We start from the raw sequence: 57,671 nt of genomic DNA on the forward strand, positions 1-57,671 counted from the left end.
CCGCTGAAACGGTGCTCGCCAAGAAGGCGGATGGCAAGGTCCAGTCCGAACTCTTCGGCAATGCCGTCGGCCAGGTCAAGACGCGGCTCAACTGAGCGGTATCGAATGGAATGAGGAAAAGGCCGGGCATGTCCCGGCCTTTTCTTGTTATGACGCTTCTCTCGGAGCCATCCCGGGTGTGTGATGCTGTTGTTTTGATTGGCGCGTATGGCTGCCCCTCACCCTAACCCTCTCCCCGTTTTACGGGGAGAGGGGACGTGCCACACGAGAGGCGAGCGGGGGACGGAGCGCGTGCGGCATATCCCCTTCGCCCCGCGCGCGGGGAGAAGGTGCCGGCAGGCGGATGAGGGGCAGCCCTCGACAATTCACGGCGTTCTATTTGAGCCGACCTATTCCGGTATCAACTCATCCGTCTCGGGTCCGTCCTCGCCCTTGCGCAACGGCCGGAAGCTCATTCGGTGCAGGGAGCAGGGGCCGTGTTTCTCGATGCCGGCGCGGTGCTGCGCCGTGCCGTAGCCGACATGCGCGGCGAAGCCGTAATCCGGAAAGACATTGTGGGCGCGCGCCATCATCCGGTCGCGCGTCACCTTGGCGACGATCGAGGCGGCGGCGATCGAGACCGAGCGGGCATCGCCCTTGACCACGGCCTGCCCGGGGCAATCGAGGCCGGGCGGCACGTCGAGCCCGTCCGTCAGCACGTAGCTCGCCGGAACGGCGAGGCTGCAGATGGCGCGGCGCATAGCGTCGAGGCTTGCCTTGCGGATATCCGTCTCGTCGATTCGCGTCGAGCTGGAAGAGGCGATCGAGACGGTCGCGGTCGCGAGAATCTGCACGAACAATTCCTCGCGCCGCTGCGCCGAAAGCTGCTTGGAATCGTTGAGGCCCTCGGGGATGCGCTTCGGGTCGAGGATGACGGCGGCGGCGACGACCGGTCCGGCGAGCGGCCCGCGGCCGGCCTCGTCGGCGCCGGCGACCGGCCAGTGGCCGGCCTTGCGGGCTTTGAGTTCCAGGCGGAAATCCGGCACGAGCGGAGCCGTGTCGAAAAGCAGGGGAGAATCGGGTGGCGTGCGAGGTCTCATGCGGCTGAACCTCGCACGCCAACCCGATTTCCCGCAAGTCCCCGGATCAGGGCGGCGGGCCGGGGACGGTCCGGCGGATGGTGGCGGTCAGGGCCATCCGCGGGAATTGCGCTCGGGGCTCGAAAACAGGGCGGTTTTTCGAGGCCGATGCGCAAATTCTTTAAATCAGAGCAGCGACAGCTGTACGCCGCTGCCACCTGGCGGCACGAACAGGTCGTCGCGCAGCGGCAGACCGCGTCGCGTCAGGCCGAAACGCCTCGCCGCCATTTCGAAGCGCCGGGCGATCTGCCACGCATAGGGACCGGCGCCCTTCATGCGCTTGCCGAATTCTGCATCGTAATCCTTGCCGCCGCGCATTGAGCGCACCAGCGACATCACATGTCGGTAGCGATCGGGATAATGCTGCAGCAGCCAGTCGCGGAACAGCGGACTAACCTCGAGCGGCAGCCTCAGGATGACATAGCTCGCCTCGACGGCGCCGGCCGCCTTGGCCGATTCGAGGATGCGCTCCAACTCGTGATCATTGAGCGCCGGGATCAGCGGGGCGGCCATCACGGCCGTTTGGATACCCGCTTCCGACAGCGTGTGAATGGTCTCCAGCCGACGCGGCGGCGTGGCGGCGCGCGGCTCCATCGTCCGGGCAAGCTTACGGTCGAGCGTGGTCACGGAGATGCCGACGCGCACCAGGTTCTTCGCCGCCATCTCCTGCAGAATGTCGAGATCCCGCAGGATCATTGCTGACTTGGTGACGATCGAAACCGGATGGTTCGCCTTGTTCAAAACCTCGAGAATGCCGCGCATGATGCGCCATTCCTTCTCGACCGGCTGATAGGGGTCGGTATTGGTGCCGATCGCGATCGCCCGCACCTTGTAGCCCGGCTTGGCGAGCTCCCGCTCCAGCAGCTTTGCCGCATCCGGCTTGGCGAACAGCTTGGTTTCGAAATCGAGCCCCGCCGAAAGTCCCATATAGGCGTGTGTCGGCCGGGCGAAACAATAGATGCAGCCATGCTCACAGCCGCGATAGGGATTGATCGAACGATCGAAAGCGACGTCGGGCGATTCGTTGCGGGTGATGGCCGCGCGCGGCTTTTCGATCTGGACCTCGGTCTTGAACGGCGGCAGCTCTTCCAGCGTCTGCCAGCCGTCGTCAAAGGTCTCGCGCTGCAGCGCCTCGAAGCGACCGGTCGGGTTCAGCCCGGCGCCGCGCCCGCGGCGCCGGTCGACCTCGACCCTCAGCCCGGAGGATACGATCATCGCATCGGCAATATCTGCCGTATTGGCAGGCGCGAATGCGGCCTGCCCTGCCAAGGACTGCTCTCTCATCGGATTCTCCCGCGGCGGGAAGCGATCGCCTCCGCCCGTTTTGCTGATTAAATTCCTATCGGCAAAATGAGAACAATGCAAGAACAAAATACGGAAAACCCCGCTGGCAAAAAATTGTGCGACGCATTATGACTAGACAATGTTGACGGTTGTTCTCGAGTGTCAGGATCAGGAATCCGAGCTGGCCCAGACCTTATCGGTCTTGGTGGCAGGTGCAGTGGAGGGGCTCGTCGGTGATGTTGTCGTGCTCGATCACGGCTCACGCGACGGCACCTCGCGGGTCGCCGACGCCGCCGGCTGCCGGTTTCATTCGCAGTGGGATATCAGGGACATCGTCGCTTCCGCCCGCGGCGACTGGCTGCTTTTCGTCGAGCCGGGTGCACGCCCGCAGGCCGGCTGGATCGACGAGATTGCCGAATATATCGCGCTCAACAAGTTGCCGGCCCGCTTCACCGCCTCGCGCGGTTACCGGCGCCCGTTTTTCGAGCGCGTCGGCCGCGCCGCGCCGCCGCTGGAGCTTGGTCTGCTGATGCCGAAAAGCCAGGCGCTTTCCGCCGCCAGGAGCGGCATGCGCCTTGCCGACTTCGTCAAGGGTCAAAAGCCGCGCAAGCTCGCGTGTGAATTGATTCCTTCCTGGGTGGCGCGCGCTGCGCGTTAGCATACCAGAAGCTGCCCCTCACCCTAACCCTCTCCCCGTAAAAACGGGGCGAGGGGACGTGCCCTGCGAGACGTCAGCGGGGAACGGAGAGGTTGCGACATGTCCCCTTCGCCCCGTTTACGGGGAGAAGGTGCCGGCAGGCGGATGAGGGGCCAGTCTAGGAACGACGGCGGCGATCGCACTCTCCCACCGATCGCGCAGAAGATAGCGCCCAATAAGTTTTCGCGCTATAATCCTCCCATGGCGCCGCCGAAGCGCCTCGCTTCGCAACGGATGGCCATGGAATGCCGGTGGACGGCGGAACAGGTCAGCGAAAATCTCCTCTTCTGCCGGGTTCCCGGCGAGAGGAGGTGCGTCGTGGTACGCGGTATGGTTTACGGCCTGGCGGCCGTCATATTGCCGACATTGATAATCGCGCATCCACATTCGGCAGCGTCGCAGACGATGCTCAGTTGCGCAGGCCGATCCGACGTCGTCAAATTCCTTGATAGGAATTTTACTGAAAAGCTCACCGCAGTCGGATTGATAAACCAGAACTCCGTTCTTGAGGTTTATGCCGCCAAAAGCGGAACCTGGACGCTCGTCGTCACCGATGTCCACGGCATAAGCTGCATCCTGCTGTCAGGGGACAGCTGGGATTCGATGCCCGCCTTGCCTGGCCTTGCCACATAAAAGCCGTCCGCTCTTTTGCCGGCAGTCTACTTCGTTGCGCCGCGTTTCAGGTGCTCGTCGAGCCGCGGCATGATTTCGACGAAGTTGCAGGGCGTGCTGCGGTAGTCGAGCTGCCCCTTCAGAATACCGTCCCAGGCATCCCGGCAGGCGCCGGGCGAGCCCGGCAGGGCGAAGATGAAGGTGGCATTGGCGACACCCGCCGTGGCGCGCGACTGGATCGTCGCCGTGCCGATTTTCTCGTAGGAAATGCGGTGAAAGACCGCGGAAAAGCCGTCCATACGCTTTTCGAACAAGGGCTCCAGCGCCTCGGGCGTCACATCGCGACCGGTAAAACCGGTGCCGCCTGAGGTGATGACGACATCGATGTCGTCCCGTTCGGTCCAGGCCTTGACCTGCGCGGCGATTTTGTCCCGGTCGTCAGGCACGATCGCCCGGTCGACCAGCCGGTGCCCCGCTTCGGTGATCCGCGCCGCCAGCGTGTCGCCGGATTTGTCGGTTTCCGGCGTGCGGCTATCCGAGACCGTGAGGACAGCGATGCCGACGGCGATAAACGGCCGCTTTTCGTCCAGACCTGCCATTACATGCCTCCCGAAACCGTTTCCGTCGCCTGGACATACCAGTCGGGCCGATCGCCGTGAAGAGCTGCAGCCGCCTCTTGCGCAGCCGCCATTGTCGAAAAGATCCCGAAACAGGTGGCGCCGGAGCCGGACATGCGGGTGATGAGCGCGCCCTGGGCCTGCAGCATCTGCGAGATCACGGTAATCTCCGGCACCAGTTCGCGCGCCGGCGGTTCCAGATCGTTGCGGGCCGCGCCGATCGCCGTAAGCCAGCCGTCAGTCCCGGACAGACCGCGGGCGAGATGCAGAGCCGGATTGTTCTTGCCCGCCAGCCGGCGGAAGACCTCGGGCGTCGATACGCCCTTCAGGGGATTGGCGAGCACCATGGCAAAGGCCGGCAGATCAGGCACGACTTCGATTCTTTCGCCGATCCCACGGGCAATCAGCGGTCGGCTCTCAAGGCACATCGGCACATCGGCGCCGAGCTTCAGCGCAAGGCTGGCAAGGGTCTCCACCGGCAAGTCCATGCCCCAGAGCCGCATCAGCCCGCGCAACGTCGCGGCCGCATCGGCCGAGCCGCCGCCGATGCCGGAAGCGATCGGCAGGTTCTTTTGAAGGTGAATATGCACAGGAAAGGCGAGGGCACCGAGCTGCTCGCGCAGGAGATCGCGTGTCCGCAGCACCAGGTTGGTGCCGTCGCCGGCAAGCGTCTCGCCGAAAGGGCCCGACAGCGTGAAAGCGTCGGCCTGCGCAGGCAGAAAGCCCAGCCGGTCGCCGCAATCGGCGAAAGTCACCAGCATGTCGAGCAGATGATAGCCATCTGCTCGCTGGCCGGTCACATGCAAAGCGAGATTGATCTTCGCGCGCGCCATTTCGGTGACGCCGAAAGCCTCGGCCAGGCCCTCTTCAGGCATGCTCCGCGCCCGTCAGGATTTCTTGTCGACCGGCGGCGGGGTGACGGGCGCCGGATCCGGCTGCTTCTTGTCGGCCGCCTTGGCATCGTCGCTCGCAGGAGGCAGGCCGTTGGCGACCTTGTCCTTGATCTTCGGAATTTCGGCGGCTTCCGGCTCGGAGGCTAGCGCCCGGTTCCACTGATAGACGGCCTCGAGCTTGCGGCCGACGCGCCAGTAGGCGTCGCCGAGATGGTCGTTGATCGTCGCGTCGCCGGCCTTGATCTGTGCGGCCCGCTCCAGCTCGTCGACGGCATCGTCGAAGCGGTTGAGGCGGAAATAGGCCCAGCCGAGCGAATCGATGATGTAGCCATCGTCGGGGCGAAGCTCGACGGCCTTCTTGATCATGCCGAGGCCTTCGTCGAGGTTCCGGTTCATGTCGATCCAGGAATAGCCGAGATAGTTCAGCACCTGCGGCTGATCGGGATTGAGCTCCAGCGCCTTGCGGAAATTCGGCTCCGCCTGGTCCCACTTCTTCAGCCGCTCATAGGCGATGCCGCGCTGGAAGAAAACGCTCCAGTTGGCGCGGCCGGGAATCGGGCCGATCACTTGGACGGCCTTGTCGTAATTGGCGGCCATCGCCTCGTAGTCCTTGGCGTCGGAGAGCACGCTGCCATAGGCGAGGTAGCTGCGGATGTCCTTCGGGTCGGAGGCGATCAGCGCCTGCAGGTGCTTGCGCGCCTCGTCCACCTTGCCGCCCTGGGCAAGGGCAAGGCCGAGCTGAAGCTCGGAGATGCGCCGCATCGGTGAATTCTCCGGCACCTTCTTGTAGAGCGCGATGGCGCGGTCCATCTGGTTCTGTTTCTCGGCGATGCCGCCGAGCAGCACCAGCGTATCGGCGCTGTTCGGGTCGAGCGCTTTGGCCGTCTGCAGGTAGAGCGAAACGATATCCTCGGCGCCGTCGCGATTCAGCGCGCCGCCGACCGAGAACAGCACGCCGGCGGCCCCTTCTGCGGCGGTCTTGACCTGCTGTTCCTGCTTCTCGCCCTTCTCGATACTGTCGCGCAGCGCGTTCAGCGGCGCGTAATTCGGCAGCAGGTTGTCGCCGACGGAAACGGCGTCGAGCGCCTTCTGCTTGTTGCCCTGTGTTGCTTCGAGGCGGGCAAGCGCCATGACAGCCCGCATGAAGGTATCGGGCGCGGTCGCACCGCCCTCCTTGTCGAGCACGGCGTCGTTCAGATGCTTTCGGGCGGATTTCACGTCGCCGGTGGCAATGGCGATCGCGCCGGCATTGTAATTCTGGAAGATGCGGAACCAGTCCGGCCCCTTCATCTTCTCGACCATGGTGAGTGCTTCCTTGCCGCGGCCGGCGCCGACGCGAGCCCAGGCGAGCAACAGATCGTTCATCATCCGGTCGAGATCGTTCGGACCCTTGTATTTCAGGATAGCTTCGGCGCTCTTGTAGTCATCGCGGCGCACGGCATCCATGCCGCGCACGATCGTGGTAATGCGCTCGACCGAGGGATCGCCCTTCAGGTCGTTGGCATATTTGACGCCTTCCTTGATGTCGCCGTTGAGCAGCAGTGAGATCATCAGCCGCTGGCGAATCTCCGGATTGCCGGGCTCGATCGCAAGCGCCTTCTTGTAGAGTGCGATCGCCGTTTCATAATCGTGATCGACATCGGCCGTGCGTGCGGCGAGGAAGGCACCGGAGAAGGTGGTGACGCTATCGGCATTGAAGGTCTCGGTGTTGCCGGCATCGCCCGCCGTCTTGGCCGCATCCTCGGCATTCGCGCCGGCGACGACGCCGAGCGAAAGAACAGCCGCCAATGCTGCGCTCGTAAGAAGACGGATGGCAATTCTCTGCCGCATAAGGAAACCTTTCTTCGAGAGCGTCCGGCCATAAGGCCGGCCGCAAATCAGTTGCGATCACTGATTCATAACAGGATGGCTTTTTTGAAGCGGCGCCGCAAGAAAATCAGGCTGCGATCGAGGATGTGTGATCAGTTGACGCGCTCGATGCAGAAGTCGATCACTTCCATCAGGGCAGATTTCCACATCGTATCGGGAAGCGGCGCCAGCGCGTCGCGGGCGATCGTGCCGTAATGGACCGCCCGACCGATCGTGTCGCTGAGCGTGCCATATTTGGTGATCAGCCCCAGCGCTTTTTCGAGGTTGGCGTCTGTGCTGTTGCCGGCCTCGATCGCATCGCGCCAGAAGGCGCGTTCGTCCTGCGTGCCGCGGCGATAGGCAAGGATGACCGGCAGCGTGATTTTGCCTTCGCGGAAATCGTCACCGACATTCTTGCCGAGATCGGCGGCCTTGCCGCCGTAATCGAGCGCGTCGTCGACGAGCTGGAAGGCGAGCCCGAGATTCATGCCGTAGGATTTCAGTGCGTTGCGACCGGACCGGCCGGCTTCGGCGACGATTGGCCCGACCTCGGCGGCGGCGGCAAACAGGGCGGCCGTTTTGGCGCGAATGACGGAGAGGTAATCGTCCTCGGTCGTCTCCATGTTCTTGGCGACGGAAAGCTGCAGCACCTCGCCTTCGGCGATCACGCAAGCGGCGGAAGACAAGACGTCGAGCGCGTCGAGCGAGCCGACTTCGACCATCATGCGGAACGCCTGGCCGAGCAGGAAATCGCCGACCAGCACGCTTGCCTGGTTGCCCCAAATCATCCGTGCCGTCGATCTGCCGCGGCGCAGGTCGCTTTCGTCGACGACGTCGTCATGCAGCAGTGTCGCCGTGTGCATGAACTCGACCGAAGTCGCGAGCTTGACGTGATTTTCGCCGCGGTAGTCGAACAGCGAGGCGGCGGCAAGAGTCAGCATCGGCCGCAGCCGCTTGCCGCCGGACGAGATCAGATGGTTGGCCACTTCGGGGATCATCTGCACGTCGGAGCCGGCCTTGGCCAGAATGAGCTGGTTCACCCGCTCCATATCGGCCCTGGTAAGATCGACCAACGGCTTTATGGATGCCAGTTTGTTTTTGCTTTCTTCAAGCGGTATGACCACGCCCAACGACCCGGACTCCTGTTCATTCATTGCAGCTGACAATAGAAAGGGGCGATGGACGCGGCAAGAGGTGAATTGTCGCGCAGGGCGAAATTGGAAGGAAAATGACGGCAAATGCATGAGCTTATCCGCGCCAACGACCCCGTTCTGCTCTCCTATGCCGAGAGCTTGATGAAGGATGCCGGCATTCATTGCTTCATCGCCGATCAGGGCATGAGCGTGCTGGAAGGCTCGCTCGGCATGCTGCCGCGCCGCCTGCTGGTGGATGAGGAGATGGCCGATCAGGCCCGCCGCATCCTCATCGATGCCGGTCTCGGCGGCGAATTGCGCGACAGGAAGTGAGCGGGGATGACCGGCGAGCCTGCCCAAACAATCGATGCCTTCCATCGCGGCGCCTTCCACCTGGTGCAACCGCAGGGCAGGGGGCACCGCGCCGGCATGGATGCGATGCTGCTGGCCGCACTCGTCGCCGATAACCGTCCTATCCGGGTTGCCGATCTCGGCGCCGGCGCCGGTGCGGCCGGCCTTGCCGTCGCCTCGCGGCTTGCCGAGGCCGAGGTGGTGCTGTTCGAGCGGTCGGCTGAGATGGCCGATTATGCCCGCCGCAGCGTGCTCCTGCCCGGCAACGCCCATCTCGCCGGCCGCGTCAGCGTCGTCGAGGCCGATGTGACGCTGACCGCCAAGGCGCGCAATGATGCCGGCCTCACCGATGAGAGTTTCCACCACGTCATCATGAACCCGCCCTTCAACGACGCCGGCGACCGGCGCACGCCGGATGCGCTGAAGGCCGAAGCCCATGCGATGACCGACGGCCTGTTCGAAAGCTGGATCCGCACGGCCGGCGCCATCATGATTCCCGGCGGACAATTGTCGCTGATCGCCAGGCCCGAATCGATCGCCGAGATCGTCGACGCCTGCGGCCGGCGTTTCGGCGGCATCGAAATCACCGCCATCCATCCGCGCGAACGTGAAAACGCCGTGCGTATCCTGGTGACCGCGATCAAGGGGTCGCGGGCGCGGCTGTCGCTGCGCGCACCGCTCATCATGCACGAAGAGGGGAGCCACAAGTTCTCCCCTCTCGTCGATGATTTCAACAATGGCCGGGCGGCCTATGCCAGGCTTCGATCTTCATCAGCCAGAGCATGATGCCGAAATGTGTGAGCGGTTTTCGGACGACATCATGCTCTAACTCTTTAATTTAGAACAGGAGTCAGATTTTAGGCCGACCGGGCCTAAAATCATCCTGTTCTAGCCGGTGACGAAGTCGAGCAACAGCTTGACGTTCAGCCCGGCGATCACGATCGCGATCACATAGGAGATGCCGCTCAGCCAGCGCGGCGCCACCAGTTCGCCCATCTTGGCCTTGCTGGCGGTGAACATCACGAGCGGGAAGACGGCGAAGGAAAGCTGCAGGCTGAGCACCACCTGGGTGAGGATCAGAAGCTCCGCCGTGCCCTGGTCGCCGTACCATATGGTGACGACCGCCGCCGGCACGATGGCGATGGCGCGGGTGATCAGCCGGCGTACCCAGGGTTTCAGCCGGATCTTGAGGAAACCTTCCATGACGATCTGGCCGGCAAGGGTCGCCGTCACCGTCGAGTTGAGGCCGCAGCAGAGCAGCGCGACGCCGAACAGCGTCGGCGCGATCGCGAGACCGAGCAGCGGCGACAACAGCGAATGCGCTTCGCCGAGCTCGACGACGTCGGTCCTGCCATGCGCATTGAAGGCGGCTGCAGCCAGGATCAGGATCGAGGCGTTGATCAGCAGCGCGAAACAGAGCGCGACCGTCGAGTCGATCGTCGCATAGGTCAGCGCCTCCTTCTTTTCGGGAACCGTATGGCCATAGGCCCGCGTCTGCACGATGCCGGAATGAAGATAGAGATTGTGCGGCATGACGGTCGCACCGAGAATGCCGAGCGCCAGATAAAGCATCTCCGGATTGGTGACGATCTCGGTGGTCGGAAAGAAGCCGGTGATGACGGCGCCCCATTGCGGGTCCGCGAGCAGGATCTGCACGCCGAAGCAGAGCGCGATGACACCGAGCAGCGCGATGATGAAGGCCTCGACCCAGCGGAAACCGAGTTTCTGCAGGAAGAGGATCACGAAGACGTCGAGCGCGGTAATGAGAACGCCGAGCTCGAGCGGAATGCCCATCAGCAGGTTGAGGCCGATCGCCGTGCCGATCACCTCGGCGATGTCGGTGGCGATGATGGCAATTTCGGCAAAGGCCCAGAGCGGCACCGAAACCCATTTCGGATAGGCGTCGCGGCAGGCCTGCGCCAGGTCGCGGCCCGAGGCGATCGCCAGGCGGGCGCAGAGCGATTGCAGCACGATCGCCATCAGGTTGGAAAGCAGTGCGACGGTCAGCAGCGCATAGCCGAATTTCGAGCCGCCGGCGAGCGAAGTCGCCCAGTTGCCGGGGTCCATATAGCCGACCGCGACCATATAGCCCGGCCCGGCAAAGGCCGCAGCCCTGCGCCACCTCGAGCTGTGTCGCCCGGTTCCGACGCTACGGTAGACATCCGACAGCGACGCCTCGCCGCGTTCGTGCCGCCAGCCTTTTACATTGGAATTGAGGGCATCCATGCGATTTCCAAACCTGTTTTATCGTGAGGGCACTATGACGAATTGGAATGATAATGCAAGTCATTCGCAACAAGAAAGCCAATCCGGTGTTTTTCAGGAACGCGGCCATTGCGTTTGTCGTTCCAACGCATACATGGATGCGATCGCGAAATGACGATCGTGCGACCCGAAGCGAAGGATGAGAGATGGCCGGATTGTTGAGAAAGCTGCTGCCGAAACGGTTCCGCAAGGATGGCCTCACCATCCCGGTCGTCCGGCTGCAGGGGGCGATCATCAGCGGCGGCGGCCAGTTCCGGCCGACCCTCAATCTCGCCAATGTCGCGCCGGTGCTGGAAAAGGCCTTCGCCATGAAGGGGGCGCCGGCGGTTGCCATAGCAATCAATTCGCCGGGCGGCTCGCCCGTCCAGTCGCGGCTGATCTTCACCCGCATCCGCGAGCTCGCCCGCGAGAAGCAGAAGAAGGTTCTGGTCTTCGTCGAGGATGTCGCCGCCTCCGGCGGCTACATGATCGCGCTGGCCGGCGACGAGATCATCGCCGACGCCACCTCGATCGTCGGCTCGATCGGCGTCGTCTCCGGCGGTTTCGGCTTCCCTGAACTCTTGAAGAAGATCGGCGTCGAGCGCCGCGTTTATACGGCGGGCGAAAACAAGGTGATCCTCGATCCGTTCCAGCCGGAAAAGGAAAAGGACATCGAATATCTGAAGAGCCTGCAGCTCGAAATCCATCAGGTCTTCATCTCGATGGTGCGCGAGCGCCGCGCCGGCAAGCTGACGGACGATGCGACGGTGTTTTCCGGCCTGTTCTGGAGCGGCACCCGCGGCCTCGAACTCGGCCTCATCGACGGCCTCGGCGACATGCGCCAGGAGCTGAAGCGGCGCTACGGCCAGAAGACGAAGCTGGAGCTCGTCACCGCCGGCCGCGGCCTGCTCGGCCGCCGCATTCCCGGCATATCGCCGGTCTCGTTCGAAGGTGCTGCATCCGGCCTCGCGACAGGGCTTGTCGAAGCGGCCGAAGAGAGAGCATTGTGGAGCCGCTTCGGGCTTTAGGAGGAGCAGGAGAGGGACATGGCGCAGCTTATCACCATCCTGGTGCTGGTCTTTTCGGCCTGGTGGCTCTACCGCCGCTTCGTCTCCGATGCCCGCAGGCTCGCTGAAAAGTCACGCCGCGCCGAAAAGGAGCGCCAGACCGGCGCGATCGGCACGCTGGTCAAGGATCCCGTGACCGGGGAATATCGGCTGAAACAGGATGAAGAGTAAGGTTCGGTTCTCCCGCCCCTCATCCGCCTGCCGGCACCTTCTCCCCGCTTGCGGGGCGAAGGGGACAAGCCGCGACCTCTCCGTCCCCACCGACCTCTCGCGGGGCACGTCCCCTCTCCCCGTCAGAACGGGGAGAGGGTTAGGGTGAGGGGCAGGCTCTCTCCATACGGGCCGGCCCACTCTTGCAAAACCCTTGACCCCTGCCGCCCTCCATGGCACCTGTCGCGCCGATAATCCCCAAGCAATCGGTGCCGTCGATGTCAGCTATCCCAGACCATATGAACCCGAAGCGTTCCTTCCAGGCGCTGATCCTGACCCTGCATAATTACTGGGCGGACAAGGGTTGCGCGGTGCTGCAGCCCTACGACATGGAAGTCGGCGCCGGCACCTTCCACCCGGCCACGACGCTGCGCGCCCTCGGGCCGAAGCCGTGGAAGGCGGCTTACGTCCAGCCCTCCCGCCGCCCGTCCGACGGCCGCTATGGCGAAAACCCGAACCGCCTGCAGCATTATTACCAGTACCAGGTCATCCTGAAGCCGAACCCGCCGAACCTGCAGGAACTCTACCTCGGCTCGCTGGCGGCGATCGGCCTCGACCCGCTGCTGCACGACATCCGCTTCGTCGAGGATGATTGGGAAAGCCCGACGCTCGGCGCCTGGGGTCTCGGCTGGGAATGCTGGTGCGACGGCATGGAGGTCTCGCAGTTCACCTATTTCCAGCAGGTCTGCGGCATCGAATGCGCGCCGGTCGCCGGTGAGCTGACCTATGGTCTCGAGCGCCTGGCAATGTATGTCCAGGGCGTCGATAATGTCTATGACCTGAATTTCAACGGCCGAGAGGGCGATGAGAAGATCAGTTATGGCGACGTCTTCCTGCAGGCCGAGCAGGAATATTCGCGGCACAATTTCGAATTCGCCAATACCGAAATGCTGCATCGTCACTTTGTCGATGCCGAGAAGGAATGCCGGGCGCTGCTCGATGCCGGCGCGCCCGACGACAGCGCCAACCAGCGCCTGCACAAATGCGTCTTTCCGGCCTACGACCAGTGCATCAAGGCCAGCCACGTCTTCAACCTGCTCGATGCCCGCGGCGTCATCTCGGTGACCGAGCGCCAGAGCTATATCCTGCGGGTGCGCACCCTCGCCAAAGCCTGCGGCGAAGCCTTCCTGCTGACCGATGCCGGCGGCGTCAACCTGTCGAAAGAGGCGGCGTGACGCAAAAGCCTGCCAGCCGTATCGTCCACATCAACGGCTGGCCAGGCACCGGCAAGCTGACGGTCGGTCGCTTGCTGGCGAAAGGGCTTGGCGCGCGGCTCATCGATAATCACATGCTGCTAAATCCAGCAGAGGCTCTTTTCGCTCGCGGCAACCCTCTGCATGCATCACTGCGCGAGCAGATTCGCCGAGCGGTTTTCGACCACGCTGCGCGTGCCGATCCGGCTGAAAGCTTCGTCTTTACCGATGCCCTTTCGGACGACGCGGATGATAGTGCGATGTTCTCCTGGTATCTCGATCTGGCTGCCGCCAGAGGCGCGGATCTGGTCGCGGTTCTCCTCGATTGCGCGCCGGAGGAGAATGCCAGGCGCCTCATCTCGCCGGGCCGGTCCGAGGCGCTCAAGCTGACGGATACGGCGAAGCTGCAACGGCTCCGGGCAAACTATAAACTGTTGCGCGGGCTGGCTGAACACACAGTCGAAATTGATACGACGGAGCTTTCACCGGAAGGGACGGCGGGCCGGATTCTCGCGCATATCGGTGTTTGACGCCGGCGGCGCCAATCTCACGAGCGAGGCCCGAAGGCCAAGCTCGAAGCAGCGGCAGATCCGCAATAACATCCTCGATGTGAATCGTTATATCAGCGGCGAGATAAACGGCCCCGCAATGTCGGTCGAATGCTACGAGCACTATCTGCCGTTCGCAGTCGCGCTCAACGTCGAGCAGCGCTGGACCGAGCGCTTCAATCTCTGGCGAGAGAGCCAGAAGATGAATGCCTATGCTCCGGATTGGCTGATAACCTCTTAGTCAGCAGGGTATCCATCAAAGTCTCGTCCAAACCGGCTGGAGAATTGTTTCGCCAAGATGACTTTCCACGGCCGAATCACTAACGTGCGATCATCGAATCGGGAGCCATCTGCATGTATGTCATACTCGCTATTGTCGTTGTGATCGCGCTTTACATCGTCTTCATCTACAACGGCCTGGTTCGCTCCCGGCAGATGGCGCAAGAGGCCTGGTCGGGCATCGATGTGCAACTGAAGCGCCGCGCCGATCTGATCCCGAACCTGATCGAGACGGTCAAGGGTTATGCCGCCCACGAAAAGTCGACGCTCGAGGAGGTGGTTTCGCTCCGCAACAAGGCGCAGGCCGTGCCATCAGGCGATGTCGCCGGCAGGGCGCAGGTGGAAGGGCTGCTCGGCCAGGCGCTCGGGCGCGTCATCGCGCTCGCCGAGGCCTATCCGGACCTCAAGGCCAACCAGAATTTTGCCGAGCTGCAGGATTCGCTGGAAACCATGGAAGGCGAGCTGCAGATGTCGCGGCGTTATTACAATGGTGCGGCCCGCGATCTGAACGTCAAGGTCGAAAGCTTCCCCTCCAATCTCGTCGCCGGCCAGTTCGGTTTTGCCAAGCGGGAATATTTCGAAATCACCAATGAGGCCGATCGTGCCGTCCCCAGCGTGAAATTCTGACGGTCCGGCATTTTGCCTTTGCCAGAAAGCGATTAAGAGCAAGGGCAGATTGCGGCCGGCAATGGCCGCTCCATGGAAGAAACAACATGACACGCACAGCCAAACTCACGATCATCCCGCCTGCCGGGCCGCTTTCGGGCCGCGCCATGCCGCCGGGTTCGAAGTCGATCACCAATCGCGCACTGCTGCTCGCCGGCCTTGCCAAGGGCACGAGCCGGCTGACCGGCGCGCTGAAGAGCGACGACACGCGTTATATGGCCGATGCGCTGCGGGCCATGGGCGTTGCGATCGACGAGCCCGACGACACCACCTTCGTCGTCACCGGCAGCGGCAGGCTCGCGCCGCCGAAGGCGCCGCTCTTCCTCGGCAATGCCGGCACCGCGACACGCTTCCTGACGGCCGCCGCCGCCCTGGTCGACGGCACCGTCATCGTCGATGGCGACGAACACATGCGCAAGCGCCCGATCGGCCCGCTGGTCGAGGCGATGCGCACGCTCGGCATCGATGTGAGCGCCGAAACCGGCTGCCCGCCGGTCACCGTCCGGGGCACCGGCCGCTTCGAGGCCGACCGCATCCTGATCGATGGCGGGCTGTCCAGCCAATATGTTTCGGCGCTGCTGATGATGGCGGCCGGCGGCGACCGTCCGGTCGACATCGAACTGGTGGGCGAGGACATCGGCGCGCTTGGCTATATCGATCTCACCACGGCGGCGATGCAGGCCTTCGGCGCCAAGGTCGAAAAGACCAGCCCTGTCACCTGGCGCGTCGAGCCGACCGGCTACCGCGCCGCCGATTTCGTCATCGAGCCGGATGCGTCCGCTGCGACCTATCTCTGGGCGGCTGAAGTTCTGAGCGACGGCAAGATCGATCTCGGCGTGCCGAACGATGCCTTCACCCAGCCGGATGCCAAGGCCTACGAGACGATCGCCAGGTTCCCGCACCTGCCGGCTGTAATCGATGGTTCGCAAATGCAGGATGCCGTTCCGACGATTGCCGTGCTTGCCGCCTTCAACGAGACGCCGGTCCGCTTCGTCGGCATCGCCAATCTGCGCGTCAAGGAATGCGACCGTATCCGCGCCCTGTCTACGGGGCTCAACAATATTCGCGAAGGCCTGGCCGTTGAGGAGGGTGACGATCTGGTCGTCCATTCCGATCCTGCTCTCGCCGGTCAGACGCTGCCGGCCGAGATCGACACTTTCGCCGATCACCGTATTGCGATGAGCTTTGCGCTCGCCGGCCTCAAGATCGATGGCATCACCATTCTCGATCCCGATTGTGTCGGCAAGACCTTCCCCGCCTATTGGCGCACGCTCGCCGCACTCGGCGTGGCATATCGGGACAAGGATTGACGGAAAGCGCAGCCGAGGCTGCCGGCCGGGGGGATGGGAATGGGGCGTCGGTTTTTCGGTATTTGTTTGGCGCTCATCTTGTTGGTGGCCGCCCCGGCGGCCTTTGCCACGGAGCTGATCGACAGTTTCGTTTCCGACATTGCGCTCGAAAGAAGCGGTGCGATGACGGTGACGGAAACTGTCACCGTCAATGCCGAGGGCTATCGGATCAAGCACGGCATCTTCCGTGACTTCCCGCTCTATTTCACCAACGCCGGCGGCCGTCGCCGCAGCGTCGACTTCGATGTCGTCTCGGTTAAGCGTGACGGTAAGGATGAGCCCTGGCACACGGAAAAGATAACAGGTGGCATCCGCATCTATACGGGCATGGCCGAGTTGACCGTGAGCCCGGGCCTTCACCGCTACGTCTTCACCTACAGGACCAATCGCCAGATCCGTTATTTCGACGATCATGACGAACTCTACTGGAATGTCACCGGCAATGGCTGGCTCTTCCCGATCCGCTCGGTCACCGCGACGGTGAAGCTGCCGCCAGGTGTCGCAGCCACCGGGACGACTTTTTTCACCGGCCCGAAGGGCGCCACGGAAAAGAATGCCCGCGTCAGCCAAACCGCAGCCGGCCTCGTTTTTTCCACCACCGCGCCGCTCAATCCCAGTGACGGCCTGACTTTCGCGATCCGCATGCCGAAAGGGTCGATCGATCCGCCGAGCAAGGATATGGAGAGCACATGGTGGCTGAAGGATAACCGCGATTATTTCATCGGCTTCGGCGGCCTGACCCTGGTTTTCGCCTATTATGCGAGATCATGGCTGAAGGTCGGCCGCGATCCCGCCCGCGGTGTCGTCGTGCCGCGCTGGGATGCGCCGGAGGGCATCTCGCCGGCCTTGGTCAACTATATCGACAACAAGGGCTTCTCCGGTGGGGGCTGGACCGCGCTTGCCGCAACCGCCCTCGATCTGGCTGTCCGCGGTTACGTCAAGCTCGAAGATCTCAAGAACTCGATCACCATACGCAGCACCGGCAGACCGCTCGACAGGCAAAAATTGCAGGCCGGCGAGACCGAGCTCCTGAAAGCCGCCGGCGCCGCAGGCAGGACTCTGACGATCGACAAGGCCAATGGCGAACATGTGAAATCGGTGGGTCAAGCCTTCCGCTCGGCGATCGAGAAAGAGCACCGCGGCAAATATTACAATTCCAACATCGGCTACACTATCGGCGGCATCGCGCTCAGTGCCGTCTTCCTGGCGGCGCCGTTCATTATCGGGTCGCTGGAGCCCGATACGGTCGTGCTGATGCTGATTCCGGTCGCCATCTCGGCCTTCATTGCCGTCTTCGTCGCCAGGTTCACCCGGCCGCTTTATCGCGGCAGGTCGCTGTTCGGCAGGATCGTCGCACTCGTGGTGACATCAATTATTGTTTTCGCCGGGGTCAGCATCCTTCTGCTCAGCGTACTCTCCTTTGCCTCGTCGCTCGTGGAGTTGCACGAGACTCCGATGCTCTTTGCGATCGGCGGCATCGTGCTGCTCAACATCCTCTATTTCTTCATTATGGGCGCGCCGACCCCGCTCGGCGCCAGGATGATGGACGGCATTGACGGCCTGCGGCAATATCTGACGCTTGCCGAGAAGGACCGCATGAACATGGCGGGCGCGCCTGAAATGTCGCCGCAGCATTTCGAGACGCTGCTGCCCTACGCCGTGGCTTTGGGCGTCGAAAAACCGTGGTCGCGCACTTTTGAGACCTGGCTTGCGGCCGCTGCCGCCGGCGCGGCCGCGGCCTATGATCCGTCCTGGTACTCCGGCGATTTCGACAGCGGCAGCTTCTCCGACCACGTCGGCGGCTTCTCCTCGTCGATGGCCTCGACCATTGCTTCGACGATACCCTCGCCGCCGTCGAGTTCATCCTCCGGTTTTTCCAGTGGCGGCTTCTCCGGCGGCGGCTTCTCCGGCGGCGGCTTCTCCGGCGGCGGTGGCGGAGGCGGGGGTGGCGGCGGCTGGTAAGCTTTCTCGCTTGACCTTTCCGCCCTTGGCCCTTAACCGCCTGACGGAACAGGAAAGGGGTCGCGCATGAAGGTTCTGTTGATCGGATCGGGCGGACGCGAGCACGCGCTCGCCTGGAAGCTGGCGCAATCGCCGTTGATGAGCGAGTTCTACGCCGCCCCCGGCAATCCCGGCATCGGCGAACACGCTGTCCTCGTGCCGGTCGATGTCGAGGATCATGAAGCTGTGGCTGCCTTCTGCAGGGAGAAGGCGATCGATTTCGTCGTCGTCGGGCCAGAAGCGCCGCTCGTTGCCGGCCTCGCCGACCGGCTGCGCGCCGATGGACTGGCGGTCTTCGGTCCCTCCGCCGCCGCCGCCCAGCTCGAAGGCTCCAAGGGCTTCACCAAGGATATTTGCGCCCGCTACGGCATCCCCACCGGAGCCTATCAGCGCTTCAACAATGCGCCGAAGGCCAAAGCCTATATCCGCGCTCAGGGCGCGCCGATCGTCGTCAAGGCAGACGGTCTGGCCGCCGGCAAGGGTGTGACTGTTGCGATGACCCTGGACGAGGCATTTGCTGCCGTCGACGACTGTTTCGAGGGCGCTTTTGGTGCTGCCGGCGCCGAAGTCGTCGTCGAAGCCTATCTCGATGGCGAGGAGGCAAGCTTCTTCTGCCTCTGCGACGGCAAGAACGCTCTGCCGCTTGCTACCGCCCAGGATCACAAGCGGGTGGGCGAGGGCGATACCGGCATCAATACCGGCGGCATGGGCGCCTATTCGCCGGCACCCGTGATGACCACCGAAATGGTCGAGCGCACCATGAAGGAGATCATCGAGCCGACGATGCGCGGCATGGCCGAGAGTGGTCATCCCTTCTCCGGCGTGTTCTTTGCCGGATTGATGATCACCGACAAGGGACCGGAGCTCATCGAATACAATGTCCGTTTCGGTGATCCGGAATGCCAGGTGCTGATGATGCGGCTGAAGAGCGATCTGCTGCCGCTGCTGCTCGCCACCGCCAACGGCACGCTTGATCAGGTCAGAGCCGAATGGAGCAACGATCCGGCCCTGACCGTGGTCATGGCCTCGAAGGGCTATCCCGGCGCTTACGAGAAGAACACGCCGATCCTGGCGCTGCCCGAGGCAGCCGACGGCGAGAAAGTGTTTCATGCCGGCACGGGCCTGAAGGACGGTGCACTGGTGGCAACCGGCGGCCGCGTGCTGAACGTCACCGCGACCGGCGGCACGGTCGCCGAAGCGAGCACACGCGCCTACGCCCTGCTCGACAAGGTCCGCTGGGATAACGGCTTCTGCCGCCGCGACATCGGCTGGCGGGCGATCGAGCGGGAAAAGGCCTGATATCACGTATAAACCGGCGCCTTCGTTAAATTTTTACCCTTTCCCCTGACGGGATGGAAACAAAGCTGCGTTATACCGCTGTCATAGTGAGACGGAGCAGCCTTCATGCGTCAGATTTTCCTCGGTGCGGCAATCCTGCTGATGGCGGGTTCGGCAATGGCCTCCTCGATCGAGGTGATCGGCCAGGCTGCGCCGCGCGCTGCCGAGGGCAGCATCGTCACCGAAAGCTGCGCCGACTGCCCGCCGCTGCAGGCGGAGGTTACCAAAAAGGATTACACGGTGCCGGAGCTTAAGCCCGGCGCCGTGCAGGCGACCGAGATTCGCGATGTCGGCGGCGAAAAGAAGATCTATCGCACCGAAAGCTGGATGGGCGGCTCGCCCGTGGTATTCGTCAGCAAGGCGACCCCGGAAGCGATGATGGCCGCCGCGCCGCCGGCTCCGCCTGCCGAAGGCGTCGATATGAATGCGACGACTGCGGCCGTCATCGGCGGCGACGCCAAGCCTGTTGCCGCCGGCATGGCGGAACAACCGGCCCTCAACGTTTCCGATTTCAAGCTGCGTTTCTGAAACAATTCCCGTTTTGCGTCCGGCTTGAAGACAAAGTTCCCTGCCCCGCCTGATCAAGGTTTCGATCGTTTGGGGTTCCACCACCGGTGGACCGAATGCACCCTCGATGAGCAGCGAGGGTGCATTCATGTTTTGACGGCAGGTAAAATCGAATGCAATTTTACCCCTGGATTTTTAGGGAAAACCCTATCGAGAACAGCTAAATTAAAGATTTCTTATGGGGTGAGCATTAATGGTTACTTACCCGGTCGCAGCATGTTGTTTTTAGCAGCGGTAGACGCGTCGTCTTGTTTGGCGCGCTCGCACAGGCGGTAGAAGACCGCACCGGAATGAATCCCACCATTCCCGTTGCGAGGCGTCATGAAAAATCTGAAAATATCCAAACAGCTCATAGTGCTGGTCGCCGGACTGATGATCGCCTTCGCGGTCGCCACGTCGCTGCAGATCCGCTCCTCGGTCGATGCGATATACAAGGAGCGTTACGACATGCTCCGCGCCGAGGTTCAGTCGGCGATCTCCATTCTCAAGCTCTACCATGCCAAGGTGACGGCAGGCGAGATGACTCTGGAAGACGCCCAGAAGCAGGCCTACACCACCGTCAACGGCATGAAATACGACCCGGACGGCTATTTTTTCGGTTATAGCTACGACGTCAAGATGATGTTCCACTACGACGCCGCGAAAGTCGGGCAGAACCTGAAGGGCCAGCCGGACAGCAAGGGCAAGCTCTATCGCGAAGAGTTGGTGAAGCTCGGGCAGCAAGGCGGCGGTCTCGTCGAATTTTATTCCACCAGCAAACCGGGCCAGCCCGCCGGTGATTTCCGCAAGACGGCCTATGGACAGGCCTTCGAACCCTGGAAGGTCGTCGTCGTCACCGGCGTCTACATGGATGATCTCGATGCTCAGATAAACAGCACGATCCTGACCGCATTGACCGGCAGTATCGTTCTGTTCTTTCTTGCCATGACGGCCGCCTACATCGTCATCCGCGGCATTTCCGGCCCCCTCAACAACGTCCATGCCGCCCTGAAGGCAGTGGCCGAGGAGGACGTTTCCATCGCCATTCCGCACACCGCCATGAACAATGAAGTCGGCATGATGGCCAAGGCGACGTTGTCGCTGCAGGAAAAGATCAGGGAGCGCCATCAGATGTCGGATCGCGAGGCGGCCCAGCAGCTGGCGCTCGAAAACGAGCGCGAAAACAACCTTCGCCAGCAGCAGGACGAGGCGGCCCTCCAGGCCCGCGTGGTGACGACGATCGGCCAGGCTCTGGAACTGATCGCCCGCGGCGATCTCACCGTCCGCTGCGCCGAACTTGGCCAGAAATACGCCGCCCTTCGCGACAATTTCAACGATGCGCTGTCGCATCTCGAAGCCGCCATGGCCAAGGTCAGCGCCAAGGGCGTGGATATCGGCACGAGCAAGGAAGAGATCCGCCGCGCCTCCAACGAGCTGTCGCAGCGCACCGAGCGCCAGGCCGCCAGCCTGGAAGAGACGTCTGCCGCCCTCGACGAGCTCACCGTCGCCGTCCGCCAGACGGCCGATGGCGCTCATGAGGCAAGCAAGCGCGTCCACGCCGTCAGCACCGAGGCCACCCATAGCGATGCGATCGTCGGCCAGGCGATCGAGGCGATGAGCGGGATTGAGAAGTCATCGTCGGAGATCACCAAGATTATTGGCGTCATCGACGAGATCGCCTTCCAGACCAACCTGCTGGCGCTGAATGCCGGCGTCGAGGCCGCTCGTGCCGGTGAAAGCGGCAAGGGGTTTGCGGTCGTAGCCCAGGAAGTGCGCGAGCTCGCCCAGCGCTCGGCCGCCGCGGCAAAGGAGATCAAGGACCAGATCGCCCGCTCCTCCAGCCAGGTCGACCATGGCGTCCGGCTGGTCGGCGAGGCAGGCGCGGCGCTGAAACGCATCTCCGACCAGGTCAAGGCGGCCAACGAGATTGTGGCCAAGATCGCCCACAGCGCCTCCGAACAGGACACGACGCTGCGCTCGATCTCCTCGTCGATGAACCAGCTCGACGCCGCCACCCAGCAGAATGCCGCCATGGCCGAAGAGACCACGGCCTCGGCCGAGACGCTCGCCAGCGACACCGACGAACTGATCGACCTGATTCGCGGCTTCCGGGTCAATGACCAAAGCGCTGCCCCGACAATGCATCAGGGCCGCCGCGCCGCCTGAACCGCGCGCGGGCGACCGGGTTTTTTCATCAGCAAAGCCTTAGCGGCCGTCGGGTTTCCGGCGGCCGTGCCTTTTTGGATGATCACTCGGAAACGAGCTCGACCAGTCGCTCGATTTCGCGATCGGAAAAGACCTCGATACCGGCCGCCTTCAGCGCGGCGGCCGTCACGCCATTGCCGGCCTGCTTACGGCCGGAAAAACTGCCGTCATAGATGAAGTCCGAGCCACAGGACGGGCTGCCGTCGATGAGCAGGGCATAGCGGCAGCCGGTTTGCCGTGCGAGCGCCACGGCATTTTCCGCCGCCTGCAGAAACTCTGCCGTCACATCGCCGCCGGTCAGCTCGACGACCCGAGCTGTGCCGGCCAGCACCTCTTCGCCCGTTGCCGCGCCGGCGATCTCCGCCGGCGGCCGCGGCACCGGCATGCCCGCCGACATTTCCGGACAGATCGTCACCAGCCGCCCCTCGGCGCGCCAGCGCTCGATCGCGGGATGAAGCAACGGCTTCGCCCGCCCGTCATAGCGGACGGCGTGGCCCATAAGACAGGCGCTGACGAGAATCCTGTTTTGCATGCCTGTTTGATAACGCCACGGCGGAGATAATGCCAGTGTCGGGGTGGGCGGGTTGTTCAATAGGTAGCGAACCGTATCCGCCCCTCATCCGCCTGCCGGCACCTTCTCCCCGCCTGCGGGGAGAAGGGACTAGCGGCTACCTTTCTGTTCCTCGTTCACCTTCCGTAGGGCACGTCCCCTCTCCCCGCAGGCGGGGGTCCGAAGGACGGGTCGAGACCCGCGGCTCGACCCGGCACGGGTTAGGGTGAGGGGCAGATATTTTGCGAGACCGCACTGCATCGACACTGGAAGAAGCCGAATATCACCCCGAAATCTTCGAGAAATCCGCAACCGTTCCCGTCGCTTCTCGGATCAGCCGGAGCAAAGCGAGGCGGTTGGCGCGGATGGCGGCGTCCTCGTCGTTGACCAGCACCTCTTCGAAGAAGCGGTCGACCGGGCCGCGCAGCTTGGACAGAGCTTCCATCGCCGAGCGGAAATCTTCCCCGGCCACGGCATCCGCCGCATCCTTCGAGGCAGCTGATATGGCGGCGAACAGTTCCTTCTCGGCGTCGAGCTTCAGGAGAGCCGGCGATACGCCGTCGGCAATGACCGTGCCCTTCTTTTCCTCGGCGGCGAGCAGTTGCGTCGCGCGCTTGGTGCCTGCAAGCAGGTTCTTGCCGTCTTCCGAGGTGATGAAGGCCGTCAGCGCTTCGACGCGGCGCGCCACCATCAAGAGGTCGTCGGCATCTGAAGTCAGCACGGCGTCGATGAGATCGTGGCGGGCGCCCTGATCGCGGAGATAGACCTTGAGGCGGTCGTGGAAGAAGGAGAGCAGGTCGCCATCCCTTGTCGTCGCCAGCAGCGGCAGGCGAACCCTTCGCTCCAGCAGGATCCTGACGACGCCGAGGGCTGCCCGCCGCAGCGCAAACGGGTCCTTGGAGCCGGTCGGCTTTTCGTCGATCGCCCAGAAGCCGGTCAGCGTGTCGAGCTTGTCGGCAAGCGCCAGCGTGATCGCCACCTTGTCTTCCGGCACCCGGTCGGACGGGCCTTGCGGCTTGTAGTGATCCTCGATCGCCGCCGCGACGGAGGCGTTTTCGCCCTGCAGCACCGCATATTTGCGGCCCATCAGGCCCTGCAGTTCGGGGAATTCGCCGACGGCTTCGGTGCGCAGATCGGCCTTGGCGAGTACGGCGGCGCGATCGGTGAGCGCCGCATCGGCGCCGGTGACGGCAGCCAATTCCTTGGCCAGCGCCCGGATGCGGGCGACACGCGCGCCCTGCGTGCCGAGCTTGGCATGGAAGGTCACGTCGAGAGCGTCGAGCTTGGCCATGCGCTGGTCGAGCGGCTTCTTCAGGTCGAGGCCGAACTTTGCCGCCGAAGCTGCGAGCGTTTCGAGATCCGGCAGGTTGCCCTGGTCGCGCTTCCAGAAATGCAGCGCGTCCGAAAGCCGGGCCCGCACCACCTTGCCGTTGCCGTGGACGATTTCCTTGCCGCCGTCATGCGCCTGGATGTTGGAGACGAGGATGAACCGGTTCGACAGCGTCTCCTCGCCCTGCTTGCGCGTGACGAAGCACTTCTGATTGGTCTTGATCGTCAGCCGGATGATTTCCGAGGGGATGGAGAGGTAATCCTCTTCGAAGGAGCCCATCAGCACCTGCGGCCATTCGACGAGGCCGGAGACTTCCTCCAGCAAGCCTTCATCCTCCACCAGCTCCAGCCCGTTGGCAAAGGCGATATCGCGTGCGTCGTGCAGGATGATGTCCTTGCGCCGCTCGGCATCGAGGATGACCTTGGCCTTCTCCAGGCTCGCCGCGTAATCGTCGAAGCGCCGGACGGTGATCGCCTCGGGCGTATGGAAGCGGTGGCCGTAGGTGATGTTGGAGGCGGTGATGCCGTCGATCTCGAAGGGGATGACGGTGGTTTCCTCATGTTCGGGGCCGAAGGTGCAGACGATCGATTGCAGCGGCCGCACCCAGCGCAACGCGCCGGACTTGGAGGAGGCCTTGCCCCAGCGCATCGACTTCGGCCAGGGAAAATCACGGATGATGCCGGGCATCACCTCGGCGACGATCTCTTCCGCCGCGCGGCCGGGCTTGGAGATGACCGCGACGTAGAAATCGCCCTTCTTCGGATCGCTGACCACCTGCGCCTCGGAGACCGAGGAAAGGCCGGCGCCGCGCAGAAAACCCTCGATCGCCTTCTCATTGGCGTCGGTGCGCGGCCCCTTGCGCTCTTCGCGCACGTCGGCCGAGCGCGCCGTCAGGCCATGAATGTCGAGCGCCAGCCGCCGCGGTGTCCAATATTCGCGCGCGCCCTCATAGGACAGACCCGCTTCGACAAGCGCATCGGTGACGAGCTTCTTCAGGTCGCCGGCAGCCTTGCGCTGCATGCGGGCCGGGATCTCTTCGGAGCGGAGTTCGAGAAGAAGGTTTGGCATGTCACACTTTTCCTTGCGCCCGCGGGCAGGGCGATCCAAAACGTTGCTTCTGCTATCAAAGAATGCCGCATCTGCACAACCGCAAAAACGGAAGAGAGCGACGGGGCAGGGGCGACCCTTCAGGCGTGTTGCCGTGTAGCCCCTCATCTGCCTGCCGGCATCTTCTCCCCGCTGGGGAGAAGGGATATGCCGCACCGCTTTTCCTCCATCGCAAAGCAGCGGCAAGCATAAGCCGCTGCCGCACCTCCCCTTCTACCCATCGGGGAGAAGGTGCCCGGCAGGGCGGATGAGGGGGCCACGCAGCAACACGTCTGCCGATCCCCCAATCACTCAACTTGCGCTGTGGAAACCACAGTCGGGCATTGCCTTGCCGCTTTTCGCCGCTATGGTCCCGCAACTTTCGTCGACACAGGGAATCCCATGGCCGCTGACCTCCGTTTTCTCGCAGCCCGCATTTCGGCCGAAATCAACGCCCGGCCGGATCAGGCCAAGGCCGCCATCGAGCTGCTCGACGAGGGCGCCACCGTGCCCTTCATCGCCCGCTACCGCAAGGAAGTGACCGGCGGGCTCGACGACACGCAGTTGCGCAATCTCGCCGAGCGGCTGGTCTATCTGCGCGAGCTTGAAGCCCGGCGCGCCGCGATCGTCGAATCGATCAACGGCCAGGGCAAGATGACCGACGAGCTGATGGCCAAAGTGGCCGGCGCCGACACCAAGGCCGAGCTCGAGGATCTCTATCTGCCCTATAAGCCGAAGCGCCGCACCCGCGCCGAAATCGCCCGCGAACGCGGCCTCGGCCCGCTTGCCGAAGTGATCCTTGCCGACCGCAGCCGGGAGCCGGCGGCGCTCGCCGAGGGCTTCGTCACCGCTGACGTGCCCGATGTGAAGACGGCGCTCGAAGGGGCGCGCGACATCATCGCCGAAGGCATTGCCGAAAATGCCGATCTGCTCGGCAGGCTGCGCGCCCATATGCGCCAGGCCTCGCTGCTGAAGGCCAAGGTCGCGGACGGCAAGCAGGCGACGGGCGAAAAATTTTCCGACTATTTCGACCATTCCGAACGCTGGGCGACCGCGCCCGGCCACCGCGCGCTCGCCATGCTGCGCGGCTGGAATGAGGAAGTGCTGACACTGACGATCGAAGCCGATGCCGAGACCGCCTCGCCGAACAAGCCGGTCGAACGCATGATCGCTGCCGCCTACGAAATCAGCGCGACCCGTCCCGGCGACCGCTGGCTGATGGAGGTCGCCAGCTGGACCTGGCGCGTCAAGCTTTCCATGTCGCTGTCGCTCGATCTGATGCGGGAGCTGCGCGAGCGGGCAGAAGAGGAGGCGATCCATGTCTTCGCCCGCAATCTCAAAGACCTGCTGCTCGCCGCCCCCGCCGGCTCGCGCGCCACGATGGGTCTCGATCCGGGCATCCGCACCGGCGTCAAGGTTGCCGTCGTCGACGGCACCGGCAAGGTGGTGGCGACCTCGACCGTCTATCCCTTCCAGCCGAGGAACGACGTGCGCGGCGCCCAGGTCGAACTCGCCTCGCTGATCCACAAGCACAATGTCGAACTGATCTCGATCGGCAATGGCACCGGCAGCCGCGAAACGGAAAAGCTGGTGGCCGACATGCTGGCCGAACTGCCGGCGCCGAAGCCGACCAAGGTCATCGTCTCGGAAGCCGGCGCCTCGGTCTATTCCGCCTCGGCGACCGCAGCGGCCGAGTTTCCCGATCTCGACGTGTCGCTGCGCGGCGCCGTCTCCATTGCCCGGCGTCTGCAGGATCCTCTGGCCGAACTCGTCAAGATCGAGCCGAAGTCGATCGGCGTCGGCCAGTATCAGCACGATGTCGACCAGCAGAAGCTGTCGCGTTCGCTCGATGCCGTGGTCGAAGACGCGGTGAACGCCGTCGGCGTCGATCTCAACACCGCCTCGGCGCCGCTGCTCGCCCGCGTTTCCGGCCTCGGGCCCTCGATCGCCGACGCCATCGTCCGCCACCGCGACAGTGAGGGCCGTTTCGAGACGCGAAAGGATCTGCTGAAGGTCGCCCGGCTCGGCGGCCGCACCTTCGAGCAATGCGCCGGTTTCCTGCGCATCCCGAACGGCAAGGAGCCGCTCGATGCCTCCTCGGTGCATCCGGAGGCCTATGGCGTCGCCAAGAAGATCGTCGCCGCCTGCGGCCGTGATCTCAGGGCGCTGATGGGCGACAGCGCCGCGCTGAAAGCGATCGATCCGCGCCAGTTCATCGACGAGAAATTCGGCCTGCCGACGGTGCGCGACATTATCGCCGAACTGGAAAAGCCCGGCCGCGACCCGCGTCCGAGCTTCAAGACCGCCACCTTTGCCGAGGGCGTCAACGAAATTTCCGACCTCAAGCCCGGCATGGTGCTCGAGGGAACGGTGACCAATGTCGCCGCCTTCGGCGCCTTCGTCGATATCGGCGTGCACCAGGATGGCCTCGTGCACGTGTCCCAGCTCGCCGACCGCTTCGTCAAGGATCCCCATGAGGTCGTCAAGGCCGGCGATGTCGTCAAGGTGCGGGTCGTCGAGGTCGACGCCAAGCGCAAGCGCATCGCTCTGTCGATGAAACGAGATGATGGTTCCGCAGCGCCGCCGCCGCGTGGTGATTCTCGCGGAAACCAGGGCTCGCGGCCTCAGAACGAGCGCCGGCCTGCTGCGCCGAAACAGGAGAGCCAGGGTGCCTTCGGCGCCGCACTGGCCGAAGCGATGAAGCGAAAATAAGGGTTTAGCCGGCATATCGGCAAAAATGCAACAATTTGGCAGCGTTCTGAACGGAGTGCTAGATCCGGAGCTTGTAAGGCGAAAGAGATCGCTTAAGTTGATGTGACTATCCTGTCACATCTGCGAGGCGTCCATGGCGTCGGCATTTCTATCGATCGTGCAGCAAATCATCCGCAAGGGTTCGTTAAAGCTTACCCTTGCCAATGGCGAGACCCATGATATCGGCGACGGCACGGGTGAGACCGTTGTCGCCCGCCTTGCCGACCAGGAGGCGGAGGACGCCATCCGGCGCGACCCGACGATGAAGCTCGGCGAAATGTACATGCAGGGCCGGTTCATTCTCGAACAGGGCAACATCTACGATTTCCTGTCGCTGGTGAAACAGAACACCACCAACGAGATCTTCGATTTCAAGATGGCAGCACTGCTCGTCGGCCGCATTGCCTGGCAGCAGTTGAAGAGCCGCCTGCCGGTCAATCGCAACAAGCACAACGTCGCCCATCACTACGACCTGTCGGCCAAGCTCTTCGATCTTTTTCTCGACGAGGACTGGCAATATTCCTGTGCCTATTTCGAACCGCCGGGCATCAGTCTCGACGAGGCGCAGCTCGCCAAGAAACGCCATATCGCCGCCAAGCTCCTGCTTGCGCCGAACCAGCGCATTCTGGAGATCGGCTCCGGCTGGGGCGGCATGGGCATGTATCTGACCGAGGCGACGGAGGGCGCCGAGTTTACCGGCATTACGCTCAGCGAAGAACAGCTCAAGGTCTCCCGTACGCGCGCCGAAAAACGCGGCCTTGCCGACCGCGTGCGTTTCGAGCTGCAGGACTATCGCAGCATGACCGGCCAAAAGTTCGACCGCATCGTCTCGGTCGGCATGTTCGAACATGTCGGCATCGGCAATTACGCCAATTTCTTCCGCAAGGTCTCTGATCTCCTCGATTACAATGGCGTCATGGTGCTGCATTCGATCGGCCGTCCGAAGCCGAGTTTCGGCACCAATGCCTTCATCGAGAAGTATATTTTCCCCGGCGGCTATATCCCGTCGGTCGGCGAAGTCGTGCCGCCGCTCGAAAAGGCCGGGCTGCTGGTCAAGGATATTGAGATCCTGCCGATGCATTATGCCTACACGCTGCGCCATTGGCGCGAGCGTTTCGTGGCGCGCAAGGCCGAAGCGGTGGCGCTTTACGATGAGCAGTTCTTCCGCATGTGGGAATTTTATCTCGCCGGTTCCGAGATGGGCTTCCGCTGGGACGAGCTCTTCATCCTGCAGATCCAGATCGCCAAGAACCAGTTCGCCGTTCCCGACAATCGCAATTACATCGCCGAGAACGAAGCCAGGCTGAAGGAATTCGAGGCGCGGCGCCCGCCGCTGGAAAAGGTGACATTCTGAGCGGTGGCAGCCGGACGCTATGAAAGGACATGCGGATGAGCAGTGCGTTTCCCGAGATCTATCTGGTCCGCCACGGTGAGACCGAGTGGAGCCGGTCGGGGCGTCACACCGGACGCAGCGACATTCCGCTGACTGAGGTGGGCGAGGCCGCCGCGCGCAAGCTTGCCGAGCGGCTCTCGGGCCTATCCTTCGCTGCCGTCTGGTCGAGCCCCTCCGTGCGCGCCCGCAAGACCTGTGCGCTCGCCGGCTTTGGATCGGGCGCGGTGATCCGCGACGATCTCGCCGAATGGGACTACGGCGCCTATGAAGGCATCACCACCAAGGAAATCCTGGCCGGCCGCCCCGGCTGGCAGCTCTTTCGCGATGGCTGCCCGAACGGCGAAACACCCGCCGATGTCGGCGCCCGCGCCGACGCCGTCGTCGAGGCGCTTCGCCAAGTGAGTGCGAACATCCTGATCTTCTCGAGCTCGCATTTCCTGCGCGTGCTCGCCGCCCGCTGGCTCGGCCTGCCGCCTGAAGGCGGTGCAAATTTCGTGCTTGATACTGCTTCTATCAGCGTGCTCGGTTTTGAGCACGATCTGACAGAGCCGGTCATTCGCCGGTGGAACCAGAGATAGACCGGCTGCGGAGCGAGACTGCGGTGAGGTCGGTTCAGGATGACCAAATCGTCGTTGGCGCCGTGCCTGCGGCCCCCTCATCCGACCCTTCGGGCCACCTTCTCCCCGAGGGGAGAAGAGGGAGCGAGCGGCACCGCCGTCACTCCTAGCTAAGGTCCTGGGGAACGAGACGTTGCCGCGATTCCCTTCTCCCCTCGGGGAGAAGATGCCGGCAGGCAGATGAGGGGGCCGCACGGCACAGCTTTCAATAGCAGCCTTTGCTTGCCGTGGTTAACATTGGCGTAACGACCTCACGATAAGTGTAGCCACCGCCGCCCTCCGCGGCTTTGTTTTTGCGTTTTCTGGAGTGTGGACGTGTTTCATCGATCAGTCGTATCGATCTCTTTCCTTATTGCCTTTTCATCCATCGCTCCCGCGGCCGCGCAGGACAGCGGCAAGCATTTCTGGTCGGGCGACTGGTACCTGAACGTCGGCGTCGCCGGCTTTTCCGCCCCGAAATTCGAAGGCGCGTCGCGCAACGAGTTCAAGTTCAGCCCGCTGATCTCGGTGGGCCGCCAGGGCGCCGGCCCGCGCTTTTCCTCGCGCAACGACAATCCCTCCTTCGCCCTGATCGACAAGGGCGCCGTCCGCGCCGGCATCGTCGGCAGGTTCGTGCCGTCGCGCGATGACGGCGATGGCCATGAGCTCAAGGGCTTGAGGAAGGTCAAGTGGGGTGCCGAGGCCGGCGGCTTCGTCGAGGTCTATCCGACCGATTTCCTGCGCGCCCGCGCCGAGGTCCGCCAGGGCATCCGCTCCCATGACGGCGTCGTCGCCGATCTTGCCGTCGATGCCTTTACCGATATTGCACCCGACCTGCAGCTGTCGGGCGGTCCGCGCGCGACATTTGCGACAAGCGGCTATTACGACGCCTATTACGGTGTCAGCGCCAAGCACGCCGCGGCAAGCGGCCTCGATCCCTACAAACCCTCCTCGGGCATTCAATCCTATGGCGCCGGCACGGCGCTGACATGGAAGGCGACGGAAAACCTGTCGGCAAGCTCCTTCCTTGAGTACAAGCGGCTGGCCGGTCCCGCCGCCGACAGCAGCCTGGTGCGCGAGCGCGGCTCGAAGAACCAGCTCCTGATCGGCGTTTCGGCGACCTACAAGTTCAATTTTTCGCTGCAGTGATTGCCGCCGCCCGCGCGTCTCTTCAGGTGCGCGAGCGCTGTAGGATCTTGAATCGCCGCAAAATTAATCCCTGAACTCGAGTCCGATCCCAAAGAGCATGCACGTGGCAGGCGGCGATCGCTTCTTGACCGGATCGCCGGCCGGTCGCTAGATGGCGGCATGCAAGATACTGGCGACTTCAACGACCGCGTTTCCGACGCGCCTTCCGACAACTGGGTCTACCGGATCCTGCCGCCATGGCTCTGGCCCTATGCGCAGCTCGCCCGCTGGGACCGCCCCATCGGCTGGCAGTTGCTGATGTGGCCGTGTTTCTGGTCGGCGACCCTTGCCGCCAATGCGGCGATCGACGAGGGGCTCTATTCCGGCAGCCTGCTGGTCTCCCACCTTATCCTCTATTTCATCGGCGCCGTCGCCATGCGCGGCGCCGGCTGCACCTACAACGATCTGGTCGATCACGAGATCGACATGCAGGTGGCGCGCACCCGTTCGCGCCCGCTGCCTTCCGGCCGCGTCACACGCGCCCACGCGAAAATCTTCATCGGCCTGCAGGCGCTGGTCGGGCTTTTCGTGCTCTTGCAGTTCAACTGGTTCACCGTCTTCCTGGGTCTGCTCTCGCTCGGCATCGTTGCGCTTTATCCCTACGCCAAACGTTTCACCGACTGGCCGCAATTCTACCTCGGCCTTGCCTTTTCCTGGGGCGCGCTGATGGGCTGGGCCGGCATTTTGGGCGAGATTTCCTTCGCCTCCGTCCTGCTTTATGCCGCCTCCGTCGCCTGGACGATCGGTTACGACACGATCTATGCCCATCAGGACAAGGAGGATGACGAGCTGATCGGCGTCCGCTCCACCGCCCGGCTGTTCGGCGATAGGACGAGGGCGTGGCTGATCGGCCTTTACGGGCTGACGCTGGTGCTGATGTTTGTCGCCTTCGCGCTTGCCGGCGCCAATCTCATCGCTTTCTTGGCGCTGCTCGGCGCGGCCGGCATGTTCGCCTGGCAGATCGTCCGGCTCGATATCGAGGATGCCGCCCAATGCCTGGCGCTCTTCAAGTCGAACAACCGCGTCGGCCTGATCATCTTCTTCGGCCTGTTCATCTCGCTGCTCTTCGCCATTCCCTGAATGGAACGGCGAGTGAAACGACAAAACCCGGCGCGGGCGCCGGGTCTTAATGTTTGCGAAAACCAAGCGTCGCGATGCCGCTCAATTGCGGGCGATGATTTCCTTGCCTTCGATCCGCATGGCGACGCCGAGCTGGCCGGTGGTGCGGCGCACCAGGAAGCGCGGACGACGATTGGCGAAGTAGGAATGGCGACGGCGCGGCTTCAGATCGCCGGTGCGCAGGGCGCCGATGTGGTCTTCGAGCGGCCGCGCGACGCCGTCGGCCTCGACCATCAGCATCGGAATGCGGAAGGCCTCGGACCAGCTGCGCCAGTCGGCGGCGATATCGCTGAGATCATGGGCAACCAGCAGCGGAATGCAGAGCTCCGGGTCGGCATGGTGGAGTTCGAGCGTGACGGTCACCTCGCCGTCGCCATGGTCGATGGCGCGGGCGGCGACACCCTTGAAGACACGCTTCGGCAGGGCAATCGAGAGCGGCAGGCCGCTGGAGGGAAGGACTTTGCGCAGGACCGCGCCGCGTTCGTCTATGGTGATGCTGACGTCATCCGAACAATCATGGATGGCGTAGCTGACCTGCTGCGGGAAGCGGGACGGATCGAGACGCAGCGTCGTGCCAGCCCAAGCGGGCTTCAAAACGGGATTGTTCATTTCATTCTACCCTTGTCTTACCTGAGAGCCGGTTTGCGGTCTTCTCCTCGGGACTTTTCGTCCTCTATGGCCGACAATAGGCGGGCGCCCTTCCGTACAGCTTAAAAATTGCGGTTAAGAAAACTTTGCCTCCCCTGATGGTTATCAAAACCGAATCCGGCAGGGTTTCCGGAAGGTGAACGCTGTGCCGTCCCGAAATGACGCAACCCAGAGGTAAGTCTCGGGTAAGTTTTGCGTGGCAAAATGGGCTTACCGGCAGTTCGTCGTTCTTTTAGAGATTTTGCCAAAAGGGCGCTTTTGATGATTACGGCTTCCCTCGCTTATTCGATCCTGTCGAAGGATATGACGTCGAGCCTCAACAAGGTCGCGTCGCAGGCGACGGTCAAGAAGGATGCGCAGTACTACGCCGACCATATCAACAAGGTCACCTCGGTCGACGACTTTCTCGGCGATTACAAGCTCTACAGCTATGCGATGAAGGCCTATGGTCTCGAGGATATGACTTACGCCAAGGCGTTCATGAAGAAGGTGTTGGAGAGCGATCTGACCGATCCCAACAGCTACGCCAACAAGCTCTCCGATGCGCGCTACCGCGAATTCGCCGCCGCCTTCAATTTCAACGCACCCGAGAAGGACGTGCAGACGGACGCCCAGGAGGACGAGCTCATCGGCCTCTACAAGCAGTCCTTTGTTGATGCCGACAAGGCGTCGGCCGCCGAGAGCACCTATTACAGCAACAATATCGACAGCGTGCAGACCGTCGACGATCTGGTCAACAACACAAGGCTGCGCACCTATGTGCTGAAGACCTTCAAAATCGATCCGACCTATGCGTCGAAGGATTTTCTGCGCCAGGTGCTGACGAGCGATCTCAGCGACCCCGCAAGCGTCGTCAATACGCAAGGCGGCGACAAGTACAAGGCGCTTGCCGCCCAGTTCAGCTTCAATGCCGACGGCACCGTCACCGGCACCGCCCAGACCGCGGCGCAGAAGGCCTCCGTCATCGAGACCTACACACTGAATTCCCAGTCCGTCATCATCGACAATTCGGTCGGTTCGGACGTTGTCTATGTCAGCAAGACGGCGGCCGAATACAACAAGGCCTATTATACCGCCAAGATCGGCACGATCACCAATGTCGACGATCTGGTCGCCGACAGCCGCCTGACCTCGTACATCAAGACCGCCTACAGCATGGGCGCCGATTTCACCGCTGCGGCACTGCGCACGGTCCTGACCGATCCCGGATATGCCCAGCTGATGGGCTTTACCAACGTCTACAACGCCTTCAACTTCAAGGCGGATGGTTCGACCTCGAACACGGCACGTGTGCGGACGATCGAGCAGGCGAACAAGCTGTCGTCGGCGGCGTCGCAGACCGCCAACTACTATAAGGTGACCTCGCAATCGAGCGGCATCACCAATGTCGACGACCTGCTCGCCGACGCAAACATGGCGCGCTACATCAAGGATGCCTATGGTCTCGGCACCGATTTCAGCAATGCCGATCTGAAGAACATCCTGACCGACCCGGCCTATGCCGCCGCGCAGGGCCATGCCGATATCAATGCCGATTTCAACTTCCAGGCGGATGGCTCGATCAACGGTTCGGTGATCCAGACAGAGACGCAGCGGAAATCGACGACCGACAAGTCGGCGGCGAATGCCGCCCACTTCAACGCCATGATCGACAATGTCACCAATGTCGACGACCTCATGTCCGATCCCGTTGCGGTCAGCTATCTCAGAACAAGCATGCAGATCGCCGACAGTGTTTCCGATGCGACGCTGAGGACTTTCCTCGTCGATCCGGCGGCGGCCAGCGCCCAGGGCTATAGCGACGTTCACGATCTCTTCAATTTCAAGACGGACGGGTCTGTCGCCACCCTTTATGCCTCGCAGACCGCCACCCAAAGCGCCAACACGACAAGCAAGGCCGACAATGCGGCCGTCTATTACCAGTCGACCATCGCCGGAATCTCGAACGTCGATCAGTTGCTGGCGGACCAGAAGCTCAACAACTTCGTGCGCAATGCCTACGGCATCCCGTCTACCGTCACGGACGTCGATCTTCGCAACATCCTGACCGATCAGAGCGGCACCGGCACCTATGCCGACGTTGCCGCCGCCTTCAACTTCAAGGCCGACGGATCGCTCGAGGATGGCTTGGCTGCGCAGACGTCCAGCCAGATCACCAACACGAAAATTGCCGCCGGAGCGCGCACCGACGATTATTCTTCCCGGATGGCGACGATCGCCAATGTCGACGAGCTCATCGCCGATCCCGCCATCACCAATTTCCTGAAGAGCACCTACAATCTGCCGTTCAACATCTCGGACGCCGACCTGAAGAGCATCCTGACCGATGCGACGGCTGCCGCAGCCGCCGGCCATGCCGACCTCAACGCCGATTTCAATTTCGCCGCCGATGGATCGCTGCCGGCCGTCAGCTCGGTGCAGACGGCCGATCAGGCGCAGACCACCAATGACAACTATATGGCGCGCTATGACGACGAGCGCGACGAGGCGATCGAGGAGGTCGCCGACAACTACTCGAGCATGATGGCCGACAGCACGAGCCTGCTCGATACTGCCGAGATCAAGAGCGTCAACGACTTCCTGCGCACCAATGCCGCGGCCGATTTCAAGAAGAGCAACGACAATCTGCCGGACCCCTATCATGTGGCGCTGCAGGCCTTCGGCCTGACCGACCAGGACGTGCCGCGCTCGATGATGCGCAAGATTCTGACGAGCGATGCTTATGACCCGGATGGCTATATCGCCTCACTGAAGGACGAACGCATCACCAATCTCGCCCGCGCCTTCAATTTTGGACCGGACGGCAAGGCGGCGTCACCCTTCCAGGCGCTTCCCGACGCGACCCTGGCCAAATACGCCACCGACTACAAGGCGCATATGACCATGCTGCTGAAGGCCGGCCCGGTAAAGGACAAGGCGTCGAAGGACGCGACCGCCGAAGTCGATTATTTTGCCAAGGGCATGGCCAAGGTGAAGTCGCTCGACGATTTCCTCGACGACAGCCGCCTGACCGATCTGGTGCTGAAGGCGAACAACCTCGACCCGAAGGATTACGACAAGGCGACGCTGAAGAAGATCTTCACCTCCGACCCCGACGACAAGAAGAGCTACCTGAACAGCAAAGCCGATGCGCGCTTCCAGGACATCGTCGCCGCCTTCAACTTCGACAAGGACGGCAATCTGACCCGCGCCAAGATCGGCACGATCCAGAACAAGGCGGCCGAGGAGAACACCCAGGAGCTCTATGTCAGGCAGACGCTGGAAGCCCAGCAAGGCGAAACCAACGACGGTGTGCGCCTGGCGCTCTATTTCAGCCGCAAGGCCCCGAGCATCACTTCGATCTATTCAATCCTCGGCGACAAGGCGCTCTATCAGGTGATCACGACGGCCTACAGCCTGCCGGCTCAGATATCGAGCATGGACGTCACCAAGCAGGCCGATCTGATCAACCGCTTCGTCAAGCTCGAGGATCTCCAGGATCCGAAGAAGGTCGACAAGCTGCTGCGCCGCTTCACCGCGATGTACGATGTTCAGAACAGCGCCCAGCAATCGCCGGCGCTGCAGATCCTGACCGGCGGCGGCTGATAACTGGCTTAAGAGGGAATTTCCCGCGCTTCGCTATCGATAGCTGCCCCTCACCCTAACCCTCTCCCCGTTCTGACGGGGAGAGGGGACGTGCCCCTGCGAGACGTTGGCGATGGACGGAGAGGTTGCGGCATATTCCCTTCGCCCCGCAGGCGGGGAGAAGGTGCCGGCAGGCGGATGAGGGGCCGGTCTCGCCACCCTCAAACGTCGAGGCTGACGACCTTTCCCGGATTCATGACACCAGCCGGATCGAAAGCGCGTTTGATGCGGCGCATCAGCTCGATTTCGATCGCCGGGCGGATCGCCGCCAGTTCGTCGCGCTTCAGTTGGCCGATGCCGTGTTCGGCCGAGATCGAGCCGCCATGGGCGAGCACCAGCCCGTGCACGATGTGGTTCATTTCGCGCCAGCGGGCGATGAAGGCGGCTTTGTCGGCGCCGATCGGCTGGGAAATATTGTAATGGATATTGCCATCGCCCATATGGCCGAAGGCGCAGATGCGGGCTCCGGGCATGGCCGCAATGACCGCCTCTTCGGCCTCGGCGATGAAATGCGGGATCCTCGACACCGGCACGGACACGTCGTGCTTGATCGATCCGCCTTCCGGCTTCTGAGCATCCGACATGCTCTCGCGCATGTGCCAGATGGCTTTCTGCTGGGCGACGGATGAGGCGATCGCCGCATCGAGCACCAGACCGGCCTCAAAACCCTGTTCGAGCACGCCGTTCATCATCCGCTCCGCCGTCTCGGCCGAATCCGACGTCGAAATATCGATCAGCACGTACCAGGGATAGGCCGCTTCCAGCGGATCGCGCACCCCGTCGATATGGCGCGTGGTGATCTCGACCCCGAAACGCGGCATCAGCTCGAAGCCGGTGAGCGAGGTGCCGCAGAGACTGGCGGCAAGGTTGAAGAGACCGAGCGCGTCTTCGACCGAATTAAGGCCGGCGAATGCCACCTGATGGCCGAGCGGCTGGGGAAACAGCTTCAGCACCGCCCCGGTGATGATGCCGAGCGTGCCCTCGGCGCCGATGAAGAGATCACGGAGGTCGTAGCCGGTATTGTCCTTCTTCAGCCGACGCAGGCCATCCCAGATCTCGCCGGTCGGCAGCACCACTTCGAGGCCGAGACAGAGCTGGCGCATATTGCCGTAAGCAAGCACCGCCGTGCCGCCGGCATTGGTGGAGAGATTGCCGCCGATGCGGCAGGAGCCTTCCGAGCCGAGCGACAGCGGAAACAGCCGCCCATGCGCCTCGGCCGCCTTCTGCACATCGGCCAGAATGGCGCCGCCGTCGGCGACCAGCACGTTGGCTACCGGATCGACGTCGCGAATCCTGTTCATGCGCTCCAGCGACAGGATGATATCGGACTGGCCCGCGCGCGGCGTCTGGCCGCCGACGAGGCCGGTATTGCCGGTCTGCGGCACGATTGCGGTTCCGGTCTCGGTGGCGAGTTTCATGATTACAGAGACCTCCTCGACCGAGCCGGGCTTTAAGAGGAGAGGGGAGGAGCCGTGATAGAGCCCGCGGTTTTCGATGAGATGCGGCGCCAGGTCGGCCTCGCCACGCAGCGCGTATTTGTCGCCGACGATGGCGGCGAAGCGGTCGAGAAGATCGGTTGAAATGCCGGGGTTGCTCATCGGGTCGATCCTCTGTCGCTTCTATCAGCTTTGTCAGTCGCGCGGGGAGCGGCAGCCCTTTGCAGGCGGTCGTTGATCGCTTCGCCCAGGCCGTCGTCGGGAATGGGCGAAAAGGCGATGCTCGAAACGCCGCTGGCATCGGCCCGCTTCATGTAGTCGAAAAGGTTGGCCGCCGCTTCCGCAAGGTCGCCGCGCGGGCTGAGGTCGAGAACGATGCGTGCGTCGCGCGCGCCCGCGACCGCCGCACCGCCGAAGGCGATCAGCGCCTCGCCGGGTTCCACGGCGCTCGCATTGAGACGCACGCTGGCGCCCGGCGCATAATGCGAGGCGAGCATGCCCGGCGCCTCGATGGCCGCCGATGCCTTTTTGGCGCGCAGCAGCGGCCTGCCGGCGACATGCTCGATCTCGCGCGCCGCAAGGCCGCCGGGCCGAAGCAGCCTAACCCGGTCGCCTTCCACCTTGACGATCGTCGATTCGACGCCGACCGTGCTCGGGCCCGCATCGAGGATCAACGGAATCTTCGCGCCGAGATCGGCCTCGACATGGGCGGCACTCGTCGCGCTGATGGCGCCCGAGGTATTGGCGCTCGGGGCTGCGAGCGGCCGCCCGAAAGCGCCGATCAGGGCGCCGGCGAAACCCTTCGGCACGCGCACGCCGACGCTGTCGAGACCGGCAGTCGCCAGCGAATGGATCGGGCTTTCGGCCTTGAGCGGCAGCACGAGCGTCAGCGGACCGGGCCAGAAGGCTTCGGCGAGCGCCCGCGACAGCGGATCGAACTCGGCATGATGTTCGGCCATGGCAAGGTCGGCCATGTGACAGATCAGCGGATTGAAGCGCGGCCGGCCCTTCGTCTCGTAGATGCGGGTGATGGCGGCGGGGTTGGTGGCGTCGGCGGCAAGGCCGTAGACGGTCTCCGTCGGCATGGCGATGGCGAAGCCGTCGGCAAGAGCCGCTGAGGCCGCTTCGAGCGCCGCCTGCCTGTCTGCCTTGATGTCGATGATGCGTGCCATGTGCTGCCCGGATTGATCCCGGCAGGTCATTAGGCTTTCCGCCGCCGCCGATCAATCGCTGTTATAGCTGCCGGATGATTTCGCGCAGCTGTTCGTTGCGGGCGCCGAGCAACAGGACGTTGCGGATCGCCGCCTGTGGGTCGTGGGTGCGGAAGAGCAACCCATTGCCGCGCACCGACCGGTCGATGGTCATCTTTTCCGAGGAATCCTCGCCCGGCTTCATCGCGACGGCGAAATACATGCGGGAATAGCCGACGTCGATCCGCTGGAAGAAATTGTCGTTGTCGCCGATGTCGGAGTAGAAGTTGGCGATATAGAAGGCCCAGCTGACGTCTTCATAATGGGCAAACTTCGTGCGCGCGGCGGTGACATGGCAATAGCCGAGATGTGGGCTGTCCTCCAGCGTCCGGTGGAAGACCATCTTCGGAAACTGGATCGAGTGGTGAAAGCCGTTGATGTGCTGATGCGTTTTTTCGCCGGCCACCTGCAGCTTGCGGCCGGTCTTTGCCGCGACCTCGTCATGGGTAAGGTAGCGCTTTTCCTCCGCCAGCCAGTGCCGCCGTTCGCGAGGGATGCGGCCGGTGCGCAGGAATTCGGAATGGGCGGCAATCGGCTGCCGCTCCCGCAATCTGCTGGTGTCCTTCGCATCGAAATAGCGGAGTCTGGCCATGGTTCGCGTTCTTCGGTCGGTCTGATTCATCGCAAGGATAGGGTCCTATGCTTAAGGCGGTGTTAACGCGGTTCCGGCTGCGCCACGGCTGCCGGCAGATGCAAGAGGATGTCGCAAATGCGACGGTGATCGGCATCCGGCAGCCGAGCTCTTTGCAAAACGGGGCTTTACGCCATGTCGCAATTGACGATAATTGCCTGGAGAGTCGGCGATGCGATTGATCGGGGCGGGCCGCCACAGCCTTGCCGCATCCTGTCGTCAATTTCGAAGCCGATGTCGCATTACAACCAAGCAGCGGCCGGGCTCGGTGATTAAATGACGCCATGAACAATTCTCCAAAAGGAGAAGGAAGCGGGCGCGCTTCCGCGGTTTTTCCGCTGAACGGTACCGGATGCACGAGGATATGAAGATGGATATTCGCAGCAACGTTTTGCGTCAGCTCAAGAACCGCCGTGAGGGCTTCAGCCTCGAGCAGCCGTTCTATATCGACGAGGATTATTTCCAGCTCGACATGGAGATGATCTATTATCGCGACTGGCTGTTCATGGGCCATGATTGCGAGCTGCCGAAGCCGGGAGCCTATTTCACCGTCCAGATCGGCCGCTATCCCGTCGTCATCGTGCGCGGTCGCGACAATGTCATCCGAGCCTTCCACAATAGCTGTCGCCATCGCGGCTCGCGCGTCTGCACCAAGGAGCATGGCTCCTCCGTGCGTCTCGTCTGCCCCTATCATCAGTGGACCTATGATCTCGACGGCAAGCTCGCCTTCGCCCGCCACATGGGCGATGATTTCGACAAGACCGGCTTCAACCTGAAGCCCGTCCATTGTGAAAGCGTGGCCGGCTATATCTTCATCTGCCTTGCCGACACCGCCCCGGATTTCCAGACCGTGCGCGACAAGATCGAGCCCTACATGGCGCCGCATCGCATCGGCGAGACCAAGGTCGCCTTCCAGAGCACGATCATCGAGAAGGGCAACTGGAAGCTCGTCTGGGAAAACAACCGCGAATGCTATCACTGCGCCGCCAATCACCCGGAACTCTGCCGCACCTATCCGGAAGCGCCGAGCGTTACCGGCACCGATGGCGGCGCCGACGACCCGGAGATCGCCGGCCATTGGTCGCGCTGCGAGGCCGCCGGCCTGCCGAGCAAGTTCCAGATTTCACCGGACGGTCAGTTCCGCACCGCCCGCATGCCATTGATCGAGGATGCCGAGAGCTACACGATGTCCGGCAAGCCGGCCGTCAAGCGCCGGATCGCCGACGATATCTCGATCAGCCATATCGGCACCATGCTGCTCTTCCACTATCCGACGACCTGGAACCACTTGCTCGGCGACCATGCCATCTCCTTCCGCGTGCTGCCGCTCAGCGCCAATGAGACGGCGGTGACGACCAAGTGGCTCGTCCATAAGGACGCGGTCGAAGGCGTGGATTACAATCTCGAGGAACTGACGCATGTCTGGACCGAGACCAACGATCAGGATCGCCGCATCGTCGAAGAGAATGCCTTCGGCATCCACTCGCCCGCCTACGAGCCCGGCCCCTATTCTTCCCTGCACGAGGGCGGCGTCATGCAGTTCCTCGAATGGTATTCGAACTTCATGGTGAACCGCCTGCAGGGCGACCAGGCGAAGATCTCCGCCGTCGCCTGATGTATGTCGCCTGCAATTAAGGCCGGTTCAGGTCCGCCGATCGAAAACAAAAGCAGCCGGTCCTCGGCTGCTTTCGGAACCATTCAGCCACGAACGCGTTGCGTGGCAGGCGGTGATCGCCGTTGAATGGGAGAGAAGAATGATCGGGCTGAAAAGCAAAATCGCGACTGCAATTCTCACTGCCGCCGTCGTGCTGACGGGCTTTGCCCCGTCGCAGGCAATCCAGATGCCCACCACCCCGAAGGTGGAGAAATCCTCCGCCGTCGAGGAGGTCCAATACCGCCGCTACTATCGCCGCGACTATTACCGGCCCGGCTATCGCCCCGGCGCCTATTACCGCCCCGGCTATTACGGCGGCTATCGCGGCTATAGTTACTATCGTCCGGGTTATCGCCGTTATAATGGCTACTGGTACCCGCTCGCCGCCTTCGGCGCCGGCGCGGTCATCGGTGGCGCCATTGCGGCGCAGCCGCGCTACGTCGCGCCGGCACCCCGGATGGGCTCAAGCCACGTCGCCTGGTGCGCCAACCGCTATCGCTCATATCGCGCCTACGACAACACCTTCCAGCCCTATAACGGCCCGCGCCAGCAGTGCTATTCACCGTATTGATGTAGGCACGACAAGCGCAGGGCTGGGCAATACGAGCGCCGACGGTGAACCCATTTCATCGTCGGCTGTGAAGCTCAGTGAACGACAGTTATTACCGAAATTCCAGCTTCGTCGGCAGCACGGATAAGCGCTGCTCGCGCGGCCTGAGCCGGAATCTCCCCGTGTATTGCGTCCCGGCAAGCCATAATTGCCGTGAGGTATTCTTCTCCATCGTCGATTGGCCAGCCAACGGTCAGCATCTCGGCGGCCTGCACGAGAGTTGCAACAAGCTTGTATTTTTCCGGCCCACTCACAACGAGCATCAGAGGGGCAAACTCTCCGGATGTGCACCATTTCATGACATTAGGTCTCCCCACGGTAAATATATTAGTAACCGTGCAAGAACCGTTCCGGGCGAGGTGGCGGCCTGAACCAGCCGATCATTCGAGCGTCGATCGATGGGATGGCCCGCCAGCAGGGCGGGCTATTCGCCTTAATTGATGGCCCCGAAAGCTGCCCCTCACCCTAACCCTCTCCCCGTAAAGACGGGGCGAGGGGACGTGCCTTACGAGACGCTGGAGAGGGACGGAGAGGTTGCGGCTATCCCCCTTCGCCCCGCAAGCGGGGAGAAGGTGCCGGCAGGCGGATGAGGGGCGCGGCCAACCGCACCTCTCACATTCAAAGAATATTCACCCGCCTCAGCAGCCACCAGGCAAGCGCGACGGAGCCGACTATGAGGATGACGGCGTATTCCGTGCCGTAATCGCCGACGGAGAAGGGCAGGTTGGCGGTGTTCATGCCGAAAAAGCCGGTCACCAGCGTCGGCGGCAGCAGGAAGGCCGTCATGATCGACAGCAGGTAGAGGTGGCGGTTGGTTTCGGAGGATTGTTTCGAATCGATTTCTTCGTGCAGCAGGCGCGCCCGGTCCTGCAGCGCGTAGATATCGTGGTCGACCGTTTCCAGCCGGCTCGTCAGCCGCCGCGCCACGTCGTCGAAGCCGAAGGGCATCTCGTCGTCGTCGGCCGCCGCCGCCCGGCGCATCAGCGCCAGCACCGTGCGCAGGTGCCGGTGCAGCCTGACCACGGTTCGCCGCACCGGCGCCAGCCGCCGGCGCTCGTCGCGCGGGGCGTTGTCGTAGACGATATCCTCGATCTGGTTCAGTTCTTCGGTGAGTTCGATAACGATGGCGATCAGCGTGCGCTGAAATTCGATCACCAGCAGTTCGAAGAGATCGACCGGCAGCGCAATTTTGCCCGGGTTCTTCTCGATCAGCGCGCGCGCGCTCGACGCTGCGCAGCGGCTGCAGCCGGGTGGTGATGATGAAGCGGTCCGACATGGCGAAATGCAGCCAGCCGAGATTGTTGGTGTCCTGGGCGAAATCACGCTGGCAGTCGACGAGCGTGCCGTAGAGCATCTGCTCGTCGACGGTCAGCGCCGCATGCGTGTCATGCGTCGTCAGCGCCGATTTGGCGTCCTCGGTCAGCCCGTCGAGCGTCTCGAGCAAGGCCGGCACCCGGGCGTCCACGAGGTTGAGATGCAGCCAGTAGAAACAGTTGTCGGCGGTCAGATCCGCCACCGTCGCGCTGTTGTTCAGCCGTACCGCCGTCTTGTCATCCGGCGAGAAACGATAGGCCCAGACGAAACCGGGTATGTTGACGGGCAATGTATCCATTGTTCGCCGGTCCTTTGCGAAGGCGATGTCATTCTAAAGCGCGTCGCATCAAATTTGATTCATGCGACGCGCTTTAGCCCTTTGTTTTGATGCATGTCGTTGTCCCGGAACCGCTGCACACTTCCGGGCGACATGTATTAGAAATTCTCCATGACGTCCATTTGTGCAACTGTGCAAGAGCAAACCGCCATGTCGGGTAAACTATCGCACGGCGGCCTGGGAAATCGAAATTGACGTTTACGTAAAAATCAATTAGCCCTTGCCTCGGAGGGGCTTTGCGCGAGGTGCAGGCCGGTCCCATGGAGGAGAAAGCATGTATAAGGCGCCCGTCGAGGAAATCGCGTTCACGTTAAAGCATGTAGCGGGCATGGGCGAGGCGCTGTCGAACGGTCTTTTCGGCGATCTCGGCGAAGATTTGGTCGACGCCATCCTCTCCGAGGCGGGACGTTTTGCCACAGAGGAGGTGGCGCCGCTCGCCGAGATCGGCGACCGCCAGGGTGCCCGCCTCGTCGACGGCGAAGTCCGGCTGCCGGATGGCTGGCGCGAGCTCTACCGCAACTGGATTGCCGGCGGCTGGAACGGCCTGACGGCGCCGGAAGCCTTCGGCGGCCAGGCACTGCCTGATATGCTGAATGTCGCGGCGCTGGAAATGTGGAATTCTGGCTCCATGGCCTTTGCGCTCGCCCCGACGCTGACGATGGGCGCCATCGAGGCGGTCAGCGCCCATGGCAGCGCTGCACTGAAAGACAAATATCTGGCAAAGATGGTGTCCGGCGAATGGACCGGCACGATGAACCTGACGGAGCCGCACGCCGGCTCCGATCTCGGCGTGCTGAAAGCCCGCGCCGAGCGGCGCGACGACGGCAGCTATCGCATCTCTGGCCAGAAGATCTTCATCACATGGGGCGAGCACGACGCGGCCGACAATATCATCCACCTGGTGCTGGCCCGGCTGCCGGATGCGCCAGCCGGGACACGCGGCATCTCGCTCTTTCTCGTGCCGAAATTCCTGGTGAACGACGACGGTTCGCTCGGGCCCCGCAACGATCTCTTCTGCCACTCGCTGGAACACAAGCTCGGCATCCACGGTTCGCCGACCTGCACGATGATCTATGGCGACGGCCGGTTCGGCGGCGAAAAGGGTGCGATCGGCTGGCTCATCGGCGAGGAGAACAAGGGGCTCGCCTGCATGTTCACGATGATGAACAATGCGCGTCTCGCCGTCGGCATGCAGGGCGTGGCGATCTCGGAGGCGGCCACCCAGAAGGCGCTCGCCTATGCCAGGGAGCGCACGCAGGGCAGGGCGCCAGATTCGACCGGCGCCGGCATGAGCCCGATCGTCGAACATCCCGACGTGGCCCGTATGCTGCTCACGATGAAGGCGCTGACCCAAGGTTCGCGCACCATCTCCTATGCCTGCGCCCATGCGCTCGACATGTCGCGCCGGGCAGGCGATAACCGCCACTGGCAGGAGCGCGCCGCGCTTCTGACGCCGATCGCCAAGTCGTTTTCAACCGATGCCGGCGTCGAGGTCGCCTCGCTCGGCATCCAGGTGCATGGCGGCATGGGCTTCATCGAGGAGACGGGTGCCGCGCGTTATCTCCGTGATGCCCGCATTGCGCCGATCTACGAGGGCACCAATGGCATCCAGGCGATCGACCTCGTCACCCGCAAGCTGCCGCTCTCCGGCGGCGATCAGGTCACGGGGTTCATCGCTGAATTGAAGGCGATCGCCAAGGCTGTCGGCCGTTCCAATCTCGATGGTTTCGGCGAGACTGCCGCGAGACTCGCCGTCGCCATCGCGGATCTCGACGCGGCGACCGCCTGGCTGCTGAAGGCGCTTGCCGACGGGAGGGCTGCCGAGGCGCTTGCCGGCGCCAGCCCCTATCAGCGCCTGTTCGGCCTTGTGCTCACCGGCTGTTACCTCGCCAAGGGTGCTCTGGCCGAAAGCGGTGACGGCAAAGGCGAGAGCCGTATCGCGCTCTGCCGCTTTGCCGCCGAAAACCTGCTTGCCGAGACCGCGGCCTTGCGCGACCGGGTCGTCAACGGCGCGGCGAGCCTCGCCGCCGCCCGCATCCTGCTTGCCTGACCAGGCCCCATGAGTTCTGAGGAGATCCTATGACCGACCACATCATCGTCGAGCAGCCTTCCGCCCATCCCGGCGTTCAGCTGATCCGCTTCAACCGGCCGGAAAAGAAGAACGCCTTCACACGCGCGATGTATCGCACCATGGCCGATGCGCTAACCGCCGCCAACGCGGACGCGAATATCAAAGTGACGGTCTTTCTCGGCACCGAAGGCAGCTTCTCGGCCGGCAACGACATCGGCGATTTTCTTGCCACTGCCATGGGCGGCAGCATGGGAGACGAGCTGATCGATTTCCTCTACGCGCTCGCCAGATCCGAAAAGCCGCTGGTGTCAGGGGTCGACGGTCTGGCGATCGGCATCGGCACCACCCTCAACCTGCATTGCGACCTGACGATCGCCTCCGACCGCAGCCAGTTCCGCACGCCCTTCGTCGATCTGGCGCTGGTGCCGGAAGCGGCTTCCAGCCTGATTGCGCCGCGCATCATGGGTCACCAGCGCGCCTTTGCCATGCTGGCCGCCGGCGAGGCCTTCAGCGCCGAAGAAGCCCGCGAGGCCGGCCTCATCTGGAAGGTGACGACGCCGGTCGAGGTGGAGAATGCCGCCCTTGCCGCGGCCACGAAACTCGCCGCCAAGCCGCCGGAAGCCTTGAAAATCGCCCGCGATCTCATTTGCGGCTCCAGGGAAGAGGTCATCGCTCGCATCGATGTCGAGGCCCGCCATTTCGCCACGCGGCTGAAAAGCGCCGAAGCGCGCGCGGCCTTCGAAGCCTTCATGCGCCGCTGAGGGCTGCCGAAAACCTATGGAATGCCGACCTCCTATCAGGCCGGCGGCACATCGAATACTTCGCCTGCCCTGAGCGGTCGGAATCGGTGCGAGGGGATATCGTGCTCTCTCATCGCCTCTCGCAACGCCTTTGTCGGCGCGTCGACCGCTTCATTCGTCAGTTGGAACGTTGCGAAGTGATGCCCCGCCACATAGGCCGCATTTGCGAGCTTCATCCCGATCACCGCTTCCTCAGGATTCTGGTGCTGCCCTTTCATGAACCATCGCGGCTCATAGGCGCCGAAGGGTAGAATCGCCAGGCGAAAACCGCCGTGTTTCCGCTGTGCCGCCTTGTAATTGATGCCGCGGTGAAAGCCCGTATCGCCGACGTGATAGATCTTTCCGGCGGGAGTCGACAAAACGAACGCGGCCCAGAGCGCCATCCGGCGATCGGCGCCGCCTCGGGCGGACCAATGATGGGCAGGCTCCGCATCGATGCTTATTCCGGCGTGAGAGATGCGCTCGCCCCAATCCATCGATGTCGTCTGCAGATCGGGCACGGCGCGGCGAATGATCGTGTCATTGCCGAGCGGCGTCACGACAAGCGGCCTATGCCTAGCGTGCAAGCGTTTCAGCGTCGCAATATCGAGATGATCATAATGATTGTGCGATACCAGCACGAGATCGATCGGCGGCAAATCATCGAACGCGATGCCCGGTTCGACGACGCGTCTGGGTCCGGCAAAGGTGAAGGGGCTGACCCGCTCCGACCACACCGGATCGGTGAGAATATTGAGCCCGGCGACCTGCACCAGCAGGGTTGCATGCCCAACCATGGTCACCCGCAGGCCTTCGCCGTCCACGCTTGGATCCGGTTTTGCCGCCGCAAATGGACTTGGGACCGACCGCGGCCAGCGCTCACGGCCGCCGCCGAATTGCTACCGCAAGAGCTCGCGGAAACCAAGCGGCTCGATGCCTCCGGGATTGAAGAAGTACGTGCCGTCGAAGTGGTCGGACACCGGGCCCGCATAGTAGGGATTGCGTCTTTTGGTCTTGCGCATTCGGAATCGGTTTCCTTGGCCGAGGATAGGATGACTTTAAGCCTGTCGGCTTGAATCTGAATCCTATCCTCGATGAATGAGTCAGGCTGAGGCCGGAAACTCGTTGACCTTACGCAGCAGGCTGTCGACCAGCCGCTCCGGCAGGTAGCGGCGAAGCGAGCGGACCTGACGCGACTGCTTGCCGGCGGAATAGCGCAGCTTCGGCTTCTTTGCCATTGCGGCTTTCACCACCATGTCGGCGACGACCTGGGGGGCATCGCCCGTCTCCACCCATTTGCGCATCAGCGCTTCGCTGCGGGCGCGTTCCGAAGCATAGACCGGAAGAGGTTGGTCTGCTCGCGTCAGGTTTTCCTCGAAGGATGTTCTGGTGACGCCGGGTTGGACGAGAACAACACGAATGCCGAAGTTGCGCACTTCATGATCGAGCGATTCCGAATAGCCCTCGAGCGCATGTTTGGTCGAGGCATAGAAGGCGTTGTACGGAGCCGGGATGAGGCCGAGGATCGAGCTCATGTTGATGATCCGGCCGCTCTTTTGCTTCCTCATGACCGGCAGTACCGCATTGGCGACGCGCGCCACGCCGAAGACGTTGACGTCGAAAAGCCGCTGGGCCTGGGCGATGGAGGATTCTTCGGCGCCGCCGATGAGGCCGATGCCGGCATTATTGACGACGAGATCAAGCCGGCCGGTTTGCCGGACGACCTCCGCAACAGCCGCCTGCACCGAGGCTTCCTCGGCCACATCACAGATCAGCATCGTTATGCCGGGCCTGTTGGCGGCCGGTTTGCGGCTGGTCCCGAACACGCGGTAGCCGGCCTTCACCAGCGACTCCGCGGTTGCAAGGCCGATGCCTGAGGATGCACCGGTGACCAGTGCAACGCTTCTGTTTCTGTCGGTCATATTGTCAGCTTTCAAAAGAGTGGATCATCGTTGGCCGATCTGTTACTATCTTTTCGATATCGTGTCACTATCGAAAAGATACCTAATGAAAAATAATTCGATTCCGCAATGCCCGGTCGCCCGCGGCCTTCAATCCGTCGGGGATGCGTGGAGCATTCTCGTTTTGCGCGACGCCCATTCGGGCCTCACCCGTTTCGACCAGTTCAGGAAGAGCCTCGGCATCGTGCCGACCATGCTGACCAAGCGTCTCAAGGCGCTGACGGAGGACGGTCTGCTGGAGAAGCGCCTCTATTCCGAACGGCCGCCCCGCGAAGAATATGTCCTCACGGAAGCCGGTCGCGATTTTCTGCCTGTGCTGATGATGATCGGGGCTTGGGCGCACCGCCATTGCGATGGCGAACTCGCCCGCTATGTCGATGTCGAGTCAGGATCGGAGATCGAGCCGATCGCAATCGATGCCGTCACGGGTGCAAAGCTCGGAACGCGGCCAATGCGCATGAGTTTGCAGCGGGAAAGCGAGCCCGGCGATCGATAACGGCCTACTTCTCCAGCGTCGCCACCACCTCGACATGCGAGGTCCAGAGGAACTGGTCGATCGGTGTCACCCCGGTGATGCGGTAGCCGCCCTCGACGAGGATCTGAAGGTCGCGCGCCAGCGTCAGCGGATTGCAGCTGACGGCTGCGATCTTCTTCACGCCTGAGCGGGCAAGTTCCTTGCACTGAAACTCCGCGCCGGCGCGTGGCGGGTCGAAGACGACCATGTCAAAGGGCTTGAACTCCTGCGTCATCAACGGGCGGCGGAAGAGATCGCGTTTTTCGACGCTCACCGGCTTCAGCCCCTGCGTCTTGCGGGCGGCCTGGTCGAGTGCGGCGAGCGCCGTTGCCTCGGCTTCGACCGCATGCACCCGGCCGATGCGGGCCAGCCTGAGCGAAAACGTGCCGGTGCCGGCAAAGAGATCGGCGATCCGCTTGGCCTTGCCGGCATGGGCAAGCACCAGCTCCGCCATTGCCTCCTCCGCCGGCTTGGTCGCCTGGGCGAAGCCGCCGGGCGGCGGCGAAACCTCGACGCCGCCGAAATCGATAAGCGGCTTGGCCGGCTCGACGAGGATTTCGCCGTTCACGGTCACACGGGCGATGCCGCGCAGGCCGAGCACGGTCTCGATCGCCTTGCGCCGCTGCGGGTCGGAGAGTTTCTTGATGTCGTCGGCCGCTATATCGAGGCCGGAAAGCGTCTCGAGCACCGCCACCCGGAAGGGTTCGGCGCTGGTCGCGAGCGCGGCGGCAATCGCCTTGATCGCCGGCAGCCGGGCGACGATCCCTGCCGACGAGATCGGACATTCCTCGATGGCGACGATATGATGGCTTTCGGCCTGGTTGAAGCCGATCAACATATCCTTCTCGGTCTTGCGGGCCGCAAACACCACGCGCCGGCGTTCGCCCGGCCGGGCCGGAACGATCTCGCCGACATCAGGCGTCAGCCCCTTGGATTTGAGTGCATCGACCACCAGCTGCCGCTTGAAGGCGCGGTAGGGGGCATCCGCCAGATGCTGCAGCGTGCAGCCGCCGCAGGTGCCGTTGACGCCGTCGGGACCGAAATGCCGGCAAGGCGGCTCCTGCCGGTCGGGCGAGGGCGTCGTGATCGACATGATCGTGCCCTGGCTTTTGACGCGGGCGATCGCCACCGTTTCCCCGGGAAGGGAAAAGGGCACATAGACCGGGCCGGCGGCGCTGCCGGCAATGCCGTCGCCCTGGGCGCCGAGCTTCTCGATGGTGACGGTTTCGGTGCTCACGGTTTCAATCCTGCCAGAAGGAATTCCTGATTGCCGTCGCCGCCGGCAATCGGGGAGGGGATGAGGCCGAGGCTGCTCCAGCCCATATCCTCGGTGAACCAGCGCTCCAGTTCCGCAGCGACGGCGGGCGCAGACGAGGGGTCCTTCAACAGTCCGCCCTTGCCGATCGCCTCGCGCCCCGCTTCGAACTGCGGCTTGACCAGCAGCACGGCGATGGCGCCCGGCGAGGCGATATCAAGAGCCGGCGCCAGCGCCAGCTTCAGTGAGATGAACGAGACATCGGAGACGATGAAGCTTGCGGGGTGGCCGACATCCTCGGCCGTCAGGTTGCGGGCGTTGAGGCCTTCCCGGTTCGTCACCCGCGGGTCGCCTGAGATGCGCGGATGCATCTGCCCATGGCCGACATCGATCGCCGTGACATGCGCCGCACCCCGCTGCAGCAGCACCTCGGTGAAGCCGCCTGTGGACGCGCCGATATCGAGACAGTGATGGCCGGCGGGATCGAGCCGGAAATGCTCGAGGGCGCTAGCAAGCTTCAATGCGGCGCGCGAGACGTAATCCTGCGCCGGATCGTTAATGGCAATATCGGCGTCGGCGCCGAAGAGCGCGCCGGCCTTCGTCACCACCTGGCCGGCGATCCGGACGGTGCCGCGCTGTACGGCGTCGCGCGCCCGCGAGCGGCTGGCAAAGAGGCCGCGGGAGACGAGCAACTGGTCGAGGCGTTGGCTGTTTTGATCGGACATCGGCTGTGAATGACCGGCAAAGCCGCCGGTTGCAAGCATTTTGTTCCAGGATCGCCATGACCGTCGGAGCTTTCGGACGCCGGAGGCAGATAATCGTCGGGCTCGCCGTTGCTGCAGCGCGTATTTAAGCAAATTTAAAGTCTGCCCGCATAGGGTCGGCTCGATTGCAGCGGTTCGTCCGAACCTCTCTGGCGCCATGAAGGCGCAGGGCGTCATTACGCCGATCATGTTTCCTATTGAAAAGTCTTGGCGGTTGCGCATTGGCGCGACCTGTCTCTCGCCGCGTCGACTGTCGTCAGGAGAAATTCACCGATGTCCGCTAAAAACATATCCTTGAACGGGAAGCTTGCGGCCACGTTCGCAGCCCTCATCCTCATCTTCATGTCCGTCTCCGCCTTCGTCTATTCCAAGGCGACTGCGTCGGCGGCCGCGTCCGCCGAGCAGGAAAAATCAGTGCTGCTCGTCAACCAGATCGACGATGCACTGCAGGCGATGCTCGAGCAGGCGGTCAACCTGCGCGGCTTCATCCTCTTCCGCAGCGACAGCACCTATGGCGACCTCTTCGCCAATCGCGAGCGCATGCTGAAGGCGATCGCCGCTGCCAAGCAGACCGCGGCCGCCGAGCCGCAGTTGGTCGAGATGATCGACGGCATGCAGAAGGCCGCCGACCTCTATTTCCATGAACTTGCCGAACCGCAGACCAAGGCGCGCAAGGAAACCGACATGCCGATCGAAGAGGTTGTCAAGATCGGTGTCAACGCCGCCAAGGGTCAGCTCGACGGTTTCCGCCAGGCGTCCGCCAAGATCAAGGCCACCGCCCGCGAAAAGTCGAATGCGCTCGCCGCCATCCGCGCCGATGCCAACAGCGATCTGACGATGACGCTGATTGCCGGCGGCATTGTCGCCTCGCTTGCCGCCGCCGCACTCGCCTGGTTGATGTCGCGCACCATCGTTCGCCCGGTCGTCGGCATGACCGCGGCCATGGATCGCCTCGCTGGCGGCCAGAACGATATCGAGGTGCCGGCTGTCGAGCGCGGCGACGAAATCGGCCGCATGGCCCAGTCCGTCCTGGTCTTCAAGCAGGCGGCGATCGAAAAGCTGCGTCTTGCCGGCGAGACCGACCGCATGCGCGGTGACGCCGAGCGCCAGCGCCAGGCAAGCGACGAGCAGAAGGCGCGCGAGGAAGGCGAGCTGCGCTACGCCGTCGATGCCTTGGCCGGCGGCCTTGCCGGCCTTGCCGTCGGCGATGTCGCCGCCCGCATCCAGACGCCGTTCGCGCCGCAATATGACAGCCTGCGCAACGACTTCAACAATGCCGTCGAAAAGCTGCAGGCCGCACTCCAGTCGGTCGGCCGCAACGCCTCGGCGATCAATGCCGGCGCCGGCGAGATCCGCTCGGCCGCCGACGATCTTGCCCACCGAACCGAGCAGCAGGCCGCCGCCGTCGAAGAGACAGCCGCGGCCTTGGAAGAAGTAACGACGACGGTGCGCGACAGCGCCAAACGCGCCGAGGATGTCGGCAATCTTGTCGAGCGCACCCGCCTCGGCGCCGAAAAATCCGGCGACGTCGTCCGCAGGGCGGTCTCCGCCATGCAGCAGATCGAAAAATCCTCGGGCGAGATCTCCAACATCATCGGCGTCATCGACGACATCGCCTTCCAGACCAACCTCTTGGCGCTGAACGCCGGCGTCGAGGCGGCGCGTGCCGGTGAGGCCGGCAAGGGTTTTGCCGTCGTCGCCCAGGAGGTGCGCGAGCTCGCCCAGCGTTCCGCCAAGGCGGCCAAGGAGATCAAGGACCTGATCACCACGTCAGGCACGCATGTCCAGACCGGTGTGTCGCTGGTCGGCGAAACCGGCAAGGCGCTGGAAGCGATCGTCGCCGAGGTGCAGGAGATCAACCGCAACGTCAACGCGATCGTTACCGCCACGCGCGAACAGTCGATCGGGCTGCAGGAGATCAACACCGCCGTCAACAACATGGATCAGGGCACGCAGCAGAATGCAGCCATGGTCGAACAGCAGACCGCGGCAAGCCATGCGCTCGCCAGCGAGGCAAGCGCCCTGGATGAACTGCTGCGCCAGTTCAAGCTCGGCACCCAGCTGGCCGCGCCGGCCCAGAAGACCGCCGCCGCCACGCCTGCCTCCCGCCCGGTCGCTTCTCCCGCGCGCGCACTTGCCGGCAAGGTCACCAAGGCCTTCGGCGGAAGACAGGCGAGTGCCGCGGTTGCGGTGCAGGAAGACTGGACGGAGTTCTGAGGGCGCTCAGAATGGGACGTTAGATGAAGAGGGCGGTGCAGTGATGCGCCGCCCTTTTTTCGTTGGTGGACGAACCGGTATGATCAGCTCGAGAAGCGTAGTGTCATCCGCTCTGTCGACGGCGAGTTTGGCTGGGGCATCTCCTCACTCTCCGTCATCCTCGGCCTTGAGCCGAGGATCCATGCCACCCACGCTGGTGGATGCGGTGTGGATGCTCGGCTCAAGGCCGAGCATGACGGAGGGTGGGGTGGCTGCTGGAGCAAGTACAGCGATGGACGGCGGAAACCCGCGGCCCCCTCATCCGCCTGCCGGCACCTTTTGCCCGAGGGGAGAAGAGATATGCCGCAACGTCTCGATTCCCTCTTCTCCCCTCGGGGGTCCGAAGGACGGGCCGAGACGAGTGGCTCGGCCCAGGCATAGGTGCCCGTAGGGCGGATGAGGGGGCCACACGGCGCACCCTCACAAAGTCACTTACCCCGCCACCCCAACCGCAACCCCGCGGCCCAGCGCCCGGAACACGGTCGAGACGATTCCTGCACGATCCAACCCGGCATGCGCGTTCATCGCTTCCGGCTTGGCTTGTTCCATCCAGATATCAGGCATGACCAGCGAGCGGATTTTCAGGCCGTTGTCGAGCAGGCCCTCGCTTGAGAGATATTGCATTACCTGGCTGCCGAAGCCGCCGACGGAGCCTTCCTCGACGGTGATCAGCATCTCGTGGTGGCGGGCAAGCTGGCGGATCAGATCGTGGTCGAGAGGCTTGGCGAAACGCGCATCGGCGACCGTGGTCGACAGGCCGGCGGCCTCGAGATCCTCGGCGGCAAGCAGGCAGTCGGCAAGCCGGGTGCCGAAGGAAAGCAGCGCCACCTTGGTGCCTTCCTTGACGATGCGGCCCTTGCCGATCTGCAGGATTTCGCCGCGCGCCGGCATGTCGACGCCGACACCTTCGCCACGGGGATAACGGAACGAGATCGGTCCGGCGTCATAGGCGACGGCGGTGCGCACCATGTGCTTGAGTTCGGCCTCGTCGGCAGCCGCCATCACCACGAAGCCGGGCAGGGTGGTGAGGAAGGCGGTGTCGAAGGAGCCGGCATGGGTCGGCCCGTCGGCGCCAACGAAGCCGGCGCGGTCGATCGGAAAACGCACCGGCAGCCCCTGGATCGCCACGTCGTGCACGACCTGGTCGTAGGCGCGCTGCAGGAAGGTGGAATAGAGCGCGGCGAACGGCTTGTAGCCTTCGGCCGCAAGGCCGGCGGCGAAGGTCACCGCATGCTGCTCGGCGATGCCGACGTCGAAGCAGCGGGACGGAAAGGCTTCGGCGAGCTTGTCGAGGCCGGTGCCGTTCGGCATGGCGGCGGTGATGCCGACGATCTTGTCGTCGAGGGCGGCTTCCTGCACCAGCGCCTCGGCAAAGACGCTCGTATAGCTCGGCGCATTCGGCTTCACCCTTGCCTGGGCGCCGGTGATGACGTCGAACTTATTGACGCCGTGATATTTGTCGGCGGCAGCTTCGGCCGGCGGATAACCCTTGCCCTTCTGCGTGACGACATGGATCAGCACTGGGCCGCGGGCATTGTCGCGCACATTGCGCAGCACCGGCAGCAAGTGATCGAAGGAATGCCCGTCGATCGGCCCGATATGATAGAAGCCCATCTCCTCGAACATGGTGCCGCCGGTGACGTAGCCGCGCGCATGCTCGACGGCGCGGGTGATGGCGCGGTCGATGTTCTTTCCGAGATAGGCGGTCAGCTTCTTGCCGAAATCACGGAAGCCCATATAGGTGCGCCCCGAGGCGAGGCGGGCGAGATAGGCGCTCATCGCGCCTGTCGGCGGCGCGATCGACATGTCGTTGTCGTTGAGGATGACGATGAGCCGCGCATCGAGCGCGCCGGCATTGTTCAGCGCCTCATAGGCCATGCCGGCCGACATCGCCCCGTCGCCGATGACGGCGATGACGCGGCGATCGGTCTTGTCGAGATCGGCGGCGATCGCCATGCCGAGGCCGGCGGAGATCGAGGTCGAGGAATGCGCCGCGCCGAACGGATCATATTCGCTCTCCGCCCGGCGGGTGAAGCCGGACAGCCCGTTTTCCTGGCGCAGCGTCCGGATGCGGTCACGCCGGCCGGTGAGTATCTTGTGCGGATAACATTGATGGCCCACATCGAAGATCAGCCGGTCGTCAGGCGTGTCGAAGACGCTGTGGATGGCGATCGTCAGCTCGACCACGCCGAGACCGGCGCCGAGATGACCGCCGGTGCGCGACACCGCATCGATCATTTCGTCGCGAACCTCGCGGGCGAGCTGCGGCAGGTCGCGATCCTCGAGCTTGCGCAGGTCGGCAGGGTAAGTGACCTGGTCGAGCAGAGGGGTCTTCGGCGGATGTGTCACGGGCGGGCGCTCTTTCTTACTTTTCCTTGTACCGCTTTATTCGATTAGAACGAGGCAAAACAAGTGATTTCAGGAACCGAAGGTTTTCACCTTAGAGCATGGCGGAAAAATGTGTGAGCGGTTTCGGGAGATATCACATTCTATTTCCGTGAGTTGCATTCGCCTGTTCTTGGCCGCGTCGCGCCCTGGTTTTCCGCCGCCGATCGAACGCGCAACCCGCAGCGAGCGGCTTGAATATGACACGGAATGGTAGCACTGTTGCCGCGCTGGGCTGGGGGATCAGGTCATGGGAACGATTGTTGCAGCGCATGCCTATGTGAACAACGAGGTCGCCTATGTGGCCTGGGATATCGACGCCAAGATCGACGGATGCCTTGGCTTCGAGGTCGTCCGCGTCTATCTGGACGAGCAGGGAAACGTGGCAAGAAGATCCGATGGCAGCGAGGATCGTGTGACCTGCGCCGCCTGGGTCGCCTTCAAGGGGCAGCGCAATCCGCATTGGCTGCCTCAGACGACGTCGCTCTGGCCGGTGCAGAAGCTTTCCTGGCGCGATCTGACGCTGCGCAAGCGGCGCAACGAGATGCGGCGGCGGCCGGCCGAGGTGCGGGTGCGCTACGAGATCCGCCCGCTCGGCGATCTGAAGCCGGGCATGTTGGCGGCCCCCGACCCGACGCCGGCGCTTGTCGAGATCAACAAGCGGGACGACAACGGCAGGCCGATCAAGAAGGCTGACGGCACCTTCGAGAAAATCGCAGTCAAGGCCTATGACGGGCCGCCGCGGCCACTCGGTTATCTCGGGCCGGCTGTCGCCTCCAACCCGGTCCATGTGACGCGCAAGCGCGGCCAGTTCGAATCCACCTTCACCAACGGCATCCTCGCCGCCCAGTGGCTGCGCAACGTCCTGCTGGAAGACGGTGTGAAACAGCCGAACGAGCTGATCGACATGATCTCCAATCCGGCGAACGGCATCCGCAAATATCTCGCCGGCGATGTCATTCCGATGCTCAGGGAATACTTGAATGCGCCCGGCCGGTACCTTGTCGCGCTCTACGAGCTCGAGGACAAGGAGCTGCTCGACCTGCTGCTTGCCAACAAGGACAAGCTGCGCATCATTCTGGCCAATACGGGAAAGGTCGGAGACGAGTGGGATGTGCGCAATGCTCACGCACGCCAGGCGCTGATCGATGCGGGCGTCGAAATTCACCACCGAATGTTCAACAATTCGAGCCAGATCGGCCATAACAAATTTGTCGTGCACATCCCGTCGGACGGGACTGACCGCAGCGTCTTCACCGGCAGCACCAACTGGACGGCCACGGGACTTGCCGGCCAATCCAACAACGCCTTGATCGTCCGCAACGATGCGGTTGCCGCGGCCTATGTCGCTTACTGGGAGCGGATGCTAGAGGACAATACGACGCTGGAAGCACCCGTCGAATTCGACGACGGCATGCCCGACAACCAGCAGAGCAAGGCGTTCCGGCGCTCGAACGAGGCGCCGTCCATTGTGCCCACCGGCAATGGCGCTTCGGTCGAAACGTGGTTCTCGCCGAACATGCAAAGCCGCAGAAAGGGCAAGGAGACGCCGCCGGATCTTCGCGAGGTCTACCGGCTGATGCGCCGTGCCGAGCACGCGGTGCTGTTTCTGGCCTTCTATCCCGGCCAGTCGGGCCGGGATTGCATCGTCGGCGAGGCGATCGATATCGGCCTCAAGGATCAGAAGCTGATCGTCACCGGCGCCGTGTCCAGCGCTCAGGCCATGCCTAATTACGTCGCCGGCAAGAAGAACGATCCCGACGACGAGGACGACGATACCGAGTCCATCTCGCCTCATACCTTCGACGAGGCCAATGTCTCCATTGTCCGCGCCTCGCGCATCGACGACCGCCAGCTGCTGGCGGATTTCGGCGCCGAGGAACTGACGGCCAAGAAGGTCGGCGCCATCATTCACGACAAGGTGCTGGTGATCGATCCCCTGTCGGACGATTGCGCCGTCGTGCTCGGCA

At 63.1% G+C, this 57,671-nt stretch carries 46 protein-coding genes and 3 pseudogenes (2 of these 49 only partly in view); 29 read left to right on the top strand and 20 right to left on the bottom strand.

The window, feature by feature from the left end:
• Positions 1-95, top strand: partial view of a F0F1 ATP synthase subunit B gene (locus N2597_RS02435; protein WP_038687169.1) — the final stretch only. The gene continues 397 nt to the left of window position 1, outside the view; only the last 95 of its 492 coding nucleotides appear in the window; its start codon lies beyond the left edge, outside the window; the stop codon is at positions 93-95.
• 294 nt (positions 96-389) lie between these two features.
• Here N2597_RS02435 and N2597_RS02440 read toward each other — a convergent pair whose 3' ends face one another.
• Both N2597_RS02440 and N2597_RS02445 read right to left on the bottom strand, forming a co-directional pair.
• Positions 390-1,079 carry a ribonuclease HII gene (locus tag N2597_RS02440; protein ID WP_096762629.1) on the bottom strand — a complete coding sequence of 230 codons (690 nt, stop codon included), beginning with the start codon at positions 1,077-1,079 and terminating at the stop codon, positions 390-392.
• 165 nt (positions 1,080-1,244) lie between these two features.
• Positions 1,245-2,402 (bottom strand): PA0069 family radical SAM protein, encoded by a 1,158-nt coding sequence (locus N2597_RS02445; RefSeq protein ID WP_183597369.1) that lies wholly within the window; start codon positions 2,400-2,402, stop codon positions 1,245-1,247.
• A gap of 139 nt (positions 2,403-2,541) precedes the next feature.
• Here N2597_RS02445 and N2597_RS02450 point away from each other — a divergent pair, with 139 nt between their 5' ends.
• The gene (locus tag N2597_RS02450; protein ID WP_183597367.1) at positions 2,542-3,060 is read left to right on the top strand and encodes a glycosyltransferase family protein; all 519 of its coding nucleotides are present in this window, start codon (positions 2,542-2,544) and stop codon (positions 3,058-3,060) included.
• Positions 3,061-3,417: 357 nt separating this feature from the next.
• On the top strand, positions 3,418-3,732 hold the full coding sequence (locus N2597_RS02455) for a hypothetical protein (protein WP_038692270.1): 315 nt from the start codon (positions 3,418-3,420) through the stop codon (positions 3,730-3,732).
• A 26-nt stretch (positions 3,733-3,758) separates the two neighbouring features.
• Here N2597_RS02455 and moaB read toward each other — a convergent pair whose 3' ends face one another.
• From moaB to N2597_RS02475, 4 genes are all read right to left on the bottom strand, one after another.
• The gene (gene moaB / locus N2597_RS02460) at positions 3,759-4,310 is read right to left on the bottom strand and encodes a molybdenum cofactor biosynthesis protein B (protein WP_038687175.1); all 552 of its coding nucleotides are present in this window, start codon (positions 4,308-4,310) and stop codon (positions 3,759-3,761) included.
• Positions 4,310-5,203 (bottom strand): 4-(cytidine 5'-diphospho)-2-C-methyl-D-erythritol kinase, encoded by an 894-nt coding sequence (locus tag N2597_RS02465; RefSeq protein WP_096762626.1) that lies wholly within the window; start codon positions 5,201-5,203, stop codon positions 4,310-4,312. Before N2597_RS02465 ends, moaB begins: the two co-directional genes overlap by 1 nt.
• A 12-nt stretch (positions 5,204-5,215) precedes the next feature.
• Positions 5,216-7,051 carry a tetratricopeptide repeat protein gene (locus N2597_RS02470; RefSeq protein ID WP_183597365.1) on the bottom strand — a complete coding sequence of 612 codons (1,836 nt, stop codon included), beginning with the start codon at positions 7,049-7,051 and terminating at the stop codon, positions 5,216-5,218.
• A gap of 131 nt (positions 7,052-7,182) precedes the next feature.
• The gene (locus N2597_RS02475) at positions 7,183-8,199 is read right to left on the bottom strand and encodes a polyprenyl synthetase family protein (protein ID WP_106797406.1); all 1,017 of its coding nucleotides are present in this window, start codon (positions 8,197-8,199) and stop codon (positions 7,183-7,185) included.
• Between the two features lie 108 nt (positions 8,200-8,307).
• Here N2597_RS02475 and N2597_RS02480 point away from each other — a divergent pair, with 108 nt between their 5' ends.
• Both N2597_RS02480 and N2597_RS02485 read left to right on the top strand, forming a co-directional pair.
• A complete protein-coding gene (locus N2597_RS02480; protein WP_004672609.1) occupies positions 8,308-8,535 on the top strand; it encodes a putative signal transducing protein in 228 nt (75 codons plus the stop codon).
• A gap of 6 nt (positions 8,536-8,541) precedes the next feature.
• Positions 8,542-9,339, top strand: coding sequence for a tRNA1(Val) (adenine(37)-N6)-methyltransferase (locus tag N2597_RS02485; protein ID WP_183597363.1), 798 nt, complete (start codon positions 8,542-8,544; stop codon positions 9,337-9,339).
• Positions 9,340-9,441: 102 nt separating this feature from the next.
• Here the strand turns inward: N2597_RS02485 and N2597_RS02490 are convergent, their stop codons facing one another.
• The gene (locus N2597_RS02490) at positions 9,442-10,779 is read right to left on the bottom strand and encodes an Nramp family divalent metal transporter (RefSeq protein WP_183597361.1); all 1,338 of its coding nucleotides are present in this window, start codon (positions 10,777-10,779) and stop codon (positions 9,442-9,444) included.
• A 185-nt stretch (positions 10,780-10,964) separates the two neighbouring features.
• On the opposite strand from N2597_RS02490, the gene N2597_RS02495 reads away from it, so the two are divergent.
• From N2597_RS02495 to N2597_RS02545, 11 genes and pseudogenes are all read left to right on the top strand, one after another.
• Positions 10,965-11,825 (top strand): S49 family peptidase, encoded by an 861-nt coding sequence (locus N2597_RS02495; protein ID WP_183597359.1) that lies wholly within the window; start codon positions 10,965-10,967, stop codon positions 11,823-11,825.
• A gap of 18 nt (positions 11,826-11,843) precedes the next feature.
• Positions 11,844-12,035 (top strand): hypothetical protein, encoded by a 192-nt coding sequence (locus N2597_RS02500; protein WP_038687190.1) that lies wholly within the window; start codon positions 11,844-11,846, stop codon positions 12,033-12,035.
• A 257-nt stretch (positions 12,036-12,292) separates the two neighbouring features.
• Positions 12,293-13,249 carry a glycine--tRNA ligase subunit alpha gene (locus N2597_RS02505; protein WP_038687193.1) on the top strand — a complete coding sequence of 319 codons (957 nt, stop codon included), beginning with the start codon at positions 12,293-12,295 and terminating at the stop codon, positions 13,247-13,249.
• Positions 13,246-13,797: a P-loop nucleotide/nucleoside kinase family protein gene (locus N2597_RS02510; protein ID WP_183597357.1), complete on the top strand. Its 552-nt coding sequence runs from the start codon at positions 13,246-13,248 to the stop codon at positions 13,795-13,797. Before N2597_RS02505 ends, N2597_RS02510 begins: the two co-directional genes overlap by 4 nt.
• Positions 13,798-13,828: 31 nt before the next feature.
• Positions 13,829-14,056: pseudogene (locus N2597_RS02515) on the top strand (DUF2207 family protein); the annotation flags it as partial.
• A gap of 113 nt (positions 14,057-14,169) precedes the next feature.
• Complete coding sequence (locus tag N2597_RS02520) at positions 14,170-14,721, top strand: LemA family protein (protein WP_009992658.1); 552 nt, start codon at positions 14,170-14,172, stop codon at positions 14,719-14,721.
• An 86-nt stretch (positions 14,722-14,807) separates the two neighbouring features.
• Positions 14,808-16,070 (top strand): 3-phosphoshikimate 1-carboxyvinyltransferase, encoded by a 1,263-nt coding sequence (locus tag N2597_RS02525; protein ID WP_096762622.1) that lies wholly within the window; start codon positions 14,808-14,810, stop codon positions 16,068-16,070.
• Between the two features lie 39 nt (positions 16,071-16,109).
• Complete coding sequence (locus N2597_RS02530; protein WP_183597355.1) at positions 16,110-18,071, top strand: DUF2207 domain-containing protein; 1,962 nt, start codon at positions 16,110-16,112, stop codon at positions 18,069-18,071.
• A gap of 66 nt (positions 18,072-18,137) precedes the next feature.
• Positions 18,138-19,409: a phosphoribosylamine--glycine ligase gene (purD, locus tag N2597_RS02535; protein ID WP_096771261.1), complete on the top strand. Its 1,272-nt coding sequence runs from the start codon at positions 18,138-18,140 to the stop codon at positions 19,407-19,409.
• A 105-nt stretch (positions 19,410-19,514) separates the two neighbouring features.
• Positions 19,515-19,976 carry a plant virulence effector HPE1-like domain-containing protein gene (locus N2597_RS02540; protein WP_096762619.1) on the top strand — a complete coding sequence of 154 codons (462 nt, stop codon included), beginning with the start codon at positions 19,515-19,517 and terminating at the stop codon, positions 19,974-19,976.
• A gap of 360 nt (positions 19,977-20,336) precedes the next feature.
• Complete coding sequence (locus N2597_RS02545; protein ID WP_106797399.1) at positions 20,337-22,160, top strand: methyl-accepting chemotaxis protein; 1,824 nt, start codon at positions 20,337-20,339, stop codon at positions 22,158-22,160.
• An 82-nt stretch (positions 22,161-22,242) separates the two neighbouring features.
• Here N2597_RS02545 and N2597_RS02550 read toward each other — a convergent pair whose 3' ends face one another.
• Together N2597_RS02550 and glyS are read right to left on the bottom strand one after the other, a co-directional pair.
• On the bottom strand, positions 22,243-22,731 hold the full coding sequence (locus N2597_RS02550; protein ID WP_096771259.1) for a 2-thiouracil desulfurase family protein: 489 nt from the start codon (positions 22,729-22,731) through the stop codon (positions 22,243-22,245).
• A 301-nt stretch (positions 22,732-23,032) separates the two neighbouring features.
• The gene (gene glyS / locus N2597_RS02555) at positions 23,033-25,147 is read right to left on the bottom strand and encodes a glycine--tRNA ligase subunit beta (RefSeq protein WP_183597353.1); all 2,115 of its coding nucleotides are present in this window, start codon (positions 25,145-25,147) and stop codon (positions 23,033-23,035) included.
• 420 nt (positions 25,148-25,567) lie between these two features.
• Between glyS and N2597_RS02560 the strand changes: the two genes are divergently transcribed.
• The 5 genes from N2597_RS02560 to ubiA all read left to right on the top strand — a co-directional run bounded on the left by N2597_RS02560 (position 25,568) and on the right by ubiA (position 32,173).
• On the top strand, positions 25,568-27,877 hold the full coding sequence (locus N2597_RS02560; protein ID WP_106797163.1) for a Tex family protein: 2,310 nt from the start codon (positions 25,568-25,570) through the stop codon (positions 27,875-27,877).
• 133 nt (positions 27,878-28,010) lie between these two features.
• Positions 28,011-29,270 carry a cyclopropane fatty acid synthase gene (locus N2597_RS02565; protein WP_106797164.1) on the top strand — a complete coding sequence of 420 codons (1,260 nt, stop codon included), beginning with the start codon at positions 28,011-28,013 and terminating at the stop codon, positions 29,268-29,270.
• A gap of 35 nt (positions 29,271-29,305) precedes the next feature.
• Positions 29,306-29,887, top strand: coding sequence for a histidine phosphatase family protein (locus N2597_RS02570; RefSeq protein ID WP_106797236.1), 582 nt, complete (start codon positions 29,306-29,308; stop codon positions 29,885-29,887).
• A gap of 354 nt (positions 29,888-30,241) precedes the next feature.
• Complete coding sequence (locus tag N2597_RS02575) at positions 30,242-31,054, top strand: MipA/OmpV family protein (RefSeq protein ID WP_183597351.1); 813 nt, start codon at positions 30,242-30,244, stop codon at positions 31,052-31,054.
• Between the two features lie 159 nt (positions 31,055-31,213).
• A complete protein-coding gene (gene ubiA, locus N2597_RS02580) occupies positions 31,214-32,173 on the top strand; it encodes a 4-hydroxybenzoate octaprenyltransferase (RefSeq protein WP_038692274.1) in 960 nt (319 codons plus the stop codon).
• 81 nt (positions 32,174-32,254) lie between these two features.
• Here ubiA and N2597_RS02585 read toward each other — a convergent pair whose 3' ends face one another.
• Positions 32,255-32,821, bottom strand: coding sequence for a DUF6101 family protein (locus N2597_RS02585; RefSeq protein ID WP_038687219.1), 567 nt, complete (start codon positions 32,819-32,821; stop codon positions 32,255-32,257).
• A 300-nt stretch (positions 32,822-33,121) separates the two neighbouring features.
• On the opposite strand from N2597_RS02585, the gene N2597_RS02590 reads away from it, so the two are divergent.
• Complete coding sequence (locus N2597_RS02590; protein WP_077991024.1) at positions 33,122-36,445, top strand: DUF1217 domain-containing protein; 3,324 nt, start codon at positions 33,122-33,124, stop codon at positions 36,443-36,445.
• 200 nt (positions 36,446-36,645) lie between these two features.
• Here the strand turns inward: N2597_RS02590 and N2597_RS02595 are convergent, their stop codons facing one another.
• The 3 genes from N2597_RS02595 to N2597_RS02605 all read right to left on the bottom strand — a co-directional run bounded on the left by N2597_RS02595 (position 36,646) and on the right by N2597_RS02605 (position 39,762).
• Positions 36,646-38,082: an FAD-binding oxidoreductase gene (locus N2597_RS02595; protein ID WP_106797166.1), complete on the bottom strand. Its 1,437-nt coding sequence runs from the start codon at positions 38,080-38,082 to the stop codon at positions 36,646-36,648.
• Positions 38,079-39,092 carry an L-threonylcarbamoyladenylate synthase gene (locus tag N2597_RS02600; RefSeq protein WP_077991125.1) on the bottom strand — a complete coding sequence of 338 codons (1,014 nt, stop codon included), beginning with the start codon at positions 39,090-39,092 and terminating at the stop codon, positions 38,079-38,081. The genes N2597_RS02595 and N2597_RS02600 overlap by 4 nt, the downstream gene beginning before the upstream one ends.
• A 61-nt stretch (positions 39,093-39,153) precedes the next feature.
• Positions 39,154-39,762 carry a DUF6656 family protein gene (locus N2597_RS02605; RefSeq protein ID WP_077991022.1) on the bottom strand — a complete coding sequence of 203 codons (609 nt, stop codon included), beginning with the start codon at positions 39,760-39,762 and terminating at the stop codon, positions 39,154-39,156.
• Positions 39,763-40,171: 409 nt separating this feature from the next.
• On the opposite strand from N2597_RS02605, the gene N2597_RS02610 reads away from it, so the two are divergent.
• Together N2597_RS02610 and N2597_RS02615 are read left to right on the top strand one after the other, a co-directional pair.
• Positions 40,172-41,416 carry an aromatic ring-hydroxylating oxygenase subunit alpha gene (locus N2597_RS02610; protein WP_077991123.1) on the top strand — a complete coding sequence of 415 codons (1,245 nt, stop codon included), beginning with the start codon at positions 40,172-40,174 and terminating at the stop codon, positions 41,414-41,416.
• A 139-nt stretch (positions 41,417-41,555) separates the two neighbouring features.
• Positions 41,556-42,026: a BA14K family protein gene (locus N2597_RS02615; RefSeq protein WP_077991020.1), complete on the top strand. Its 471-nt coding sequence runs from the start codon at positions 41,556-41,558 to the stop codon at positions 42,024-42,026.
• Between the two features lie 74 nt (positions 42,027-42,100).
• Here N2597_RS02615 and N2597_RS02620 read toward each other — a convergent pair whose 3' ends face one another.
• Both N2597_RS02620 and N2597_RS02625 read right to left on the bottom strand, forming a co-directional pair.
• Positions 42,101-42,364, bottom strand: coding sequence for a DUF982 domain-containing protein (locus N2597_RS02620; protein ID WP_009986459.1), 264 nt, complete (start codon positions 42,362-42,364; stop codon positions 42,101-42,103).
• 319 nt (positions 42,365-42,683) lie between these two features.
• Positions 42,684-43,677, bottom strand: a pseudogene (locus N2597_RS02625) (transporter).
• Positions 43,678-43,990: 313 nt separating this feature from the next.
• Between N2597_RS02625 and N2597_RS02630 the strand changes: the two are divergent.
• Both N2597_RS02630 and N2597_RS02635 read left to right on the top strand, forming a co-directional pair.
• Positions 43,991-45,766: an acyl-CoA dehydrogenase family protein gene (locus N2597_RS02630; RefSeq protein WP_183597349.1), complete on the top strand. Its 1,776-nt coding sequence runs from the start codon at positions 43,991-43,993 to the stop codon at positions 45,764-45,766.
• Positions 45,767-45,795: 29 nt separating this feature from the next.
• On the top strand, positions 45,796-46,548 hold the full coding sequence (locus tag N2597_RS02635) for a crotonase/enoyl-CoA hydratase family protein (RefSeq protein ID WP_077991016.1): 753 nt from the start codon (positions 45,796-45,798) through the stop codon (positions 46,546-46,548).
• A 35-nt stretch (positions 46,549-46,583) separates the two neighbouring features.
• Here the strand turns inward: N2597_RS02635 and N2597_RS02640 are convergent.
• A pseudogene (locus tag N2597_RS02640) lies at positions 46,584-47,588 on the bottom strand (MBL fold metallo-hydrolase).
• Positions 47,589-47,669: 81 nt separating this feature from the next.
• Complete coding sequence (locus tag N2597_RS02645) at positions 47,670-48,488, bottom strand: oxidoreductase (RefSeq protein ID WP_183597347.1); 819 nt, start codon at positions 48,486-48,488, stop codon at positions 47,670-47,672.
• An 85-nt stretch (positions 48,489-48,573) separates the two neighbouring features.
• On the opposite strand from N2597_RS02645, the gene N2597_RS02650 reads away from it, so the two are divergent.
• Positions 48,574-49,023 (top strand): winged helix-turn-helix transcriptional regulator, encoded by a 450-nt coding sequence (locus N2597_RS02650; RefSeq protein WP_097605474.1) that lies wholly within the window; start codon positions 48,574-48,576, stop codon positions 49,021-49,023.
• A 4-nt stretch (positions 49,024-49,027) separates the two neighbouring features.
• Here the strand turns inward: N2597_RS02650 and N2597_RS02655 are convergent, their stop codons facing one another.
• A complete protein-coding gene (locus N2597_RS02655) occupies positions 49,028-50,278 on the bottom strand; it encodes a class I SAM-dependent RNA methyltransferase (RefSeq protein WP_183597345.1) in 1,251 nt (416 codons plus the stop codon).
• Complete coding sequence (locus N2597_RS02660; RefSeq protein WP_406549647.1) at positions 50,275-51,060, bottom strand: TlyA family RNA methyltransferase; 786 nt, start codon at positions 51,058-51,060, stop codon at positions 50,275-50,277. Before N2597_RS02660 ends, N2597_RS02655 begins: the two co-directional genes overlap by 4 nt.
• A 273-nt stretch (positions 51,061-51,333) precedes the next feature.
• On the opposite strand from N2597_RS02660, the gene N2597_RS02665 reads away from it, so the two are divergent.
• A complete protein-coding gene (locus N2597_RS02665; protein WP_183597344.1) occupies positions 51,334-53,277 on the top strand; it encodes a methyl-accepting chemotaxis protein in 1,944 nt (647 codons plus the stop codon).
• A gap of 471 nt (positions 53,278-53,748) precedes the next feature.
• On the opposite strand, the gene dxs is transcribed toward N2597_RS02665, so the two are convergent.
• Positions 53,749-55,665: a 1-deoxy-D-xylulose-5-phosphate synthase gene (dxs, locus tag N2597_RS02670; protein WP_183597342.1), complete on the bottom strand. Its 1,917-nt coding sequence runs from the start codon at positions 55,663-55,665 to the stop codon at positions 53,749-53,751.
• Between the two features lie 286 nt (positions 55,666-55,951).
• On the opposite strand from dxs, the gene N2597_RS02675 reads away from it, so the two are divergent.
• Positions 55,952-57,671 carry the 5' portion of a phospholipase D-like domain-containing protein gene (locus N2597_RS02675; protein ID WP_077991010.1) on the top strand. It continues 260 nt past the right edge of the window, so only the first 1,720 of its 1,980 coding nucleotides appear in the window; its start codon is at positions 55,952-55,954; the stop codon falls past the right edge of the window.

This window comes from Rhizobium sophoriradicis (genome assembly GCF_025200795.1).
Classification (GTDB): Bacteria; Pseudomonadota; Alphaproteobacteria; order Rhizobiales; family Rhizobiaceae; genus Rhizobium; species Rhizobium sophoriradicis.

What these genes read in the sequence shown, in the direction of transcription:
- glyS (WP_183597353.1), bottom strand. Translation starts at nt 25,147, where the DNA reads ATGCCAAACCTTCTTCTCGAACTCCGCTCCGAAGAGATCCCGGCCCGC.
- N2597_RS02615 (WP_077991020.1), top strand. Translation starts at nt 41,556, where the DNA reads ATGATCGGGCTGAAAAGCAAAATCGCGACTGCAATTCTCACTGCCGCC.
- purD (WP_096771261.1), top strand. Translation starts at nt 18,138, where the DNA reads ATGAAGGTTCTGTTGATCGGATCGGGCGGACGCGAGCACGCGCTCGCC.
- N2597_RS02570 (WP_106797236.1), top strand. Translation starts at nt 29,306, where the DNA reads ATGAGCAGTGCGTTTCCCGAGATCTATCTGGTCCGCCACGGTGAGACC.
- N2597_RS02470 (WP_183597365.1), bottom strand. Translation starts at nt 7,051, where the DNA reads ATGCGGCAGAGAATTGCCATCCGTCTTCTTACGAGCGCAGCATTGGCG.
- N2597_RS02590 (WP_077991024.1), top strand. Translation starts at nt 33,122, where the DNA reads ATGATTACGGCTTCCCTCGCTTATTCGATCCTGTCGAAGGATATGACG.
- N2597_RS02595 (WP_106797166.1), bottom strand. Translation starts at nt 38,082, where the DNA reads ATGAGCAACCCCGGCATTTCAACCGATCTTCTCGACCGCTTCGCCGCC.
- N2597_RS02550 (WP_096771259.1), bottom strand. Translation starts at nt 22,731, where the DNA reads ATGCAAAACAGGATTCTCGTCAGCGCCTGTCTTATGGGCCACGCCGTC.
- N2597_RS02520 (WP_009992658.1), top strand. Translation starts at nt 14,170, where the DNA reads ATGTATGTCATACTCGCTATTGTCGTTGTGATCGCGCTTTACATCGTC.
- N2597_RS02665 (WP_183597344.1), top strand. Translation starts at nt 51,334, where the DNA reads ATGTCCGCTAAAAACATATCCTTGAACGGGAAGCTTGCGGCCACGTTC.
- N2597_RS02525 (WP_096762622.1), top strand. Translation starts at nt 14,808, where the DNA reads ATGACACGCACAGCCAAACTCACGATCATCCCGCCTGCCGGGCCGCTT.
- N2597_RS02530 (WP_183597355.1), top strand. Translation starts at nt 16,110, where the DNA reads ATGGGGCGTCGGTTTTTCGGTATTTGTTTGGCGCTCATCTTGTTGGTG.
- N2597_RS02540 (WP_096762619.1), top strand. Translation starts at nt 19,515, where the DNA reads ATGCGTCAGATTTTCCTCGGTGCGGCAATCCTGCTGATGGCGGGTTCG.
- N2597_RS02605 (WP_077991022.1), bottom strand. Translation starts at nt 39,762, where the DNA reads ATGGCCAGACTCCGCTATTTCGATGCGAAGGACACCAGCAGATTGCGG.
- N2597_RS02495 (WP_183597359.1), top strand. Translation starts at nt 10,965, where the DNA reads ATGGCCGGATTGTTGAGAAAGCTGCTGCCGAAACGGTTCCGCAAGGAT.
- N2597_RS02545 (WP_106797399.1), top strand. Translation starts at nt 20,337, where the DNA reads ATGAAAAATCTGAAAATATCCAAACAGCTCATAGTGCTGGTCGCCGGA.
- N2597_RS02490 (WP_183597361.1), bottom strand. Translation starts at nt 10,779, where the DNA reads ATGGATGCCCTCAATTCCAATGTAAAAGGCTGGCGGCACGAACGCGGC.
- N2597_RS02585 (WP_038687219.1), bottom strand. Translation starts at nt 32,821, where the DNA reads ATGAACAATCCCGTTTTGAAGCCCGCTTGGGCTGGCACGACGCTGCGT.
- N2597_RS02610 (WP_077991123.1), top strand. Translation starts at nt 40,172, where the DNA reads ATGGATATTCGCAGCAACGTTTTGCGTCAGCTCAAGAACCGCCGTGAG.
- N2597_RS02645 (WP_183597347.1), bottom strand. Translation starts at nt 48,488, where the DNA reads ATGACCGACAGAAACAGAAGCGTTGCACTGGTCACCGGTGCATCCTCA.
- N2597_RS02635 (WP_077991016.1), top strand. Translation starts at nt 45,796, where the DNA reads ATGACCGACCACATCATCGTCGAGCAGCCTTCCGCCCATCCCGGCGTT.
- N2597_RS02485 (WP_183597363.1), top strand. Translation starts at nt 8,542, where the DNA reads ATGACCGGCGAGCCTGCCCAAACAATCGATGCCTTCCATCGCGGCGCC.
- N2597_RS02600 (WP_077991125.1), bottom strand. Translation starts at nt 39,092, where the DNA reads ATGGCACGCATCATCGACATCAAGGCAGACAGGCAGGCGGCGCTCGAA.
- N2597_RS02620 (WP_009986459.1), bottom strand. Translation starts at nt 42,364, where the DNA reads ATGAAATGGTGCACATCCGGAGAGTTTGCCCCTCTGATGCTCGTTGTG.
- N2597_RS02445 (WP_183597369.1), bottom strand. Translation starts at nt 2,402, where the DNA reads ATGAGAGAGCAGTCCTTGGCAGGGCAGGCCGCATTCGCGCCTGCCAAT.
- ubiA (WP_038692274.1), top strand. Translation starts at nt 31,214, where the DNA reads ATGCAAGATACTGGCGACTTCAACGACCGCGTTTCCGACGCGCCTTCC.
- N2597_RS02440 (WP_096762629.1), bottom strand. Translation starts at nt 1,079, where the DNA reads ATGAGACCTCGCACGCCACCCGATTCTCCCCTGCTTTTCGACACGGCT.
- N2597_RS02500 (WP_038687190.1), top strand. Translation starts at nt 11,844, where the DNA reads ATGGCGCAGCTTATCACCATCCTGGTGCTGGTCTTTTCGGCCTGGTGG.
- N2597_RS02505 (WP_038687193.1), top strand. Translation starts at nt 12,293, where the DNA reads ATGTCAGCTATCCCAGACCATATGAACCCGAAGCGTTCCTTCCAGGCG.
- N2597_RS02450 (WP_183597367.1), top strand. Translation starts at nt 2,542, where the DNA reads ATGTTGACGGTTGTTCTCGAGTGTCAGGATCAGGAATCCGAGCTGGCC.
- N2597_RS02465 (WP_096762626.1), bottom strand. Translation starts at nt 5,203, where the DNA reads ATGCCTGAAGAGGGCCTGGCCGAGGCTTTCGGCGTCACCGAAATGGCG.
- N2597_RS02565 (WP_106797164.1), top strand. Translation starts at nt 28,011, where the DNA reads ATGGCGTCGGCATTTCTATCGATCGTGCAGCAAATCATCCGCAAGGGT.
- N2597_RS02650 (WP_097605474.1), top strand. Translation starts at nt 48,574, where the DNA reads ATGAAAAATAATTCGATTCCGCAATGCCCGGTCGCCCGCGGCCTTCAA.
- moaB (WP_038687175.1), bottom strand. Translation starts at nt 4,310, where the DNA reads ATGGCAGGTCTGGACGAAAAGCGGCCGTTTATCGCCGTCGGCATCGCT.
- N2597_RS02660 (WP_406549647.1), bottom strand. Translation starts at nt 51,060, where the DNA reads ATGCTTGCAACCGGCGGCTTTGCCGGTCATTCACAGCCGATGTCCGAT.
- N2597_RS02630 (WP_183597349.1), top strand. Translation starts at nt 43,991, where the DNA reads ATGTATAAGGCGCCCGTCGAGGAAATCGCGTTCACGTTAAAGCATGTA.
- N2597_RS02480 (WP_004672609.1), top strand. Translation starts at nt 8,308, where the DNA reads ATGCATGAGCTTATCCGCGCCAACGACCCCGTTCTGCTCTCCTATGCC.
- N2597_RS02560 (WP_106797163.1), top strand. Translation starts at nt 25,568, where the DNA reads ATGGCCGCTGACCTCCGTTTTCTCGCAGCCCGCATTTCGGCCGAAATC.